Origin of the sequence: Natrinema pellirubrum DSM 15624 (assembly GCF_000230735.2) — an archaeon.
Lineage (GTDB): Archaea > Halobacteriota > Halobacteria > Halobacteriales > Natrialbaceae > Natrinema > Natrinema pellirubrum.
The window spans coordinates 228,065-275,821 of the sequence record NC_019963.1; the positions used below are offsets into that span (position 1 = coordinate 228,065).

General features: G+C 58.2%; 30 protein-coding genes and 2 pseudogenes (1 of these 32 running past the window's edge). 21 read left to right on the forward strand and 11 right to left on the reverse strand.

Going from position 1 to position 47,757, the window contains the following annotated elements; all coding sequences use genetic code 11:
* Positions 1–576, forward strand: the 3' portion of a protein-coding gene (locus NATPE_RS21940) for an IS6 family transposase (RefSeq protein WP_006182457.1). 60 nt of this gene lie to the left of the window's left edge; only the last 576 of its 636 coding nucleotides appear in the window; the start codon falls outside the window, past its left edge; the stop codon is at positions 574–576.
* An 86-nt stretch (positions 577–662) separates the two neighbouring features.
* Here the strand turns inward: NATPE_RS21940 and NATPE_RS20755 are convergent, their stop codons facing one another.
* Entirely contained in the window at positions 663–1,496 is an 834-nt protein-coding gene (locus NATPE_RS20755; RefSeq protein ID WP_006182458.1) for a ZIP family metal transporter, read from the reverse strand.
* 252 nt (positions 1,497–1,748) lie between these two features.
* Here NATPE_RS20755 and NATPE_RS20760 point away from each other — a divergent pair, with 252 nt between their 5' ends.
* Positions 1,749–2,525, forward strand: a complete 777-nt coding sequence (locus NATPE_RS20760; RefSeq protein ID WP_006182459.1) for a formate/nitrite transporter family protein — start codon at positions 1,749–1,751, stop codon at positions 2,523–2,525.
* A 201-nt stretch (positions 2,526–2,726) separates the two neighbouring features.
* On the opposite strand, the gene NATPE_RS20765 is transcribed toward NATPE_RS20760, so the two are convergent.
* Positions 2,727–3,008 carry a DUF202 domain-containing protein gene (locus NATPE_RS20765; RefSeq protein ID WP_006182460.1) on the reverse strand — a complete coding sequence of 94 codons (282 nt, stop codon included), beginning with the start codon at positions 3,006–3,008 and terminating at the stop codon, positions 2,727–2,729.
* 116 nt (positions 3,009–3,124) lie between these two features.
* On the opposite strand from NATPE_RS20765, the gene NATPE_RS20770 reads away from it, so the two are divergent.
* The gene (locus tag NATPE_RS20770; RefSeq protein WP_006182461.1) at positions 3,125–3,763 is read left to right on the forward strand and encodes an IMPACT family protein; all 639 of its coding nucleotides are present in this window, start codon (positions 3,125–3,127) and stop codon (positions 3,761–3,763) included.
* Positions 3,764–3,834: 71 nt separating this feature from the next.
* Complete coding sequence (locus NATPE_RS20775) at positions 3,835–6,093, forward strand: NADP-dependent malic enzyme (protein ID WP_006182462.1); 2,259 nt, start codon at positions 3,835–3,837, stop codon at positions 6,091–6,093.
* Positions 6,094–6,534: 441 nt separating this feature from the next.
* On the opposite strand, the gene ilvD is transcribed toward NATPE_RS20775, so the two are convergent.
* A complete protein-coding gene (ilvD, locus tag NATPE_RS20780; protein ID WP_015299350.1) occupies positions 6,535–8,274 on the reverse strand; it encodes a dihydroxy-acid dehydratase in 1,740 nt (579 codons plus the stop codon).
* 566 nt (positions 8,275–8,840) lie between these two features.
* Between ilvD and NATPE_RS23605 the strand changes: the two genes are divergently transcribed.
* A complete protein-coding gene (locus NATPE_RS23605; RefSeq protein WP_434783259.1) occupies positions 8,841–9,344 on the forward strand; it encodes a DUF7260 family protein in 504 nt (167 codons plus the stop codon).
* 240 nt (positions 9,345–9,584) lie between these two features.
* A complete protein-coding gene (locus NATPE_RS20785) occupies positions 9,585–10,775 on the forward strand; it encodes an ArsB/NhaD family transporter (RefSeq protein WP_006182464.1) in 1,191 nt (396 codons plus the stop codon).
* 206 nt (positions 10,776–10,981) lie between these two features.
* On the opposite strand, the gene NATPE_RS20790 is transcribed toward NATPE_RS20785, so the two are convergent.
* The 4 genes from NATPE_RS20790 to NATPE_RS20805 form a co-directional block, all read right to left on the reverse strand.
* Positions 10,982–11,383 carry a hypothetical protein gene (locus NATPE_RS20790; protein ID WP_006182465.1) on the reverse strand — a complete coding sequence of 134 codons (402 nt, stop codon included), beginning with the start codon at positions 11,381–11,383 and terminating at the stop codon, positions 10,982–10,984.
* A complete protein-coding gene (locus NATPE_RS20795; RefSeq protein ID WP_015299351.1) occupies positions 11,376–12,314 on the reverse strand; it encodes a ParA family protein in 939 nt (312 codons plus the stop codon). The genes NATPE_RS20790 and NATPE_RS20795 overlap by 8 nt, the downstream gene beginning before the upstream one ends.
* A gap of 130 nt (positions 12,315–12,444) precedes the next feature.
* Entirely contained in the window at positions 12,445–16,083 is a 3,639-nt protein-coding gene (locus NATPE_RS20800; RefSeq protein ID WP_006182467.1) for a UvrD-helicase domain-containing protein, read from the reverse strand.
* The gene (locus NATPE_RS20805) at positions 16,076–19,264 is read right to left on the reverse strand and encodes a PD-(D/E)XK nuclease family protein (protein ID WP_172637310.1); all 3,189 of its coding nucleotides are present in this window, start codon (positions 19,262–19,264) and stop codon (positions 16,076–16,078) included. Before NATPE_RS20805 ends, NATPE_RS20800 begins: the two co-directional genes overlap by 8 nt.
* Before the next feature lie 128 nt (positions 19,265–19,392).
* Here NATPE_RS20805 and NATPE_RS20810 point away from each other — a divergent pair, with 128 nt between their 5' ends.
* The 10 genes from NATPE_RS20810 to NATPE_RS20850 all read left to right on the forward strand — a co-directional run bounded on the left by NATPE_RS20810 (position 19,393) and on the right by NATPE_RS20850 (position 39,305).
* Positions 19,393–20,226, forward strand: coding sequence for a BrxA family protein (locus NATPE_RS20810; protein WP_015299353.1), 834 nt, complete (start codon positions 19,393–19,395; stop codon positions 20,224–20,226).
* Positions 20,227–20,229: 3 nt separating this feature from the next.
* A complete protein-coding gene (locus tag NATPE_RS20815) occupies positions 20,230–23,976 on the forward strand; it encodes a hypothetical protein (RefSeq protein WP_006182470.1) in 3,747 nt (1,248 codons plus the stop codon).
* Positions 23,973–24,593 carry a BREX protein BrxB domain-containing protein gene (locus NATPE_RS20820; RefSeq protein WP_006182471.1) on the forward strand — a complete coding sequence of 207 codons (621 nt, stop codon included), beginning with the start codon at positions 23,973–23,975 and terminating at the stop codon, positions 24,591–24,593. The genes NATPE_RS20815 and NATPE_RS20820 overlap by 4 nt, the downstream gene beginning before the upstream one ends.
* Entirely contained in the window at positions 24,590–28,423 is a 3,834-nt protein-coding gene (locus NATPE_RS20825) for a hypothetical protein (RefSeq protein WP_006182472.1), read from the forward strand. The genes NATPE_RS20820 and NATPE_RS20825 overlap by 4 nt, the downstream gene beginning before the upstream one ends.
* Positions 28,424–28,686: 263 nt before the next feature.
* The gene (locus tag NATPE_RS20830) at positions 28,687–29,232 is read left to right on the forward strand and encodes a hypothetical protein (protein WP_006182473.1); all 546 of its coding nucleotides are present in this window, start codon (positions 28,687–28,689) and stop codon (positions 29,230–29,232) included.
* Between the two features lie 85 nt (positions 29,233–29,317).
* Positions 29,318–31,819, forward strand: coding sequence for a BREX-5 system adenine-specific DNA-methyltransferase PglX (pglX, locus tag NATPE_RS20835; protein ID WP_006182474.1), 2,502 nt, complete (start codon positions 29,318–29,320; stop codon positions 31,817–31,819).
* A gap of 127 nt (positions 31,820–31,946) precedes the next feature.
* Positions 31,947–33,689 carry a hypothetical protein gene (locus NATPE_RS21960; protein ID WP_015299354.1) on the forward strand — a complete coding sequence of 581 codons (1,743 nt, stop codon included), beginning with the start codon at positions 31,947–31,949 and terminating at the stop codon, positions 33,687–33,689.
* Positions 33,689–34,225 carry a hypothetical protein gene (locus NATPE_RS21965; RefSeq protein WP_015299355.1) on the forward strand — a complete coding sequence of 179 codons (537 nt, stop codon included), beginning with the start codon at positions 33,689–33,691 and terminating at the stop codon, positions 34,223–34,225. The genes NATPE_RS21960 and NATPE_RS21965 overlap by 1 nt, the downstream gene beginning before the upstream one ends.
* Position 34,226: 1 nt before the next feature.
* The gene (pglZ, locus tag NATPE_RS20845) at positions 34,227–36,392 is read left to right on the forward strand and encodes a BREX-5 system phosphatase PglZ (RefSeq protein ID WP_006182476.1); all 2,166 of its coding nucleotides are present in this window, start codon (positions 34,227–34,229) and stop codon (positions 36,390–36,392) included.
* Positions 36,393–36,398: 6 nt separating this feature from the next.
* Positions 36,399–39,305, forward strand: coding sequence for a helicase-related protein (locus NATPE_RS20850; protein ID WP_006182477.1), 2,907 nt, complete (start codon positions 36,399–36,401; stop codon positions 39,303–39,305).
* A gap of 41 nt (positions 39,306–39,346) precedes the next feature.
* Here NATPE_RS20850 and NATPE_RS20855 read toward each other — a convergent pair whose 3' ends face one another.
* The gene (locus NATPE_RS20855; protein ID WP_006182478.1) at positions 39,347–39,580 is read right to left on the reverse strand and encodes a hypothetical protein; all 234 of its coding nucleotides are present in this window, start codon (positions 39,578–39,580) and stop codon (positions 39,347–39,349) included.
* 347 nt (positions 39,581–39,927) lie between these two features.
* Between NATPE_RS20855 and NATPE_RS23520 the strand changes: the two are divergent.
* A pseudogene (locus NATPE_RS23520) lies at positions 39,928–40,029 on the forward strand (AAA family ATPase); the annotation flags it as partial.
* 217 nt (positions 40,030–40,246) lie between these two features.
* On the opposite strand, the gene NATPE_RS20860 reads toward NATPE_RS23520, so the two are convergent.
* A complete protein-coding gene (locus NATPE_RS20860) occupies positions 40,247–41,581 on the reverse strand; it encodes an IS4-like element ISH32 family transposase (protein ID WP_012289608.1) in 1,335 nt (444 codons plus the stop codon).
* A 74-nt stretch (positions 41,582–41,655) separates the two neighbouring features.
* Here NATPE_RS20860 and NATPE_RS20865 point away from each other — a divergent pair.
* A pseudogene (locus tag NATPE_RS20865) lies at positions 41,656–42,591 on the forward strand (Cdc6/Cdc18 family protein); the annotation flags it as partial.
* Positions 42,592–42,609: 18 nt separating this feature from the next.
* Here NATPE_RS20865 and NATPE_RS20870 read toward each other — a convergent pair.
* Entirely contained in the window at positions 42,610–43,296 is a 687-nt protein-coding gene (locus tag NATPE_RS20870; protein ID WP_015299356.1) for an SOS response-associated peptidase, read from the reverse strand.
* Positions 43,297–43,361: 65 nt separating this feature from the next.
* On the reverse strand, positions 43,362–43,952 hold the full coding sequence (locus tag NATPE_RS22890; protein ID WP_015299357.1) for a hypothetical protein: 591 nt from the start codon (positions 43,950–43,952) through the stop codon (positions 43,362–43,364).
* Between the two features lie 268 nt (positions 43,953–44,220).
* Here NATPE_RS22890 and NATPE_RS20880 point away from each other — a divergent pair, with 268 nt between their 5' ends.
* From NATPE_RS20880 to NATPE_RS20890, 3 genes are read left to right on the forward strand one after another with little or no spacing between them, the layout of a single operon-like run.
* Positions 44,221–45,165 (forward strand): hypothetical protein, encoded by a 945-nt coding sequence (locus tag NATPE_RS20880; RefSeq protein WP_015299358.1) that lies wholly within the window; start codon positions 44,221–44,223, stop codon positions 45,163–45,165.
* Positions 45,166–45,167: 2 nt separating this feature from the next.
* Positions 45,168–45,473, forward strand: coding sequence for a hypothetical protein (locus NATPE_RS20885; RefSeq protein WP_015299359.1), 306 nt, complete (start codon positions 45,168–45,170; stop codon positions 45,471–45,473).
* Positions 45,474–45,475: 2 nt separating this feature from the next.
* Positions 45,476–47,641, forward strand: a complete 2,166-nt coding sequence (locus NATPE_RS20890) for a type B DNA-directed DNA polymerase (RefSeq protein ID WP_015299360.1) — start codon at positions 45,476–45,478, stop codon at positions 47,639–47,641.
* Positions 47,642–47,757 lie beyond the last annotated feature (116 nt).

A 47,757-nucleotide genomic window follows, 5' to 3' on the forward strand; every position in this document is an offset into this window, starting at 1 on the left:
CGACAGCGGACACCCGAGCGTGCGATGAAGCTCGGTATTCAACTGCAGTTAGCGGGGGTCTCGCTGTCGAATACCGTCTCTATCCTCGAAGAACTGGGTGTCGATCGATCTCGTAAAGCAGTCCACGATTGGGTCCAAAAGGCCGATTTACAGCCCACAGAGGGTCGAAGCCCGAATCACGTTGCTGTGGACGAAACCGTGATTCGAATTAATGATCAGCAATTCTGGCTGTATGCTGCCGCCGATCCCGACATTAACAATTTGCTGCATCTTCGACTATTTTCGACAACAACGACCGCATTAACCGAGATCTTTCTACGAGAACTTCGTCAGAAACACGATGTCGAATCCGCCGTGTTTCTGGTCGATGGCGCTCAACACCTCCAAACTGCGCTGGCCAGAGCTGGGCTCCGATTTCAAACAGAACGAAATGGAAATCGGAACGCCATCGAACGAATTTTTCGAGAACTCAAACGCCGAACTTCCTCGTTCTCAAACTGTTTTAGCCACGTTGAGCCGCAAACCGCTGAAAATTGGCTCCAAGCATTTGCTGCCTGGCTCAATGCTCCTAACTAAACACGACCGTCGCGTTAGCATTCACCTTGCTCGGATGGTGTAGAGGTGCTATCTAGAACCTCGTCCTGTTTTGTAATCGGCTGTGTTTAGCCCAAACTGACGTCGAGATACAGCATCACGATGACGCCAGCCATCACCCCGAGTGTGGCGGTCCGCTCGTAGCCATGCGTATGAGTCTCGGGGATGATTTCGTCGGAGATCACAAACAGCATTGCGCCCGCGGCGAACCCCATCGCATACGGGAGGAGGGGTTCGACAACATTCACCGCCAGGGCACCCACCACCGCGAGCGGGATTTCGACGATTCCCGACCGCAACCCAGCGAAGACGGCATAGGAGCGCCGATCGAGCCCTGCATTGATCGCCGCTACCGAGACGGCAAGTCCTTCAGGAATATTTTGGATACCGATCGCCAGCATCAGCGAAATTGCGTTATCAATGTCCCCGGAGCCGAACCCGACGCCGACTGCCAGTCCTTCTGGCATATTGTGAAGTGTAATCGCTAAAATGAACAGCACGACGGGAACCAGTCGTTCGTTAGCGACTGGGAGGGACGTACTGGGGTTGGCCTCATCTGCCCGTCTGCGCCCGGTCAGCAAGTAGTGTGCGTGTGGGACGAGCCGGTCGGCTTGATCGAGAAAGATGACGCCGAGTACGATGCCGACCAGCGTCGGAATCGGATTTCCACCAGAATATTGCTCGATTCCGGGGATGATGAGACTCGTGAAGGCTGCGGCCAGCATCACACCAGCTGCAAACCCGAGGGCACCATCGAGCGCCCGTTCCGACGGGTCGCGCCAGACGAACACCAACAACGCGCCGAACAAATTGAGTCCCGCGATAACGATGCCACCGACAAACCCCTGAATTACGGGGTTTTCACCAGCGACTCGAACAAATAGCTCAGCTACTGAAACCATCGAGTTAGTATCTGATTCACGTTCCCGGGGATAAATATCCCGTTGTTGGTGTGGATTTGTACGACCAAGCCCGTCACAAGACTCGTCACAACGTCACGGGCCCATCCCCGTTTGAGGACAAGCGTCTCGACCCACTGCGGAACTGCGAGAGGAATCTCGCGGAAAGATAGGAACCTTTGGATACCACCTTGCTCAACGATACGGTACAGACGTGCATACGTACATGAACACGAAATTGAGAGGTGCCGCTGCATGAGACAGACCCCAACGCGCGAGGTCCTCGAGTTGTTGATCGACGGCGGCCTCAACGAGATCAACCGCCAGACGTCCGGCCTGTTACTCTCTGGGTTCTCGGCTGGTCTCGATATTGGATTCGGCCCGCTCATGATGGGCGTGGTACTGACACTCTCCCCCGGTGGCTTTGGGGACCTCCCGACGGAGTTACTCATGGCGAGCGTGTACTCCATCGGGTTCCTCTTCGTCATCCTAGGTCAATCGGAGCTGTTCACCGAACACACCACCCTCGCCGTGATGCCTGTACTCGACGGGCAAGCAACGATGCGGCAGCTCACTCGGCTCTGGGGACTGGTCTACGTTGGGAACATCGTCGGCGGGGTCGTGTTTACACTCCTCGTCGTCGTTCTGCTCCCAGGCCTGGGAGTCGTTACACCGGCCGCCTTCGAAGCAATCGCGTCGAATCTTGTCTTCGCTGACGTACAGCGACTGTTCGTCGGTGCGGTGTTCGCCGGGTGGCTGATGGGGTTGCTGGCCTGGCTGATCACCGCCGCTCAGGAGACGACGAGCCAAATGATCGTCATCTGGGTCATCACTGCGATGATCGGGATCCTGCACCTGCCGCACTCTATCGCGGGGAACGTCGAGGTGCTCTTTGGTGTGTTCACCGCATCATCGATCTCTGTCCTGGACTATCTCGAGTTCGTTCTCCTTGCGACGGTCGGAAACGCATTCGGCGGCGTGACGTTCGTCGCTCTGCTGAAATACGGCCACGTTGTTCGAGGAGCTGAGTAACGAGTTTGCCGTTGAAGTCAGAGGATATTCTGGTGGATTGGAGTTGTGCCTGGGTTAAGCGACAACCGCTTAGGGGTTGTTACCCTGGATGCCGATACACTTTCGGGTTACAGCTCTTATCAGTCGGAGAACGGCAGTTCAGCGTGGAATACCGCGGGGAAAAGGGACTGATTCTGACACCGAAACGAGGCAGGTCCGTTGCTATCCGTTCCGATGGAACGGACGTTCGATATCGTCGAGGAGATGGCTAACACGCTGATTGCTCCGAAGGTACGATATCCCGCTGGTAGCAAGAAATACAATACCAACGAGAATGAACGCCGTCCCGACGAAAGAAAGTGAGTCACCAAATAACCCGAGGACGGCTGCTCCAAAGAGAAACGAGGCGAAGCCAGTTCTGATATGGGCCAGGATGGTCCGCTCGCGTGCTAGCCGGGTCCTTTCTTGTGCAAGTTCCAGCTGAACGTCCGCTTTTTCGACCATAGGTCACGAATGAACCCCTCGTGGATGAAATTATGGATAGCCAATCGATGGTGTAGAGATGATGTAATCTACTTTTGAGCGACAGTGATTTCCAGAACCACAGTCATGATTACCGTATGGCTGATACCTATCGGACTGTCGGCGGCCGTGGTCAGACACGGTTCACAGTCCAGGGATCGGAGTTTATCGGCCATGTCGCCCCGGCGGAGTCGGTTGACGCCGCGGAGTCGTTCATCGAGGAGATCCAGGAGGAGTACGACGACGCGACACACAACGTCCCGGCCTACCGCGTGCCTGCGGAACCGACAGCCGGAGGGTCCACAGATGAGGGATTCCTCCGGGAGTACGCGAGCGACGCTGACGAACCCTCGGGATCGGCCGGGAAACCCGCTCTAAACGTCCTTCAAGGCCAGGAGTTGCGAAACGTGGTCGTGGTCATCACCCGCTACTACGGCGGGACGAACCTGGGTATTGGCGGACTGGCTCGGGCCTACGCCCGGGCGACGACCGATGCCATCACGGACGCTGGAGTGATTGAGGAGCGTCCCCACGAACGGTTCGCCATCGCCGTCGCATACGATGACTCTGGGACGGTTCGTTCGATCTTGGAGAGTGCTGACGTCGAGTTCGATGCCGACTACGAGGCGGACGTTCGGTTCACGGTTCGGGTTCCTCTCGAGACGGCAGCGGACCTCCGCGATAGGCTCCGTAGCGCAACCAGCAATCGAGTCCAATTCCCTGATCAGGGGCGTTAGGGGACTGACACCACTGAATACTGGCACAGGAAGATAGGCACCTTTTAGCCGATACGTAAAAACTCTGTACTATGGGATTAGACGAGGACTCTCTGGAGTACCATCGAACGCCGCCAGCCGGGAAGATCGAGATCTCGACGACGAAACCAACGAATACACAACGGGATCTGAGCCTAGCATACTCGCCAGGTGTCGCTGCCCCGTGCCGCGCCATCCGTGACACCCCGGCAGATGCGTTCACCTATACGGCGAAGGGCAATCTCGTGGGCGTCGTTTCGGATGGCAGTGCGGTCCTCGGATTAGGCGATATCGGTGCACAAGCCTCGAAACCCGTCATGGAGGGGAAGGGCGTCCTGTTCAAGCGCTTCGCAGACATCGACGTCTTCGACATCGAACTCGATGAAGCTGACACAGACGCGATGAGCCGTGCGATTGCCTCGATGGAACCGACCTTTGGGGGAATCAACCTCGAAGACATCAAGGCCCCCAAGTGTTTCAAACTCGAAGAGCGACTCCGCGAGGAGCTAGATATCCCTGTCTTCCACGATGACCAGCACGGGACGGCGATCATCAGTGGTGCGGCACTGCTCAACGCCGCCGCTATCGCGGAGAAACGCCTCGAAGATCTCGAGATAGTCTTCTCTGGGGCGGGTGCTGCTGCCATCGCAACAGCTCGCTTTTACGTCTCACTCGGTGTCTCTCGGGACAATATCACGATGTGTGATTCATCGGGGATCATTACGGAGCATCGCGTCGAGACGGATGGCGTCAACGAATATAAACGCGAGTTCACGCGCGACGTCTCCGACGGCGACCTCAGCGATGCGATGATCGGCGCGGACGTGTTCGTCGGGCTGTCGGTGGGCGGTATCGTCGATCAAGCGATGGTTCGATCGATGGCGGACGACCCCATCATCTTCGCGCTGGCAAACCCGGATCCTGAGATCGACTACGAGACGGCTAAGGAGGCTCGCGATGACACCGTGATCATGGCTACGGGCCGATCGGACTACCCGAATATGGTGAACAACGTGCTCGGGTTCCCCTTCATCTTCCGGGGGGCACTCGACGTGCGGGCTACCGAAATCAATGAAGAGATGAAGGTCGCCGCCGCTCGGGCCCTCGCAGACCTCGCCCGCCAGGACGTCCCGGATGCCGTTGTCAAAGCCTACGGCGATCAACCGTTGCAGTTCGGGTCCGAGTACATCCTCCCCAAGCCGTTAGACCCACGGGTTCTGTTCGAGCTTGCGCCCGCCGTTGCGCGAGCAGCGATGGAAAGCGGGGCCGCCCGCCGCGAACTCGACCTCGAGGCGTACGTCGAAGAACTGGAGGCCCGACTCGGGAAGTCCCGGGAGATGATGCGGATCGTATTAAATAAGGCGAAAACTGCTCCGAAGCGGGTCGTCTTGGCCGAGGGTGATAACGAGAAGATGATCCGGGCGGCCGCCCAGCTCGTCGAACAGGGTATCGCCGAGCCCGTGCTCGTCGGCGACCGCAATCGCATCGAAACGATTATCGAGACGCTGGCGCTCGACGTCGACCCCGAAATCGTCGATCCTACAGAGACCAATCTTGACCCGTACGCTGAGCGACTCTACGAACTCCGGCAGCGTAAGGGCATTACGCGCCGCGAAGCACACACACTCGTCCAGGATAGCAACTACCTGAGTTCGGTCATGGTCGAGATGGGTGATGCCGACGCAATGCTCACCGGGCTCATGCATCACTATCCGTCGGCACTGCGCCCACCGCTCCAGGTCATCGGTACCGCCGCTGACACCGAGTACGCGGCTGGCGTCTACATGCTCACGTTCAAGAATCGGGTCGTCTTCTGTGCCGATGCGACCGTCAACCAACAGCCCGACGAGGCAGTGCTCGCGGAAGTGACCAAACACACGGCGGAGTTAGCCCGGCGGTTCAATATCGAGCCGCGGGCCGCCCTGCTGTCGTACTCGAATTTCGGCTCGGTCGACAACGAGGGGACGCGCAAGCCTCGCCGTGCGGCTGCCAGCCTGCGCGAGGACCCCGATGTCGATTTCCCTGTCGACGGCGAAATGCAGGCGGACACTGCCGTCGTTGAGGATATCCTCCAGGGGACCTACGAGTTCGCCGACCTCGATGACCCGGCGAACATCCTGGTGTTCCCGAACTTGGAAGCGGGCAATATCGGATACAAACTGCTCCAGCGGCTCGGCGGAGCCGAGGCGATCGGTCCGATGCTCGTCGGGATGGACAAGCCAGTCCACGTCTTGCAGCGTGGCGACGAAGTCAACGACATCGTAAATCTGGCGAGTGTCGCGGTCGTCGACGCACAGCAGAGAATTATGTGAGCACATACCAGGTATCTGAGCGATGGATGACACGAGCGCAGGGAAGAGTTGCACATGAACTGCCCGCTCCACTGGCTCCCCACGCATTAATGTAGCGGAGTTTTTTTTTTTTTTAATATCTCCCACGAACATGTGGGGTATGTCCAAACCACCAACGGGACAATCAGCCCGGTGTCCCGAGTTTAATGCGGAAGCTATGGCGATAATCCCACAGAATAGCTTCCTGATCAAGTCAGAGGAGAACGCCGATGGAAAGGCATGGGTTAATTGTCGCGAATGTGGCGAACGATTCCTCGCTTTCTTTCAATTCAAGGAGTGAGACTTGTTCTTGTTATTTGTTCGTTACTGGTATTTCATGATAGTGATGATTGGAAGCTACTCGCTAGCTGCGTCGAGAACTCCGGCTTGCGAACAGGCCGGGCAATTCTAGCTTCGATCCTGTTAGTTCTCGCGCTTGAGGCTGGGATTCGTGACGGCGCCGTTTGCCGCCGACCCGAACGCGAATCCGTACTTTGCCAAAACACCAGATGGATAGGGGGGATCAGGTTGCTCCCAGTCGTCGAGTCGGCCCTCTAGCTCGGAGTCCGAGAGATCCACGTCGATCGATCGGTTCGGGATATCGATGGTGACGTGGTCGCCGTCTTCGAGGGCGGCTATCGGACCACCAACGTAGGCTTCGGGGGCAACGTGACCGATCATCGGTCCCCTCGTTGCACCGGAGAACCGGCCGTCCGTTAGCATCGCGACGTCGTCTTCGTGGCCGGCACCGACCACGGCGGCGGTGACGCCGAGCATCTCCCGCATCCCCGGGCCGCCCTGGGGCCCCTCGTTGCGGATGACGATGACGTCACCCGATTCGATGTGGCCGTCTTGGACGTACTGCATGGCAGCTTCCTCGGTTTCGAAGACCCGTGCTGGCCCCTCGTGATGGAAATTGTCGTCTGCGGTCACCTTGAGGGCTGCACCGTCGGGCGCGATGTTCCCCGTCAAGATCTTGATCGCACCCTCGTCATGAATCGGCTCCTCGACCGAGTACAGGAAATCAACATCGATCTCCTCGTCTGGTGGCAGATCGAGTTCATCGAGTTCTGCTTCGATCGTCCGGCCCGTCACTGTCAGTGCGTCGCCGTGGATCAACCCGGCGTTCAGTAGTCGGCGGAGGACGACGGGGACGCCACCGATTTCGTGGAGGTCGTTCATGACGCGTTCCCCGCCGGGCTGGAGATTTACGATCTTGGGTGTGCGCCGAGAGATACGGTCGAACTCCTCGATCTCGAGGTCGATCCCGGCTTCGGCGGACAGCGCGAGCAGGTGTAAGATACCGTTGGTCGACCCCCCGATCGCGACCTGCAGCGCGATCGCGTTCTCGAAGCTCTCCTTCGAGAGGATGTCGGATGGCTTTCGGTCGTGTTCAACGCAGTCGAGCACGAGTTCACCGGCTCGCCTCCCGACAGTATACCGTTCCTCACTCTCAGCGGGCGCGCTGGCAGATCCGAGCGGGGCAAGCCCGAGCGCCTCGCTCAGCGACGCCATCGTGTTTGCGGTGAACATCCCACCACAGGAGCCGGCACCGGGACAGGCGTGGCGCTCGAGGTCGTCGAGGTCGTCCTCGGACATCTCTCCTGAGGCGACCGCCCCGACACCCTCGAAGACGTTCTGGATCGTTACCTCGCGGCCGTCGTGTTCGCCAGGCATAATCGATCCGCCATAGAGGAACACGGACGGTAAGTCGGTTCGGATCGCCGCCATCATCATTCCAGGGAGGTTTTTGTCACACCCAGCGACGGTAACGAGTGCGTCCATGCGTTCGCCGAAGGCGACGAGTTCGACCGAATCGGCGATCACCTCCCGTGAGATGAGCGAGGCTTTCATGCCTTCGGTCCCCATCGAGATCGCGTCGGAGATTGTGATCGTCCCGAATTCGATCGGCATTCCACCAGCTTGGTCGATGCCGTCGATCGCGCTGTCGGCCACGTCGTCAAGGTGGACGTTACACGGTGTGATATCTCCTGCAGGATTCGGGATGCCGACCATCGGCGAGGTTAGATCCTCGTCGTCGTATCCCATCGCCCGAAACATAGCACGGTGCGGGGCACGTTCGACGCCATCAGTCACCTCGCCGCTGCGCAGGTCTGCTGATTTCTGTCGATCCGACTGTTCGGACGCTAGCTGTCGGCTCATAAGGGGAGTCTGTATCGGAGGGGCTTAATAGGGTCGTCTAGACGCGACGCCACTCAGATATCTATATCGAAACTGGCGATTGTTATTTTGGTGGCCAGAATTTGACGCGGAGGGTTTGACAGAGATATTATAGTAAGAAGTTATAATCATTAAAAATATAAAATTTATCGATATACTCGGCCCTTCTAGTCAGAATTTATTGTTCAAGCGAGTATCGCTTCCGAAGACACCTTATCTAAGGGCGATCTCGCCGTAGTCTACCACTGAATCAGCTATGGGGGGAAAATATCGGAACAATCAACAACGATATATGGCCAGTATTGCTCATTATCAAGCTAATTTACGGTTGTACCAACTGAAACAGGACTCAGGCCTGAATAGCTAACAATTATAAATTTTCATTCCGTAATCACATATACCAGTTAAAAGAGAACGACCGATACATCAGTATCAGTAATTGATGTAATAATGAGAATTGATAATATAGTCAATTAGGAGCTAGGTGATGAGCTTGAACGCAGGCGAGATTGATCGAGATGCGAACGCATACCCCCGCCTTCCAGTGAGTGACGAGCGTTCCGACACAACGCGGAGGAGGTCAATACCGGATCGAAGGCGGGAAGATTGACCTCATCCCCTGGGAAATCAGGGCATGGATCGTCGACGCGAACGAGATATCGTTGACCGGCGTCGGCTTCGACTCACTGCAACAGCGGCACGAAACGGTGGCAAGCTATCGCGACCTCTGTGAGGATGTGGCTCGCACTCGACAGCAATTCCGTCGGGGAACGACGAACAACGGTTTGACGCCGGCGTCCGCCATCTTGATACAGCGAAGGAATCCCGTCCTTCACGTGAGTGACGAGTGTTCCGACTGGTCGGAACCGAGGAACGAACAGGCGGGAGCGAATCGCGTAAACTCCGTGTGGCAATTCACCGACTACACCACCGATGACTCCCTAGAGTTGTTCCACCATATAAATAACTTTTATACTTTCGTAAATATAAATACATATGGTAACTGTCGAGTTTCGACGTCCTGCCGTCGTGAAACTCGACGTGGGCGATGATGCTCACCAACTCCTTCAACAGACGATAGACCGCTTCAAACAGGCCGCACAGATGGTTGCAGACGACGGCTGGAACGGCACAGAAGACGGATACATCGTCACGTCAAAAACTGAGCTACACGACCGGACGCGTCACCGACGACTCGCGAGGCGTCTGCCAGTTGATGACCCCAGTAGAGGATCGTAAATCCAGACCGAAATCTGGTGGGTTCACAAGGATACTGGACTGACTGTCGCTGAATGGTCTCCGAAACACTGGTGACTGGCTTGGTCGGCCTCACGTTCGGCCTGCTCTTTTTTCGCCAGATTCGGGTGTATCCGCTCACCCGTGCCGTCACGGCGGCAACCGGGGCGGTGGTCGTCGTCGCCCTCGGGGCCACATCACCGGAACAGGCGCTCGCGAGCATCGATACCGAGACGATCCTGCTTCTGTTCGGGATGCTCGCACACGTCGAAGCGCTCTCTCGAAGCGGCTTCTACCCATGGGCAGCCACACTCCTCGTGCGGCGGACTGGGACCGTTCGGCGACTCGTCATCGGCACGCTCTGGGTCGCCGCCGGATTGAGCGCGCTCGCACTCAACGACGCGGTCGTCCTGTTGATGACGCCCGTATTGATACAGGCGGTCAAGGGAACGGATACGACGCCGACCGGACCGCTGATTGCGGTTATTCTCGGGGCGAACATCGGTAGCCTCGCGACACCACTCGGTAACCCCCAGAACGCGTACATTCTAAGTCAGAGCGGCCTCTCGACCGTCGCGTTCGTGAAGACGCTGGCTCCGGTCGCGTTCGTCTCGTTGCTCGTGGCAAGTCTTCTCCTGGCCGTCCAGTACGACGGGACGGCCGTCCGATCGACGGTATCGCTGCCTGACCTCGATCGACAGTGGGCGCTCTCTAGCGGTGGCTTTCTGCTCGCGACGTTCGTACTGTTGGCTGCGTTCCCGTCGACGAACGCGGGCATCGTTGCAGCCTCGATGGGTGTGCTCCATCTCGCGTGGCTGCAGCTGTTCCGAAAAGTGCCCGGAAACGACATTCTCGCGGAGATGGACTGGGGAATTCTCGTCCTCTTCGTGGGACTGTTCGTTCTCGTCGGGAGTCTCGAAGGCACGACACTGGTGGACCGGCTCCGTGCAGTCGATAGCGGGATCGGGTTCGCTGGCGTGATCTTTCTACTCTCGAACGTCGTGAGCAATGTCCCGGCGGTCGTGCTGCTATCGACGACAGTCACCGACCCGCAGTCGTGGTACTTGCTGGCCGCGGTGAGTACACTCGCCGGGAACGCCACGCCCGTGGCGAGTGCTGCGACGTTGATCGTTCTGGATCAGGCGAGTCGCCGTGGGGTCGACATTTCGGTCGGACAACTTGTTCGAGTCGGCTTCCCGATCGCAGTGGTGACGACCGCTGTTGCGACGGGACTGCTTTTATTCTGAGCGGTGAAGAGGGGACACCGGACGGAGACGAGATGTTCGTTCGGAGCTTTATTACTAGCAAGTAGTATCGGATAGAAGGCACACATCAAAACCATCCTCCGAGGTTGTGCGGTCTCAACTGAGTTCACCGTATAGAGGCGGAATCAGACTATTCTGAGGTTGCTGTTGGGGTATTGTAGAATAGCTTTCTATTTTGGAATAGTACACTATTCAGTCGATTCTGAAGAAGCAGATTCGCGAGCTTGTTCGAATCGTTCGGCCACTTCGTCTACGAGATCTTCCTCCACGACGGTTCGGAGAAGAGCATCAGTCATCTCCCGAACGACGATGTTCTGGTAGCCCTGCTGGTTGAGATCGCGTTCCAGTTCGTACTTCAACCAAGAATCGAAGTCCTCGATCGTAACCTCCCGGGCGTAGAAAGGCCGCTGTTTGGCGGCCTCATAGCTGAACGCTGAATCGGTCATCGGGTTTCGTCGTTCGACGGGTTCCTGAGAGGGCGTCTGATCGTCGCCTTCCGATTCAGACGCGTCATCCGTATCTTGGGGTTCGTCGTCCGGTTCATCTTCGAGTGTCTCCCCGAGGTCGGCAAACGGATCGTCGTCAGACATGGCGGACCACCTCACCTGCCTCGACGATGTGCGCCAACTCGTCGAAACACTGCAACTGGTCACAGTCAGGGTCGTAGTCCAGCAGGGGTTTGCGCTCGCCATAGGCCTTCGTGATGCTTGTTCGGTCTCGGATGCCCGGTGAGGGTTTGAGATCGCCGGCGTCGACAGCCTCCCAGTCCGTGATTCTCGCGAAATTCGGGATGCGGTCCTGAAGGTTATCGTGCGAGTTGAGACGTTCGAGGAGCTGTCGATCTTGAGTCTGCTGGTCGATACGGCCGCTCAACATGTTCGGAACCAGCGACAGGACGTCGACGTCCATATGCTGCCGAAGCGGGGAGATCTGTCGCTCGATGGTTCGCTCCAAGCCGGCCATTGCCTCGTTTCCCGGGGCGAGCGGAAGTACCAAGTTTGCCGTCGCGACCAGCGCGTTGTCCGTGAGTCGGGATCGGTACGCCGGCGAATCCGTGACGATGTAATCGTACGTTCCCCCGAGGAGTGGGTCTACCACTTCCCGTTTGAGCAGCGCAGAGGGTTGAAACACGTCGCCCACGACGATCTCCCGCTCGACCTGTTCTAAATCCTCGCTGGACGGGAGAATATCGAACTCGTAGCTGGTATCATAGACAACAGAAGTCGGGTCAGCATCGTCGAAGAAGACGTCACCGATGGTTTCCTCGGTGTTGTGATACTGGTCGTCAAAGCCTAAACCGACGGATGCGTGGCCGTTCGGATCAAGATCGATGAGGAGTACATCGTGGTCCTGTGCGGCCAGCTGTCGAGCGAGGTTGACAGCGATCGTCGATTTGCCGACACCCCCCTTCAGCATACAAACCGACACAGCCCGAGAGTTCCCATCGGTCTGTACCGAACCATATGGGCTATTCGGGCTATTCGTTCTATCTATGCTATTCTTGCTATCTGAGCCACTCATACTATTCATCAGTATCAACCCCTCTCGACTTAACTTTGTGGTGAATAGTACGAGTAGTATTCTATTCAAAAAATTTGAACTATTTCAAGATAGCATACTACTCTGGAATATCCACAATAGAGTTAGCGGCTCAGGCGACGAGAGCCAACATAGAGCGAAGTTCGGATTCGATATCAGTCAGTTCACTCCGTTGCCACTCAAACTGTTCTTCGACGCCGACATCGGTAAACCGGAGTGAAGCACGAACCTGTCGTGCGGGATCGTGCTGGAAGAGCGCGAGAGCGTAGGCAAGCATCTGCGGCCGATAGTGGTCAGCGAGGGCACCAGTCGTCGTCGAAGACAGGTCGTTCGTCTTGTAGTCGATGATGTGATACGCATCTGGAGTAACCAGAAGACGGTCAATATCACCCACTATGCGGGAGTCATCAAGACGAGCGACAACTGAGTACTCGTCGTAGGAAGCTTCAAGCGAGAGGTCCGCCTCAGTTTCATCGACGAACCGGATCGCATCCTGGGCATGGCACACCGCCGCCTGAAGATCGTTATCCGTCGGTTCCTCACCTTCCATACGACTCAACTGACGAATGAACGAGGGCCACTCATCCCGTGGAAGACGGAGCTCATTGAGTCGATGGACAACAGTTCCGAAGGTGGTCGGACTCAATCCGATTGTCCCACCCCCCGACGTGTAGCTGTGTCCGTTCTCGGAAGCGTCTGCAACGGCACTGACGAGGGTTGTTGCGGCAACGCGAACTGCGTCCTGTCGTTCCGGCGGAGAGGGGACAGTAATCGCAGGGTCTACCGCTTCCGTGGGAGCCTCAGACTGCCATTCAACCGGCCGAGGTGGCGTCTGAATAGTGTATGAAGCATCACCGATTCGAGCGTCCGTAGCTCCCTCGTAGACCGCCTCAACGACTAGCTCTTGGTCGTCAAACAGAATTGGCTGAAGCCAATCCCGCCACCGGCTGGCGTCAGCGAAGTCATCTGGCTCACCGAGTTCGATGTGTCCAGACTCATCAGTATCGATGTCGTGTGTTCCACACAGCAGCAGGTGGTCCCGAGTTCGGGTACAGGCCACGTAGAGCAGGCGTTTGGATTCCGCACGCTCTTGCGGGAGTGAGCGACGATCGGCATATTCGTGGACTGCCGTCTTCTCGATTGCGAACGCATCGTTGGGGTGGGGAGCACCTACTGCAGGAATCGGTGGGGCATCAGTCGTCCCCTCAACGAGGCGGACATAGCCGTGATCGTCAACGGACCGCCCGAAATTGAGGTCACTTCCGAGATCGGGGACAGTGACGATTGGGAACTCGAGTCCCTTCGCGGCGTGAATCGTCATTATCCGGACGCCCTCCACATCGCCGGGGATGTCAGCCTCCCCTTCTCGGGGGTCGATCTCTGCTTGGCGGTCGATCCGGTGGAGCAACCCAGCAGCTGTGTGAACACCGTTCTCGCTCCAAGTACGGACCTGGTCGCGGAACTTCTCGACGTTCTCGACGGCCTGGTGACCGCGTTCGTCAGCACTCACGCTCGCCAGATACCCCGTGTCGTCGATCACTCGGGACAACAGACGGTACCACGGGAGGACGCCATCTTCAGACGGCGTCGCGCAGCCACTAAGGGTACGCCATGTCGTGAGGAGGTCGAAAGCATCCGCGAGCTGTGGATCGTCCGTCTCGGCGAGTGCATCCCACACTGAATCAGCCTCGGCAACTGCCGGTGCGAGGCGGTCATCGGTGAAGCCAAACAGCGGGGACCGAAGCACCCCATAGAGAGAGACGTCGTCCTGCGGATCACCAAGCACCCGAAGTAGGTTCGTCAGCGCCTGGACCTCGGGCGTATCGTAGAATCCGACGCCACCGACGACAGTATAGGGAATGTCGTACTCCTCAAGGGCCCGCTGATACCGATCCAGATGGGTTCGCCGGCGGAGGAGGATTGCCGTGTCGTCCGGCGTAGCGTCGCGATGAACACCCGTGTCGGGGTCTTGGACTGTCGGTGGATCGTCGAACAGGTTGGTCAGTCGAGCAGCGAGCGCTTGCGCCTCGGCCTCGATGGTGTGGTCGAGCGCACCTTCAGCAACCGGATGGTCACCGCCGAAGAGTTCCGCCGCCGTGTCGGCGTCGTCGGGCACAGCGAGATACTCGACACTCCCGGTCAGTCCCTCGATGTCCTCGATACGGTCGCGTTGTGTGGTCAACTCCTGCGGTGGCGCTTCGTGGGGTTCGTGGCTGTCACCCTCCGGCTGGAACAGGTACTCGAAGAGCTCGTTCAGGAACGACAGCGGCTCATCCAGCGTCCGGAAGTTCCCGGAGAGTTCGAGCGCGGTCGGACTCTCGGCATCGCTGTCGGGGACGTCGTCGACCCCACGGGCTTCGTTGACAGTCTGGAGTTCCGCTCTCGCTTCCCCGAACGTCGTCACGTCGGCACCACGGAATCCGTAGATACTCTGTTTCTCGTCGCCGACCAGAAAGACGTTCGACGCCGTCTGCTCGTCGACGCCCGTGAGGAGCTTGACCAGCTCCCACTGGCGCGGGTCCGTGTCCTGGAACTCGTCGACCATCACGGCCGCAAACTGCTCTCGTAGCCGCTCCGTGACGGCATCGTTCGTTCGCAAGAACTCAAGGGTGGTCTCGATCACGTCGGGGAAGTCGAGCGTATCGCGACGCTCTTTCTCGTCGGCGTAGGCGGCGAGGACGTCATCGAAGACCCGCATCAGAGCCAGCGCGTAATGGGCGCTGTTTGCTTCGAGCTCACCGGGTGTCGTCTCGACTGCATCCGCGTGCGGTTCGACGGCCGCGATGACCGCGTCGATAGCGTCCTTCAGGTCGTCGTAGACGTCACCGTACTCATTCCACTCGTCCCGGTCACCGACGACGTATCCCGAACTGCTGTACAGGCCACCGTTCTTCTTCTCACAGGCCTCGTAGAGGTCGAGGATTGCCCGCTGACAGTCGCGGGGATCGCTTTCCTCGGGGTTGGCAGGGAGTGTCGTCGCGACCTCGGTGAAGGTCCGGTAGACCCCAAGGCCGTCCTCGTCGGCGATAGCGCCCTCACGGTCGACGCGGCCCGCGACCGTGCGTAGCTGCTCAAGGAGTCCGTCCGCAAACAGCGTCTGTCGAGCGTCGGCAACGTCGAGATCACAAACGACCTCCCAGCAGATATCGACGTAGTCGTCGACCTCGGCGTCACGCCACGCCTCGAGGACGGACTCGCTCTGTGGGCGTTCATCGAGTAATCCAGCGAGTGTATCGACCAACTGGTCGCGACTCCAGAGCTGGGCAAGGAGCTCCACGTCGTCTTCGTCCTGGTTGCGTTCGAGGAACTCCGTCACAACTTCGCGTTGGAGTGTCGCGGCGCCGTCTTCGTCAAGCACGTCGAAGCCGAGCGGAACCGGAGCCTCGACGGCCCGTTCTCGCAAGAGCCGGGTACAGAACGCGTGAATGGTGTGGACATAGCCGTCCTCCAGATCGTCGAGAACGTTTCGCCAGCGGTGGTAGGCCTCTGGTGAGTCGACAGCCTCGAGCCTGTCGTACACCTCCTCCCGAACGCGCTCAGTCAGTTCGGCAGCAGCCTTTCGCGTGAAAGTAATCGTGACTATTTTCTCCGGCGTGAGCGACGGGTTCTCGGCCAGTATCGTCACGTACCGCTCGGTGAGCGTTGTCGTCTTCCCTGTCCCGGCGCCGGCAGTGATCGCGACGTTCCGGCCCTGGACGAGCGCATCCTCCTGTTCCTCCGTGAGCTGAATCTCCTCGGGTTCCTCAGTCATCGCTCATCACCGTCTCGATGTCCTCGTCGTCGCGAACACGGAGCGGAACGTACGCTGCGTCGTCCTTGTGAACCTCGTCGACGAACTCCCGCTTGCGGTGATGGCGGACATCGCACGCCCGACGATAGTCACAGTATCGGCAGTTCGCTCCGCTGGCCGACAGAAGCGTCGTGTGGAACCGTCCGTTGCCGATTGCCTCGTCGATCTGGCCCAACCACTCCGGAACGACATCGTTCAGGAACCGGCGGAGTTCGACCTCTGAATCGAACTTCGATTCGACGCCGCGTGGAACCTTGAGGTCGTTTGGCGGTCGCACCTGATAGTACGTCGCCGAGAGCGAACCCTGTTCGAAAAGGTCACCGTCGACGACCTCGGCGGCAGCGAGCAGATAGATGGGGAGCTGGAACTTCGTTCCGCCGGTCGTCTTCGTCATATACGGTGCCCGTCCAGTCTTGTAGTCGTAGAGCGTGAGCGTCGGTTGTTCGCCACCCTGGCTCACGTCAACGCGGTCGATGTATCCCCGAATCGAGATAGTCGAGCCGTCCGGTCGCTCAACTGTGAACGGCCCAACATCCGAGTCGGGAAGTCCCTCGCCGAACGGGGCCTCGAACAAGTGTGGTCGGTCAGCGCCGTCCCGCGAGAGTTCGTTGTCGAGGAAGGAAGCGAACAACCCCTGTTCCGGCGCGTCGTGAGGTTTGCTCCCGGCCTCGTACGGAGCACTCTCGCCGTCACACAGGCCCGCGAACAGCTCCGCCTTCCACCGTTCGTAGAACAGGCCGTCGTACTCGAAGTCAGCAACCCGGAGTTCTTCGACGGCAATCTCGCGAAGGTGTATCGCCAGGTCGTTCCGGTCGAACTCGGTGAGGTCGACACCATCTTCGGTTTCGTCCTGTAGATCCGCGAAGAACCGTTCGAGGACGTCGTGGACGTACGATCCGGTTTCGAGGGGCGTAGGGACGACCTCGACGTCGTCGGGATCCTCGATTCCGAGCACTTCGTCGGCGTAGAACTTGAACCCACACTCGACGTATCGCTCGATTCGACTCGCGCTGTAGGGTTCCCGCGCCGACGGAGGGTATACCTCATCGACCGTCTCGGGTTCTAAAACGCCGTCGTGTTCGGAGAGGCCAGTCGTTCCCCTGTTGTCCGCACAGTGGAGTCCCCGATCCGTGCGCTTGGTCTGCTCGGGGGAGAGATCACCTCGGTCGCCGGCGCGGCTGACTGCCGCACGCCGGTCGGCCGTTGCAGCGACATGCCGCTGTAGGTCCTCGCGGGAGCCCACGCGGTCGTCGACGCCGTCTTCGGGTTCGATGCCGGTCACGCGCTGGAGTTCGTCGAGCACCGGCGACCGGACGACGGCGGATTCGTCGTCGCCCGTCTCTGGTGTGGTGATCGTGAGTTCGTCGACGTTCGCGAGGAGCGTCGCGAAGAGATAGCGCCCCCGGAGGCGCTCGTCGCCAGTGTCGAACCGCGGATGGGCGTCGGTCATCTCCTCGAAGAAGGCCGGGCGTTCCGGCGTTACCGGGAAATGCCCGCTCGTCAGGCCCACGAGGAACACCTTCTCGAACGAGCGCATCCGGGCGTCGAGCAGCCCCATCACCTCAACGTGGCCGCCAGCAGCGCGCTGTGGAACCCGAATCGGCACGCCATCGAACGCACGGGTGAACAGTGCCAACGGAGAGAGGTCGCTATTGACTGCCGCCAGCGACTCGAACGAGGAGAGGACCTCGTCCACGAGGTCGTAGGCTCGCTGTTCGACGGCTTGCTCGGCGCCGCTATCGTAGTCCTCCGTCGCCGCCTCCAAGCCGAATCGGTCGTCCAACAGTCGTCGGAGCGTCTCGGTTGCGGCTTCGATGTCCTCCGTTCGGAGCGTCTCTAGCGTGGCCAGCAGCTCCTCGATTAGGGGCGCCGCCTCGCCGTCGACGTCATCGAGCAGGGGTGACACAGAAACCGTGTCACGCCGGCGAGCAGCTGCCGTGACGGCGTTGGCTTGGTCGGTGTCGACGACGTCAACCAGTGGATTTGCTAACAGGGACGTGAGGTCCTCGGCCCGCGGATCCGGTTCGGCGAGGTTCAGGAGATCGTGGACGACACTCCCGGTGAACGTCCGGTTCAGCTGTGAGGCGGCAGTCGTGACGTGCGGAATGTCGAACGTATCGAACGTGTCCTCGATGTACCCCGAATAGGCCTCGGTCCCGGGGACGACGACGGCCAGGTCGTCGGGGTCGCGACCATTGGCCAACTCGGTCCGGAGCTCGCGAGCGACGAAGCGAATCTCGCGCTCAGGCGTCGGGAGTTCCCGCCACCGGAGGCCGTCTGGAGCAGGGACGGTGTCGGGATCCGGGCGGTAGAGCGACTCGGTGATCGTTCCAAAGGCCTGCCCTGACTCGTCGACAGGCTCGAGTTCTACTGTCTCAAAGTCAAGTGCTTCGTAGACATCCAAGGCGTCCTCCGCAACGGCGTCGACTCCGCTCCGGCCATCTTGGTGGAGGGGCAGCAGTGCGATCATCGGAAGTTCGTCGACAAGGCGTTCGATGAGGCGGCGTTCGACGGGGCGGAACTCGTGATACCCGGAAAGGATGACGACATCCAGTTCCGGGGAGAGCGCCGATAATGACTGCTCCGCCGTTGCGACGGCGTCGAACATTTCTCCCCGGGTACAGACCCACTCATCGACATAGTCGACATGGAGATTCCGGTAGTGTCGGTACGCGTCGACAGTGGCTGTCGCGATACGGTCATCGAGGTCTGAGCCCTCGAACTCCGCCGCCAGTGCGTCAGCAGTCCCGACGCCGGCGTCGTCGAAGAGTGAGAAGCGGCTACTGAACGAATCAGCGAGGGCGGCAGAGGCTGGTTCGCCAGCAAGAGCGCCATCTGTCTCGGCTGTTGTTCGGTCAAGCGCGTACTCCGCGAGTCGACGGTTCAGCTGCCCGGAGAGCGGTTGGGCCGGACCGTGGAGATGCTCGTACCACTCCCGAACGACTGCGTCGAGCGTCTCGGCACGAAGACTGAGAGGGTCGTGTGTCGTAGCCCAATTGTCCTCAACTTCACTTCGACGAGCGTCGTTCCGGGTGATGTAGAGAACACTCCCAAGTGAATTCTCAGCAATCTCCGCAGCCCGTTCAAAAGCCGCCTTCTCTAAATGTACATGCTGAGAACCAGTTAGGAGCGTAGAGGTCATCGAATACATTCCTCAAGATATCGCTCTCACTTCATTTTTATTGGTTCCTCTATGCGTATTCTGACTAACGCGGAGTGAATATCCAACAATGACAAATAGTAAAGTGGGTTGGTTGACTCCACCATCGTATGAACACTCTACCGGACGGCGATAACGGACCGCCGTCTCTTTCCCGTACATTCTCTCCCGAAGAGGTCAACATGGATTTGACCATGTGCGGCCTCCTACCCGACCGAGCAGAAGAGATCGCTCGGTTGTACCGTGAACACGGGAACTGGAACCAGGTCAAGGAGATCTGGTTTGAGGAACGACGTGCGAACCGCAGTACGAAGGGGAGTTCCCAGAAGATACACCGCGTTCTCTCATCACGATTCAAAAACGCACCTGCCACCCTCCCTAATCCGAGTGATCTTCCCGCCGTCTTGGATACCTGTTCGTCATCGCGAGACAAAGCTCAAGTGCTCTACCTCTATCTAGTCGCCGATGACGCGCTCGTTCGATATGCTGTTCACGAATATGCCCGACGCCTTGCTGAGGACTTTCCCGAACCTCTTGACTTCTCTAATGAGACACTCACCTCTGTCTTGAATCAGTTCGAATACACTGACGAGACACCGTTCGACTATGCGGACTCAACGACAGAGAGATGGTGCGAAGGACTGCGGTCAGTTATGCGCGAGATCGGCGTCCTGGAGAATCAGCAAACGGTCGTCGGTAATCCACCATCACTAGGAGAGACGCCACTCCTTGTCGCAATGGGCTACTCGTATGAGGAAGGCGACGAAGAGTGGTTCGAATCACCAACTGGACTCCAGTACCTATTCCAGCCGAGTGCCCGTTGGGAGGAACTCTACAATCGGGCAGCAGAGACTGAGGCGTGGGAGTTTGTCGATCTCCATGGAAGTCTCCAACTGCGGCCGACCGACGAGCCGTACTCATCGATTACGAGTGGAGGGATCTGAATAATGGTCGACACAACGTGGTTTGAGGACTTACCGGAGGACTTCGAGGAATCGGTACGCATCGACCGCGAGGACCAATCTGCAGACGAGAAACGTCACCGGAAACAAGCCATCGAGTCATATCACGTTACGGCTGACTCCCAGCGGTTCCTCGAAGACTTCGTCAAACGACTGCTCGGCGAAGCAGAGGATATGCGTACGGGGTCAAACTACTGGCTCTACGGTTACTACGGGAGCGGAAAGAGCCACCTCCTAACCGTTCTGGATGGGCTGATGGATACTCAGTGGCTCCAAGACCGCTCCGACGAGGTTTGGAGGAACCTCGTCCCGGATGCGTCAGCGAGCGGGGACCTCGATACGCTCCGAACCCAGTGGGAATCCGTTCATTCCGAATATCACGTCATCCCTGTCTCAGTGAACCTGCTGAAGTATCAGGGTCAGAAGCAACGTAGCTTTAGTGAAATCGTTCTCCGGCACGCCCACCAGAATCCGATTCTCACGGGCGTCAATAACGGGGTCTCGACTGGATTGTCCTCCCAGCTTGACGTCGCATACTTCGAAGATTGGTATCAAACGACCGACGCTTGGCCGGAACGGGAGGATCGAGCTGCATCAGTCGTCGAGGGAGTGACACCAGACCAACCGCGATACGAGTGGGGAACTGACGGCCTCTGGACCGACGTCCAGGAGTACAGTGCGCTGTCCGATGTTGTGCTTCCGAAGCTGTTCGAGGGCGTTACGGGGACACGCGATGGCTACACTGACCTCCAACCCTCGGATATTGACCCAGAAGAGGTTGTCAGTCGACTGGAATCGCTGCGCCTGGAACGTGAAGCGGAGCTTGAGCAACCTGTCAAGCTCGTCCTCCTGCTCGACGAGGTGAGCCTCTTCATTGGGACCGACTTCGAGCGGCTCACCGAACTACAGACACTCGCGGAAAACGTCGACGACATCGGAGACGGCGACATTCAGCTCGTCGCGACGGCGCAGGCAAAAATCGAAGACGTCCAACCCAAGTTCGCGGCCCACGGGGCCGATTTCAGTATCGTCAAAGACCGGTTCCCACACCGGTATCAGCTTCCGAGCAAGCACGTCGGCGACATCGCCAAACGCCGGCTATTCCAGAAGTCGGAGACGGGCGAGGACGCGGTTCGGCGAGTCCTTGACGACGCCGACGTGAAACCGAGTGAGTCGCTCGTGTACAACGAAATCAAACAGAACACCAAGCCGGCACTCGATGCGATTGATGATGAGGAGCTCGTAGAGTTCTACCCCTTCCTGCCGTATCACGCGCCGCTGTTCCTCGAAATCCTGTTCAATCTCCGTCGAGAGGCGAACGACCCGGCGAAGTCCATCTTCTCGGGGACTGCCCGTGCCATTCTCGCGCTTATGCACGGGTTGCTGGACGACTGGGTCGACGAGGGCAGAGGAGACCATATCGTCTCGCTGGTCGACTTCTTCGAGTTGATTGAGCCTGAACTCCGTGAAATCTTACCGCAGGATATGCGGGTCGTCGAGGGCGCCGAAGAGACGACCGGCATCGCTGACGAGGTAGGCGACGACGAAAGTGAGCTTCAAGAGTTCGACCTCGACGTTGCGAAGGCCGTACTCCTGCTCCAGCACGTCCACGAAATCGTTCCCCTGAACGAGGGGAATATCGCGGTCGCCGTCATGGACAACCTGAACGGCCAATCGTGGATTAGCACGACCAATCGGGTCGAGGAATCACTGGATCGACTGCAGAAGTTCATTCGACCGACGCAAGACGAAAGTGGGCCTCGCTATCGGTTCGCGACACAGGAAGAACGCCTCATCTACGACGAGACCGAGGAGAATGAAGCTGACCCCGACTGGGACGACGTCGTCAACACCTTGGACGAACATCTCTGGAATCGCATCACCCAGGACCTATCGCTACCAGAGTCAGTCCCGTACGGAGAATCCAGTGACGAGTACCCCGTTTCGTATCACTTCGGACTCGACGGGACAACATTCGAGAGCAGTATTGAAGCCGAAGGTGGGCTAGACATCGACGTCGATGTGCAGGGCGTCCGCCCAGACATAGAACCAGAGCAAACTGACGAGGACACGCTCTACTGGGAGATCGACACGGATGGCCTCCAAGACCTTCGCAAACGAATGATTGAGTGGTGGGCGCTTCGCGACGCAATTGCAACGCGTGACGCCCCACCAGCCGTCGAGCGTGACCTCGAACAGCGTGCGAACGCCGTCCGAAGTAAGCTGACGAGCGCAATGATGAGTGGCTCCTATAGCGTGAAAGATCGGACGGACATCGGTGGTCTCTCGAAGGCGATACAGGCCACTGTCAACGTCGCCTATCCCGACGACTTCCACCCGATGATGCTCCAGGTCGACGAAAGTCGGCTGCGAGAACTACGCGAACTCGACAGCGATGCACCGCTCCCGCCCTGGGCGCGAACAATCCAAGTCCCCTCGTCGAACCATAATGGTGGGCAAGGTAAACAGACGATTCAACGAAACGTAATGTCCCTCACCGGCCGGCAGCTGAAAGGCCGCGACGAAGGACTCAATATGAACACCGTTCTCGACGGGATCGTTGAGGAGAAGCCATTCTACGACGAGGCCCGGCCTGCTCTCTGTGCGATCATCTGGGGATTCTGTCGGGAGGGGAGGCTACTGCCAATCGACGAAGACGGAAACACGCTGGAGGACGAAGCCGTCCTTGACCTCGACAGCCTCTCGACGACGAGGTTGAAACTCCTTCCACGCACAAACTTGAGCAAGCTGCTGGAAGAGGGTGGATTCAAAGAGACAACTGAAACGGTCGCGGATGGTCTCATCCACCTCCAAGAAGCCAACCAGCACATTCGCTCGAAGCTGACCGGACTTCGCGAAGACGTCACGCTAGTCGTCGACACCGACGTGCGAACCGACGAAGTCGCTGGCTTACTCAATGCGTTTGCTGATGAGCTGGCGGAACGAATCAATACTACCGAAAATCGTATTTCAACCGTCAAGTCACAAGATGACGGCATCGAGGATGTCATCGACGAGACCAACGAGGCCCAAGAGTGGGTCGAAGAGGTAACCGACGTCTGGAACCGGCGTCTTTCGACGCTACAACAGCTCGACGCGGTACTAACGATTCGAAACCGCCAGTTCGACTGGGTTGACGACGACGCACAAGCCTCTATCGAATCCCGCTCATCTGCGGTCTCATCGTTCGATGGGGAGTGGTGGACGACCGATGGGTGGAGTACACTCTCCGGAGAATTAGTTCCCGACCTCGCACCCGAACTTGAGAGGTCGTGGAACGCGTTCGTTGACGAACGAGGCCTGCGTGAACTAGTCAGTCGTATTGAGGAGCATCCATGGATTCTCCCAGCTACTGATCTCCCCGCAGGCGTCCACGTCGCCTTCGAAGGCGAATACATCACTCCGATGCGCCATCTCCAGCAGTGGTATGAAACCATCGAGAGCGCGATCACGGTGTTGTCTACCGATGCTGATTCAGACGACATCGTCGAGATTACTGACGACGTGGCGCAGTTAGAGCCGCTCGCTGAAACTATCGAGTACAGTCCGAGTGAGCTGGATGACCGGCTCGATGAACTGTCGTCGATCGTTGGGGATCGTACGCCGGACGACGTCGATCAGATCGGCATCGTTCCTGACGATCGGCAGAAACTGAATCGTCGGTTGGAGCGTCTCGTGGAACAGCAAGATCTTGATATCGAGGAGACTGACGAAGGGGTGATTATTCGATGAGCCAGACGAGTTCGTCGCCGTATCGTGAATTCAAGGAGAAACTACGGACGTTCGCTCAAGGGCAACACGGGATTCGTAACCCGTTCGTCATCGCTGCTGTCGACCCAGCAGTCGAGCATCGGGTCGCAGATAGGCTCGCAACTTGGTCCGATGGACGAAAGGAAGCGCCAGAGATCCCTGACAACGTAACCGTCCAGCCGATCTGGCTTGACGAACTCCTGCCACGGACCGATGTGTACAAACTCCTCGTCGACCTGGGCGAACCCCTGGCTGAACTCGAGGGCGATACGTCGCCAGGTGAGCGTATCGAGGAGACGATGCAGGACCGGCTTGCCGAAGAACTCGTTCAGCAAATGATCGAACACGAGCTCAGCGAAGCCCAGCTGGAGACCCAGAGCCATGTGGTACTCTTGCTAAATCTCGGCAGTCTGTATCCGTTCACGCGTGCCTCGGAACTGCTGGACGAGCTTGACCGTCGGAACGTAAAGTCCACCATCGGAATCCCATTCCCGGGGGACGTCGTCGGCGGGAAGCTGAGCTTCTTCGGCGGTGAGTCACGCCATTACTACCCCGCCCACCAGATTGACGGCCAGATCCAGGGGGTGCATCTCCAATGACTATCGACGACCTCTTCCACAGCGATCCGACGCGACAGCTCGAAGAAGTACAGAAAGTCAACGCTCGCGAGCGAGCCGAGACCGACGTGAGAGAGTTCTATGAAACCGACAGTGCCGAGCAGGTCCTCGAAACGCTCGGCGAAGCTATCCAGACCCATCCAGGTGAGGCCGCGCGGTTCCTCTACATCCACGCAACGTTCGGTTCGGGGAAGACCCACCTTCTGAAGCTGGTCGGCCTCCTCGCCGACGACGAATCCGAGTTCGCCTATCTGGGTGATCGACTAGCCGAACAGTGGCCCGGGTTCGACGAACTCCAGCAGTCAATCACAGACTCTCACGTCGACCGCCTCAAGCCAGTTTTCCTCAACCTGCTTGACCGCGATGCGTCGAAAGAGCCGCCGCTGCCGTTCCTCATCTTCGAGGCGATTGGTCGGGATCTCGGATACCCGACCGACCCGAACTGGCTGCTCGAGTGGGCCTGGACACTAGACATGGAGTACGATGGGGTCTGGGAAGCCCTCCGAACGTTCGAGCATGACGGGAAGACGTTCGACAAGGTACTCGCAGAACGGGCGTCCCTCCGCAGCTGGCTCTACGAGGCGTTGCCGGCGATGGAAGAGACGTCTGGTACGGAACTCAACAGTCGTTCGGGCGTGAAAGCCTCCATCGAGACCGCAGAAGCGGATGTCGATCCAGAAGAATTCGATCCCGAGGACCTCGTCTCACGGGTCGAGACTGCAACAGCGGCTCTCAACGGCGGCAGCAAACGGACCGAATTGCTGCTCGGCTTAGACGAGGTGGCGCTCTTCGTCGGCGACAGTCGCCATCGGTACCGGGAGTTCGAGGAAACGATGGAAGCACTGCAGCGTGGGCCGAACCCGGTCGTGGTCACTACCGGGCAGTACTCCCTCCCGGATACACGGGAGAGTCTCATCGGTGAGCCGCCCGAAGATCACTGGACGCATCAACAGGTCCGGCTTGAAGGAGCAGACACCGAGATCATTGTCCGGAAGCGATGGCTCCAGAAGTCGGATCCCGAGGGACGCGAACGTGTCGAGTCACTGGTGGCGTCGATGCCCGATCTCTCACTCGATACGTACTCGTCGGTGACGAGCGCGGATCCAGACCCAGTCGAGTCCTATCCGTTCCGCGAGTACGACCTGTCGCTCCTGCGGGCGGTGATGCAGGAACTCATCACGCAGGGCCGGTCGACCGATCGCGACTACATTCAGGGTCGAGCACTGCTCGTCCTCGTTCGGTCGCTGTTCACGAAGTTCGGGTGGGCGTCGAAGGAGGAGGGCTCGCTCGTCACGTGGGACGTTCTGTTCGACCTGTTGGTCGAGGAGACCACGTACCTCCCGCTCTGGGTCCAGGAGATGATCGACAACACGCTCGTCCCGACGTTCGACGGTGACGAGGATGCGTGGGAAGTCCGCCTCGCGAAAGGACTCTACCTTCTGAACCAGACGCCCGCTGTCCCGTCGACCCCAGAGAACCTCGGTCGGTTGATGGTCGACGACGTCACGGCGTCCGTCGACGACGTCGTCGAGCAAACCGAATCGGGACTAGAGACGCTCGTCGACAAGCAGAAGGCTCTCACCGAGACGAACGACCAAGGCGACGAGGTGTACACGCTCGTCTCCGAGGAACAGGAGAGCATCCTCAGTCGCGCGCAGGACAAGGCCGCGAAGATCTCGCCGCATCAGCTGTCGGCGTGGGTGGAAACACGGCTGCGGGAGAACGACGCGTTCTTCAGAAGTGACGGCAGCCGCCACGAGGTCGATGTCGGCGACGAGCGCCTCGTCCCACTGCGGTACGAGTACTCCATCCTCGAACCAGTCGACCGAGCCCCGTCACCCGAGTACGACGCGCTTCGCGTTCGTGTGCTGGCCGATGATCACGATACTGTCTCGGAGCAGATCGAGACGTGGCAGGACGTGAATAATGGTCGCGATGGTGGCGAGCACATCCTGATCACCGTCGACGTCCCGGAGACGATGCTGGAGCGGATCCGGAACGTCATCGGGATGGGACAAGTGTTGGACGAGGAGACCGAATCCCACGAGGAACTCGAACGCGAACACCGTGCCGACAAACGCCGCCTCGAATCCTCGGTGACGGAGATACTCAAAGACGCGTCAGTGTACACGGTACACGAACACCGTGGTGCGCGCTCGAGCGTGCTTGACAGCGTCGTCGAAGACCAGGTCAACGCTGTCTTCGGGTCGTCTCGAAAGACGCTCTCGCGGCCGCTCGTCGAGGTCGACGACGCAAAGGCGATGGCGAAGTTCTTCCGCGGGAGCGGTGAGTGGCCTCTTTCGGACGCGGACGCCGCGATGCTTGGTGTCGACACTGTCACCGCAGAAGTCGCAGATACGGGCTGGTGTCGCGAGTTCATCGAGACGTACGAGGCACAGAAATCCGTCGACGTCGAGACAATCCTCCAGCAAACTCAGACTGCCAACGGGGACTACCGCGGGACGCCACAGGAGTCGATCGCGGCGCTGCTCATCACACTTGCGACCTCCAACGAATCGGTTGCGCTCAAGCAGGATACGGAGTACGTGTCTGATCCCGCCGCCATCGGTCGACAAGTGCGGACCAAAGGGGGACTGACCTCACTCCAGGTCCGCTTCGGCGTCGAGGTTATCGATCCGAAGACGGTGCGAGAACTCGTTACGACGGTGCTCGGCGAACAGCCGTCGGGTGATGGACCCGACGAGTGGCTGGACGAGCTCGGCCAGTGGGTCAACGAGAACAGTGCGACTGTCAAGCGGACGCTGAAAGGCGCCAGCCGTGAGTTCGATGTGACGCTCAGCGCCTTCGAGGCAACGGTCGACCCAGCCCTCGGCGGGGACGAGCTTTCCACGTCCGACCTCGGAAGTGAGGATGACCTCGAAACGGTACTCGAGGAGGCGAAGATCTTCGCGAACGCTCGTGAACTCTTCGGCGTCAGCGAAGACGGGGCGACACTCTGGGAACGCTTCAGCGACGAGCTCGACACGATGGCCTCGCTCTATCCGAATGCGTCGATCACTGCCAGTATGCGAGCGACGGCGGAAGGTGAGACTGTCCCCAGTGTTTCGACAGTCGAGTCACGGCTTGAGGACGCGAAGGGACATCGCGTCGACGAAACATCGGCTCAGTATCGGCGGATCACAGGTGAGACCGTCGCTGACTCTGACCCGGAAGCTATCTGTGCCGATTTAAGCGCGTGGCTCCGGTCGAACGAGGACGACGTTCGAGGGATCGTCGATGGTGCTACTGATGAATTCGACGATGTCGTACTTGGCGACCTGGAGGACGTGTTCGAAGCTGTGTGGGCCGACGAGGAACTGTCGGAAGGTGATGTCGTCGACTCCGCTGTCGTCCAACAGGCCGAGACGTACGATCAGGTTCGCGACCTCTTCGACGACTCTGACGGTTCGGCACTTTGGTCGCAGCTACAGGCAGCCGGCGAAGAGCTGCGTGAGGAGCACCCAGACTCACCGACGACAGAGTCCGTCGAGACTACGCTCGCTGCTTCACGGCCACCCTCGAAGCGACGTGTGCGCCAGCTCATCGAGCGTGCAAAGGACCCGAGGCCGCCAGGTGCGGACGACGATGCGTGGGCCGAACTTCAGATGGTCGCTGAAGAGCTACGCCAGGAGCTTCCGAACGCCGAGGTGACCGATGACGTTACGGCAGCTGTTGATGCTGATGAGCGACCGAGTGAAGAACGTGTGAACGAGCTACTTTCAGAGGCGAAGAAGGTGCTGAAGCGTATACAGGGTGTTAACGAGCGACTTGACGGGTTGGAGGACGGGAGTATCGTGCTGCTCGAGGACTGAACTGAAAACTGGGTAGCCTTCCACCCTCGCTTAGTGGCCGGGGTTTGATTTATTCTACCTAACTAACTGCTGTCAGTGGTTCATCTGTGACGTCAACATATCCAGGCGGAATCGAAGACTGTGATCGGTTCCGAGAACTAATTGAGCTGTTCGAAGACGAAGAGCAGCGCAATTACTACTATCACAAAGCGCTGGAGACGGTACAAAGAGAATCTGAGCGTCCTGATTGGTACCATTCTGACGATCTCGTCTTTGGAGGGTTGATGCTCCTGATGTACACGTGGAATTTCGCGGCACGAGAAACCAAAGCGATGGATGGCGAAGAGGTGAAACGTATTCTCGATAGGCACCACGAAGCGATCGAAAGCGTTCAGGACCGAACCCTAGACGATGCGGACCTATCCGAAACCGGTGACACTCGACAGGTCATTCAGCAGGTGTGGGGAGACCTGAAGGATCACTTCGGTCAAACGGGCACATCGAAGGTTCTCAGCCTGCTGAACCCCGACCTCTTCGTCATGTGGGACGAAGATATCCGTACACGTCGCCGGCGAAAGCAGGATGACCCAAAGGGAACTAAACGTCCGGATCGTGGCGTCTACTTCTACTTGAAAGAGGCTGGGTACTCATTGAACACCAACAGTATGGATTTCGGAAAGACTGCTGAAGACTACGTCATATTCCTCAAGTACTGTAAACTGATGTTGGAAGACATCAGACCGTGCCCTGTAGTTCAGGAGAAAGAGATGCCTCCTACGAAATTGCTAGACGAGGCTCTATACGCTTTCTATAAGCTGGAAACGGAGTGAATCCCGTGTGGGACTGACTTTGCAGCCATCCCAGCAACATTAAAGGTGGTCGTGTGATTCGGACATAGCATACACATTACCTCCTATGGCAAGCGATTCTCTCTCCCAACGGAAGGCCCAACTGGACAAGGAAGAGCGTGAACACCTCGAAGATGTCGTCACTGAGATGCGGGAGCGCGTCGAGGACAACGTCGAATTCCAGCTCACGCAGAAAGGTCTCGACGACGAGCCCGAGGATGTCGACTCGCTGGACGAGGATACCCAGCAACTCGTAGAGGCGATCGAACTCGAAGCCGTCGACGGCGAAACGTGGTCTGAAGCCTTCGATCAGTACGTCACGGGCGTGGGCTACACCATCGTCAATCGCCTGGCCGCACTGCGCTGCATGGAAGTACGGGGATTCATCGACGAGGAGGTCACCGTCTTCAAGGACAACGGCCTGACACCCGCCGCCGAAACGCTCGTTCACGAGGAATTCTTGCTGGAGGATGAGGCCATCCTCGAGGCCTACCACAACGCCTGCGATGACTTCGCCGAGGAGATCGAGATCCTCTTCGACCGCTCGTCTCCCTATAGCCTGATCGACCCCGACGACGACACACTCGAAGAACTCTGTGCGAAGCTCGATTCAGTTCCCGACGAGGTCTGGCGGGCCGACGATGTCCTCGGCTGGGTCTACGAATACTACAACGTGAAGCTGCTCGATGAGCTGCGCCGAAAGGGCGATCGCGAAGGCCTCGAACCTGAAGACGTACCGCCGGCAAATCAATTTTACACGCCTCACTGGGTCGTCCGGATGCTCACCGACAACTCGCTTGGGAAGCTCTATCTCGAACACACCGGCGAGTTACAGGACATCGTCGAGACTCAGGAGAAATTCTCCCCTGACGAGCGGAAGAATCGGGCACTCTCTCCCGACGAGTCGACCGATATCGCTGACTTCTGTACCTATCTCGTCCCTTCAGAAGAGGACGAGGAGCCAACCGACTTCGATCACCCTGAAGAGCTTCGAGTTATCGATCCCGCCTGTGGGAGTGGCCACTTCTTACTATACGCCTTCGACGTATTGGAGCGGATCTGGCGCGCTGAGACCGACTTGGCTAACGAGGAAATCCCGCGGAAGGTCCTCCAACACAACCTTTACGGGGTCGATCTAGACATGCGTGCCTGCCAGCTTGCAGCATTCAATCTTTACCTGAAGGGCCGAACTCGAGCCGAGGCCGAGGGTGCCGATGGTTTCGAAATGCCGGAGGTCGGGATTGTGTGTGCCGACGCGAAAATTGCGGACGTGTCCGGAGTTCAAGATGTGTTTGAGGAGGTCGCAGACAGTCGTGCCGGTGTTGAAGATACATTAGAGAAAATTCTAGATGCTTTCGAAGAAGTTCATGGGCTCGGAAGCCTCCTTGACGTCCGTGGGACACTCGGAGAGTTATTCACAGATGAAAGTGGCGGACAGCAATTGGCTCTAACTGATGACTTTACCGCTACACACACATTAAGCAATTTCTTACACGCTCTACGTGATGCGGTCTCAGAGCATCGGGATGAGGATTCATTCCTTGCACAGGATCTCAAGAGCTTCATTCGTCTCCTCGACATTCTCTCCCAAGATTATGATGTTGCGCTTATGAATCCACCGTACGGTGCGCAGGGACGAATGCCGGATTTAGTTCAAAATTACGTGGAAAGCAGGTATGAGTACGGGCCAGAGTTTTACATCAATTTCTTCGAAGTCTGTGATTCTCTAACGACAGAGGGGGGACGAATAGGTATGCTCATACCACGGTCATTTATGTTCAAACGAAGTTTCCATGAATTCAGAGAGGACTTTATCGGGGAACGCGGCGGATTTGACTTTCTAGCGGAATTTGGCCTGGGAATATTGGATAATGCTACTGTTCGAACCGTCGGCGCCGTCGTTCGTTCGGGGGCTTCACAAACCGGTACCGGCACTTTCATTCGGTTACATGATGCAGATTCCCGGCAGAAAGAAGAAGTATTCACCAACGAGGTACTGGCTAATACTGAGTCAGAAATCAAACGGGTGTATAACGTCCCTCTTGCTGACTTCGGAAAGATTCCGAAGACCCCGCTTTCATATTATACCCCAGATATTCTTCGGGCACTTCACGAAAATGATCTGAAATTAGACGCTGGAGCCGCAAGTATTGAGGGAGACAGCGTTTGTGATGTCAAGACCGGTTTGCAAACAGGCGATAATGATCGGTTCATTCGAACCCACTGGGAGGTTCCTGACTTTGATGATTTTGTCGCCTTTACAAAAGGTGGATCTGAAGCTTGGGTTCTCCCACAGACAAGCCTTGCACTCTACTGGGGCGACGATGGTATGGAGATTAAACGGCAGGAGAGCTCGGTGGTGAGGAATGAGCAATATTATTTCGATGAGGGGTTGACTTGGACATACATTAAAGAAGGGGGTCGGAGGTTCGGATATTTCCCCTCTGGGGGAATCTTTGACCAGAAAGGACCGATGACCTTTCCTAATGAGGATTTATCTGCGTGGACATTGCTTGCCGTGCTGAATTCCGAACTCTTCCACGGACTGTTTTTATCGAGCGTGTCATAGAATAGTTCTCAGGAGGCGTTGTTCACGGTTTCGCCCTTGAGCAAAACCCATGACTGACGAAATTCATAGGATTACACGCGAATTGGAAGCTGTATAATCGCCAAGTTGAGGGTATGAGACGTATTCTATGACACGCTATTTATCGCTTACTCCTGATCGGGAATGGAATCCTGGCGATGTTGGGAGAATTCCGTGGGATAAACGTTTGCAAAAGCAAGATGAACTGGCAGCCATTGCTAGAGAACAATATAAATTAGTTCTAGAAGAGCGAGTTACAGATCCTGTAAGTCCTTACTACGGGGGTGCACTGCTTCTTCCACCCGAGGTGCGCGAAGACTTCTTCTATGACCATCCACACACGAATGTGGCTGACGAACTCCCTAGCATTGAGCAAGGGGAACTCGAGGCAAGCCAGTCCTTCTCGGATACTATTGAACAGGCGATAGAGGCCAGAGAAAACCGCCATGCTCATCTTAAGGAGTTACAAGAAAGAGCCAACGAAATCGTCTATGATAGCCTAGATATTTCTTCTGACACACGAAAATCCATCGCTACAGAGATTAAACTTCGGGGCAACAGTTCTGAGTCTTCAACGTCAACACAGGATCCAGGAGAAGTACTCCGTTCTGAAGTTGAATCGCTCGTTCACCACGTCGCAATGATGGTTATTGACGATGCTGAAGATGGAATCGTTCCTCTAGAATCCCTAGAAAACAAACCCAGTATCTACGAACAAGTTCTGTCTCGCTTTGAGAAAGTATACGGTGATCATACTGATGAACGGATGGCCGAAATAGATGAGATTCTCGGGAGCCGATCTAGTGACCATGACGCGTATCCGAATCTGAAAAAATTCTTGTCAGATGGGCTTTTCGAGGTGCATATTAATCAGATGGAAAAGACGCCGATCCTGTGGCGCCTCACAACGGATCGGCTGGTTTCTGATTCGGATCAGGAAGGCTTTGGATGTTATATTGATTATCGGAGTATGGACTCCAATATCTTTGATCGACTTCAGAAGAAGTATTTAGAGGCACAGAAAGCCGATCTCCGTGAACGGCGGAATACAGCAGATCGTAGACGTAGTGACGAAGCATTACCGACTTCGGAACAAGCAGCAGCAACAGAGGAATACGAACGGTGTATGAGTAGTCTCTCACAAATTGAGCTATTTGAAGAGACTCTCCAAAATCTGGCCAGCAGTTCCCCCCGTGATTGGACAGAGAGTGACCAAAAATTAGCAAAAGATCTTCTTCCTAAAGTAAATCGTTTCTATGAGCAGACCCAGATGTTCCTCCAGACATATGATAAACTTATTGAATTAAACGATGAAGACTGGCTCGAAGATACGTTTAGCCAATCTTTCATAGAAACCATTGAGAACAATAAGCAAATGTGGCTATCCTCACTCGATGATCTTCGTACTGCTTGCGAAGCATATAGTACTGGAAATCATGAACCGATTCCAGCACATTTGTACGACCTGTTCATACACTTCGAAGATGAATTAGTCGGGTCAGTTTGGCCAACAAGTACGGGCGTCCTCGCGATGGGATATTATCCTCAGCGAGAAGCAGAAAAGTACCTCAATGAGAATGGTGAGCCGAAAGAAACCCTATCTGATGAAACCGCAATCCTCCTCGCAAGAATAGCTGCTCAGTTCGATGAATATGAATCGTTAGCCGACGAAATAGAATCTCACTGCCAGAGCCTAAGTAACCGGATTTCTAGCAGTTGGAAACAACGGGCACTCTCAGAAATAACTACGAGAGGTTATCAGCCAATACATAAACACGGTGTGAGAATCAATATTACCCCACTTGCAGAGGCCGAAATCGTTCCTAAAATAGTTAATGAGCAGGTGATTTGATGGAAATAAATATCTTCGTTGAAGGTTCAAATACAACTGCAAATTCGAAAAACATCCCTGTCGAAGATTACTATCAAGGACTATTCCGTTCTATTTCAAGTTTGAAGGGTGAGCTATCAAATTACGGGGAAACCAACCTATACGTCTTCTCAGATGATTTTGGTGTCGCAAAAGGCTCAGAAATGGCTGATAGTGTCCTCACTTCTGGCCAATCCATTGATAGCTCAACGATGGTTGACAATGCGCAAGAATGCCTGCGTGATGCAGCAGCCTCAGCCGATGTAATGATTATACTACTGTCGACAAACTTGTTCAAAAACACCGTCAATCAAATTTGGAATGAACTTGTGTCTGTTGCTACACCTGAGTCTATTTGGTGTCTAGGAGCGGCTCAAAGTACGCTCTCTGACCTTGATCTCCATGCGTTGGAGAAGAAAGAGTGTACTGTACTAACGTACCAAAGAGTCGGTGTTGCTCGATTAGGGAAAGAGACACGAAGCGAGTTGCTTGAAGCTGTAAGGCAGAAATCTCGATAACATGCCCGCGACGAAAACCCTCCCACAGTGTGCTGAAGACGCCATCGAGACTGCCATCGACGAGGCGGCCGACGAGGATCCGATCGTGCTCTGGTGGGACGACGGTGGCTACCTTCGCGACGTCGTCGAGAGCGTGAGCTACTCGCTGGGCTGTGAGTTCCATGCAGCCGAGCAGACGCCACTCGAGCTGCGCACCGATGCGCCCCGAGACCGAACCGTCTGGTACGTACCACAGGCCCACAGCGACGACGTGGACTGGTTCAAAGATGTCGAGAACACCGGCGGCGTCGTCGAAGCGCACATCGGCAAGCTCGCCGCACGCTGTTTCGAGAACGACCGCATCCAGGCGGCTTCGATCCGCACGGCCTACGAGGACGTCAGGGAAGGCGACCGTGAACAGGTCGCCAAGACGCTCTTCCAGGAGCTCAACGGCGAGGGTGGCCTCCCGACGCTCCAGGGTCTCCAGACGAAGATCGTCCTCGATGGCCACGAGGACCCGGTTCAGTTCGTTCTCGAACACGGCGCCGAGAACCTTCCCGACGAGACCGCCGATCTGCTACAGATTCGCGATCTGTTGGTCGACAACGGCGTCGCGGCCGTCGACGGCGTCACCGACGAAGACGTGCTCGTGACACGTACGCGGCGCTGGGCCGTCGCCGAGTGGCTCGTCGAAGAAGGGCTGGAGAAGTCGCTTCTCGACGCCGAGTACCGGCCCGAGTCCAGTTCCGGACTGGGAATCTCTCGACCTGAACTCCAGTCGCTACTGAGCAAAGTCGACCCAGAACGTGCCGAAGAGCTGGCGCACGTGTACCTCGATCCGGACGCGCAGTTCTGGCACGACATTCTTCGGTCCTACGACGACCCGTGGGAACTGGCCGATTGTCCCGTCGACGCCTCGCTCGAACACGAACTCTGGAACGAGTGGCTGCAAGCGTTCCACGACGGGGAGTACGAGACGTGTACGACCCGAGCGGCCACACGCTACCAGCGTCTCGAAACGACCTACGGTGACGTCCCGTGGACGAGCGTCTGGAACCAGGCTGTCGAGGTTGCCAAACTCGCTCACGAACTCGAAACGTGGGAAGAGCGCGGCGATACGACTGACGTCGTCGACCTCTACGGTGACGTCGACGATGGGACCTGGCAGATCGACAACGCCGTGTTCAACCTCATCATCTCGGGCGAGCCCGAGCACGGTCTCCCCGAGGAACATCCTGCGAGGGCGAGTCTCGACGACCTGCGCACGTCGTTGACTGAGTCACGCTACCTCGACTACCTCAGCGACCTCGGCGACCTGGTCGTCGACCAGATCGAGGCAGGCTCACCGTTCGTCGGCGAAAACTACGCCCACCAGTTCTTCGACCAGGAGCAAGAACACCTCCAGAGTGGCCAGAGCGTTGCGCTGTTCATCGTCGACGCGCTGCGTTTCGACCTCGCCCACGAACTGGCGGAGTCCGTCCGTCGTGAACTCCCCGGCCTCGAAGTCGACGAGACTGCTTGGGTCGGAACACTCCCCTCGGATACTGAGTTTGGGAAGGCCGCACTCACGCCCGGGAGCAAGTTCAGCTTCAACATCGAACTCGACGACGGGGAACTCGTTCCGGAACGCAACGGCCGCGAGATCACTAACTACCAGCGCGAGAAGATGCTGAAGGACGATGGCTGGAGTTACATCATGCAGAGCGAAGACGACGAGTCGGGGTGGAGCAACACCCGCGTCGCGTACTACTGGAACGACCTCGACAAAGCTGGTGAAAAAGAGCTCACCGACTTCGAGGCGCTATTTAGCGACCGCATCGAGAAAATCTCGGACATCATTTGCGAGAAGCTCGACCAGGGAGAATGGGACCGCGCATACATCCTCGCCGACCACGGTTTTGTCTCGCTTCCCCAGAGCATCGATCTTGATGGCATCTATCCACCGGACGAGGCGGAGCAGGTGACGCGCCGTTGGATAGCCGGAAAAGACATCGATGAGGATGCACCTGGCGTCCTCCTCGACGAGAACACTCATCTCGGCTACCTTGACGATGACACGAAAATTAGTGTCCTCGCTGATCCAATTCAGCGCTTCCGCAATCAGGGAATTCCCGATGCTCGCTTCTACCACGGTGGGGTCCTTCCACAGGAGTTCGTGCTCAACTTCGTCACGATCACGCAGGAATGACCGCTAATGACTGACTTCGATCCCGGTGATACGGTCCTCCTCAATGGACGCACTGCCGAGGTCATTAAGACCTACTCCGTCGGCGATCTCGACTATCTCCGGGCCTACGTCGAAGACGCCGGCGTGAAAACTGTCTGTATCGGCGACGTCGAGGTCGAACCCAAACGCGATCAGCTTGGGGAACTGCGCTCAGCATCAGCCGAACAGCTACATCCCGACCACGAGGCTGTCTCGGCCGAGTGGTTCGATCTTCGTTCGCAGGCCCTTCAGCTTCAAATCGCCCACGAGCAGGGGCAGCTGCTGAGTATCTCGAACTCGCTGGTCCGCCTCGAACCGTATCAGCTCGCCGCAGTCAACTGGGTGATGCAGAAGCTGCGCCAACGTGCGCTCATCGCCGACGACGTCGGCCTCGGGAAGACCATCGAAGCAGGGCTCATCCTCAAAGAGCTCACCGCTCGCAACCGTGCTGACCGTGTCCTGTTCGTCGTCCCTGCCCACCTCCAGAAGAAGTGGATTCGGGACATGGACCGATTCTTCGACATCAACCTCACGCCGGCCGACCGACAGTGGGTCGAGGGTGAACGCCGGCGACTCGGCGAGGAGGCCAACATCTGGGACCAAGACCACCAGCAGATGGTCACCAGTCAGGCCTTCCTCCGACAGGACGAGTTCCAGCCGGCCCTCGAGGAAGCGTTCTGGGACGTCGTGATAGTCGACGAGGCGCACAAGGCCGCCAAACGGGGTGAGTCCCCCAGTAAGACATCGAAGATGGTCGAACGGGTCGCCGGTAACTCTGACTCCTTGCTGCTGCTCAGCGCGACCCCACACGACGGCAAAGGGGAGGCGTTCCGCTCGCTCGTCGAGTACATCGATCCCTTCCTCGTCGCTGAGGACCAAGACCTCTCGAAGGAGGCCGTCGACCGCGTGATGATTCGTCGCGGGAAGCAAACGCTGTACGACGATGACGGCGAGCGCATCTTCCCCGACCGTGAGGTCAACACCGTTCCCGTGGAGATGACCCACGACGAGCGGCAGTTCTATCGGGCCGTTACTGACTACGTCCAGAACGTCTACAACCGCTCCGAGAAGCTGAACGAGCCAGCGGTCGGGTTCGCCATGGCGCTGATGCAGAAACGTCTTGTCAGCAGTATCGGCGCCATCCAAGCGACGCTGAGTCGTCGTTTGGGTGACCTCGTCGATGAGCAGTCGACCTCCACCAGTCTCTCTGAAGAAGCCTCCGCGTATCTTGACGGCGAAGACCTCGACGAGGAGGACAAACAGCGAGCCGAGGAGGAACTCTCGGCGCTGACCGTCACCGAGAGCGATGCGCAACTCGAAGAGGAGATCGAAACGCTCCGCGACCTCGTCTCCCTCGCCGAAGGCATCTCCGTCGACTCGAAGGCCCAGAAGGTCCGCCGCTACATCCAGCAGCTGCTAGAAGAGCAACCCGACGAGAAACTCCTCCTGTTCACCGAGTATCGCGACACACTGGACTACCTCCTCGACCTCGTGAAAGACGAACCTTGGGCCGACGAGATCCTCGTCATCCACGGTGACGTCGACAAGGAGGAACGTGCCCGCATCGAAGAGGAGTTCAACCACGGCCAATCCCGTTTGCTGTTTGCGACCGACGCAGCGAGCGAGGGGATTGACCTCCAGCACAGCTGCCACATCATGGTGAATTACGAGCTGCCGTGGAACCCGAACCGCCTCGAGCAGCGAATCGGCCGGCTCCACCGCTACGGCCAGGACAAGGAGGTCAAGGTCTGGAACTTCACGTTCGAGGACACTCGTGAGGGCGAGATCTTCGACATGCTCCAGAACAAGGTCGAGAACATCCGCGGCAAACTCGGCAACACGGCTGACGTGTTGGGGATGCTCGACGACATCAACGTCGACTCGCTCATCATGGAGTCCATCCAGAACGACGAACCGGCGAGTGCAACCAAAGAGGAACTCGAGGAGCTCATCGACGAGCGTCAACGCACGCTCCAGGAGTGGTACGAACGCAGCCTTATCGACACGAGCACGTTTGACCAAGAGAGCCGGGAGAAGATTCAGGAGGTGATGGACGAGTCCGAGGATGTCTACGGGACGGAGGCCGACATCCACGAGTTCGTCGAACGCGGCGTCGAGGCGCTCGGTGGCGACGTCGAGAAAGCCGGGAGCAATCTCTACAGGGCCCAGCTGCCACGCTCTCTACGGCAAGGAACGGACGAGGAGTACGGGCCGTTCACGTTCAGCCGAGACTTCGCGATGGACCACGATGGTATCGACTACGTCTCACCCGATGATGATCTGGTCCAGCGGCTTATGCAGCAAATCCTGGATGGTGAGCAGGGCGATGTTGGGCTAAAGCTCCTCCCGTTCGTCGACGAGCCGGGGATAGCGTACAACTACCGCGTGACGTTCGAAGACGGGACAGGCGAGGTCATACGGGAAGATATGATCCCTGTGTATGTCGATGCCCGCCATCATGACCCCCGGCAGCGGATGGGTCAGCGTGTTGTTCAGGGTGACAGTATCAAAGGGTCGCCCGACGCGGACCGTGTGCGATCCCTGATACAGAGTCAGGATCAGCTGCGAGAAGCCGCGGACCGGTACATCAGCCAGCAGGTCACGTCCTTGCGGGAAGAACTACACGAGCGCCGCCGAGAGGAGACCCAGCAAGAACTGGATGACCTCGAGGAGTATGCGGAGGCTGAACGCCAGCGAATCGAGGAGTTCATCGAGAACTATGAGAGGAAAGCAGAGGCTGGGTCAAATATGGATATCGCAATCCGTGGTCAACAAGAACGGCTCAACAAACTTGAGCAGCGTATCGAAGACCGGCGCCAAGAATTGCAGCGGAAGGCTCGGGTCATCTCACTTGCGCCAGAGGTGGAGAACGTTTGCTTTGCTCTCCCGGTCTAATCGATTCCTGAGCTGGACGGGAGCGCTTCGCTGCCGGCGCGTCAGACCGACTTTCGTGAAGGCTTCTCGTAAACGTCGACGGAGACCACACGCTCGGGTGGGTAGTACGAGACTGGTACGTGGCCACTGTCGAGTTCGCCACCGTGCGACGGGCCGATGCATCTAATCCATCCCTCGTCCACAATCTCCCAGTCGTCGTATTCGCGCTCGATCTCGCCCTCCCCGTGCTTGTCCACGAGGTGGACGATCACACCCTCGGTTCTGTCGTCTGCCATATTCGACGTATCGAAGAGGTGTTTGATTAGCGTTCTGTAGTAACGTGGCTGGTTCGTCCTTTTGAACGGTCAATCCTCTCGCGCAACAACGGATCTCGCACAGACGGTCTCGCAATCAGGACGCCATCGACTACCTGGCCCTCGGCGACAGAATGCGCATACTAGAAAGTGATTCTCCCGTTAGTGAGCCAATTCCGGAAATTCCCTGAAACCTTGATTTTCCACAATTAGGAATCGCGTGACAGCAGCGAGATAGCGACAAGTAATATGGAACTGAATAGATGGTTTCCGGAAACAACCCAATCACGTTTTTAGTACTAGCCAGAAAACCAGTCTATCAAGCAACGATGATCCGCGATGCTCGCGTTCTCCGCGCCGGATTCGTCCCTCGGGAAATTGAGCATCGCGACGCCGAAGTCAACCATCTCTCTAGCGTTCTCGAGCCCATCCATCTGTTCTAGTTTAGTGACGGAGTGAAGCAGGATCTCAGCGGAGACTATACCGAATTGAGGCGGATTAGCTCAGGAGACTGGGTTCGCTGGAGCAGGCAGTCGCTGATTTGTTGTGTGATACCTTCGAGGCGGCGCACTCACAGCCGTGAGTGCGTCGCCGTTCCAGCGCTGCCGCTATCGACACAGGTGCTTCCCCGGTCGTCAGGCGAGTTCGTTACCAGAACTCGCCTGACTCAACCTGCTCACGTAACCGCGGTCGATGCGGATTTGGATCACGTGAAGCCCACAGCAACAACTCATCTAAATCCGGAAGTTCGTACCCTAAATCGAGCATCACGTACAACTGAATCAGGTGTGAATGGCGTTCGACAGCGTGAGAACATCGTCGACGAGGAAGTTGCGGCGACGACGCTGTGGCGTCGTCGGCGCTTTCCCGTTGTTTCACGTCCAGTTTCCGGAGTTCATCGACGATAACACGGCTCATCAGCAGTGAGATTGCGGCCATGATGACCAGAGCTTCGATGATGTACGGATCGGTCGTGTTGATTTCGTCAAGTCCGAAGCGTGATTTCAGTTCTTTGAACAATAATTCTATTTCCCAGCGCGCCCGATAGAGCTGTGCGATATCGGGCGCACTATAGTCGTCTTTCGAGAGATTTGTCAAATAGAGATGGTACTCTTCAGTATCCTCGTTCCAAACACCGACCAGTCGGAACGTTCGGGTCGTGCTGGTGCACGACCCTCGCTTTCGCTCGAACGAGAGGGTGATGCGAACATCGATTTCCTGTCGCTGCAGGTCGTCAAGGACGTCCTGCAGCGACTCTCCTTCGAGCGGGATACTGTTCCCCCGCCACGTCCGGAGCTCTTCGACGATCTCGAAGTTTGCGTCGTCTTTCACACGGGAGACGAACCAGCCGTTATTCTGGTCGATGCGGTCGAACAACCAGAAGTCGTAGAAACCGAGATCGAGCAAGACAAGTGCGCCAGCTACCCACTCGCCGGTGGGTAGCTGGCTCCGTTCTTGGGTTTTAGCGTCAGTTGTTCGGTACCGTGTTGGAAGGCCAGTTGAGAGTGATTCTGTTAGGTGAAGTTTCAGACCGGCCTGATCGTCACCGGTCGCAGCGTACACATCCGCGGCGTCTTGATAGAGAGAAACAATGCTCCCATCGGCAATGAGGACGTCTCGAAAGCGTTCGAGACGTCCGCTAAGGTCGGCATTTCTGGTATCGAGATTCTCGATGGCATCATCGAGAATCTCTCGAAGGAGTGCAACGAACGGTGGAGAGAACCACCCGTGGAAGGTTGCATAGGAGAGTTCATCGCAGTCGGACATTTCGACGAATCGTTCGAGAAAAGCCTGTACAGATCGGTCTGACCCAGCAGCGAAGCCAAGTGAAAGCGTGTAGAACAGCGCAACAGCGTCGAATTTCCGTTCACGCTCGACGAGATTCGTTGCGCGAGCGCGCTCGCGCAACTCATCGGAGGGAAACGCTCTTTGAATCCGATCAACAATCACTGAATCCGGTGGGGAGTAAGTCACACTATCCACCGGATTTCTCTGACTGGTAGTTACAACGATATCTAATCAGACGACGGTACACTCTGCTAACCTAGAACGGATGCGAGCCCATCACGAACGGTGAACCCGCCGACACAGCTATCGTCACCGGACCCAGCGGCGCCGGCAAGACGTGCATCTCGCAATTCGTCACCGAACGCCTACGTGAGGAGGTGCTCGACGTCGAGGCCACCTACGTCAACTGCTGGCGTAACTACACCCGATTTCGGACGCTCTACCAGATCCTCGACGACCTCGGCGCGACCATCGACATCCACCGGCAGTCGACGCCCCACGACGAACTGGTTGATCGCCTCCAGCAGCATGACGGCCCGCGAACCGTCGTCATCCTTGATGAGGTCGACCAGCTCGAAGACCCCAGCGTCATCTACGACCTCCACAGCCTCCCTCAGTTCGCGATCATCTGCATCGCGAACAAGGAAGAGGAGCTGTTCAGCCGCATCGACGACCGCCTCGTGAGCCGGCTGCGCTCCAGCGAACACGTCCGGATGGACAAGTACCACGACGAGCAGCTGTACGACATCCTGAGTGCGCGGGCGAAGTGGGGACTCGATGAGGACGTCATCACCGACGACCAGCTCTACCGGATCGCCGACGCGGCCGCCGGCGACGCCCGCCTCGCAATCGGCATCCTCCGAACGGCCGCCGGCAAGGCCGATCGCGAGAATCACGAGCGCATCACCGACGACATCCTCCTGGACTCCGCAGAGGATGCTCGGGCCCAAATCAAGCAGAAGAGCCTCGACTCGCTCACCCCCCATCAGCGGGTTGTCTACGACATCGTTCGCGAGCACGGCCCGGTCGGGCCGAGCGAGATCCACGAGCGCTACTCCGAGGACGTCGATGACCCACGGACGAAGCGGACTATCCGCACGTACCTCTCGAAGATGGAGCAGTACAACCTCCTCGAGGCGGAAGGGACGAGCCGAGACCGAGAGTACTCGCTCGTCGATTCGGCAGCTGCGTCGCCGATGCAGTGACCGTGACCCCGTCAGCTATCAGGAACTGAACTCGCCGAGGCCCGATTGCTCGTGGTCCAGCGGGTCGATGACCTGAGGATCGTCGTTGCCAGGGTTGTTGACCCGCGTCGAGATCTCGTAGGCGTCCAGATCGTCCTTCGGATACGGCTGGCACAGTTCCTTGCGGGTGTCCGGGTCTGCGGTGAGCCAGTCAGATTCCGCGTCCTGCGGGAGGACGACCGGCATCCGGTCGTGGATTGAGTTCATCAGGTCGTTCGGCTCCGTCGTGAGAATCGTGACGCACGAGATCCTCTCGTCGTCGCTTTCCCAGACGTCCCAGAGCCCGGCCATCGCGAATACGGGGTCGTCCTCCCGGTAAATCCGGTAGGGCTGCTTCGACCCGCCGTTCGGCGATTTCCATTCGTAGAACCCTGACGAGGGGACGAGGCAGGGACGTGATTCCCACGCCCGCTCGAAGACGCGTTTCTCGTCGGCAGTCTCGGAGCGAGCGTTGATGATGCCCTCCTCGGCTTCGTCCGCCCAGAACGGAATCAGCCCCCAGTGGTAGGCGTCGATCTCGTCGGAAGCCTCGTTCGTGATGATGTGGAGGTCGTCGCCAGGCGCGATGTTGTATCGAGGTGTGTACCCGCCGTCCGCGACGACCTCGGCGTCGAAGCGAGCCTCGAGGTCGGCCTGGTCGATGAAAAGCGAGTTTCGGCCACACATACATCCGGGTCCGGCCGGGAGAGTATTCAACGTATCTGGAAATGTGAACGGCTCTGAATCGTCGATTAGAGCTCGGTCGGTGGCAGAAGATCACAGAGAACAGGTGCTTGGTCAAGAAGTGCGTCGAAGAGCCGTTCAGTCGGTCGATACAGCGCGTGGTGTTCATCGACAGTATAGGGCGTTTTCTCGTCGTCGGTGTGAGAGAGAAATCCGCTTTCGAGGAGTGGAGCAAGGGTGGTATCCAACGCAGTTCCGGAACGACCAGATTCGGCTTCAAGAGTGTGTCGAGGGAACTCAGAAAGGAACCGCGTACAGCAACTCAGGACGTGAGCACGTCGATCAGCGAATAGTTCGTTGAGCGCAGTACGATGGGTGCGTGTCCAGTACTCGTCGAGTTTGACGTATGTGCGTACGATAGGGGAAAGCTCGTTCAAAGAACCTGTAGCATGGACGATGCCAAGGTCGTTGAGCGCATGTTGGTCTTTGGTGTCCAGAGACTCGCCGAGGGGATGGAGAACAGTTTGAAGCGCCTCGTGGTACCGCGAAGTGAGAAATTCCCCGGCAACAACGTGGGCGTTCACGATATTTCGAGTTGGGTGCATTGACTCGTGGTGATCGGGGTTTCGGTGGTCGACGTGGGTTCGTGGGTAGCTCATAGAGCACCTCTTCCAACGTGGCGTTGAGCATTAACATTCCGAGCAGTCGAGAGGGTGCAGCTGTGAAGGTTTAACCAACACGCCGGCGTCAATACGGGCGGTTGTTGGTTAACACGGAGAACGCTGGATTCAGGAACTATTCTCGGAAACAGGATCCAAACGGAGACTACTCGGGACCGTACCGGGATTGGAGGGGATCTAGTCGAGTTCCCTGAAATGCGGAAGCGACACGCCGCGGCTTATCGGGAACGTAGACAACTAATCGAATATGGGAGAACACTCAACGTCGAACCGATTGGCGGTGGACCAGCCGACACGGGGAGCCGACCGCAATCGGTCCCTCGCTGACCAGGCCGATCCGGCTACGGACGGGATGTTGTTGCCGTCACTCGGCGACGGCATCACGCTGCTCGACGTCGAGGGAGGCCGCGGCGTCCCAATCCTGCAGTCGCTCGTACTCGACCATCTCCTCCTGCACGACGGGCCCGCCTTCTGGGTCGACGCAAATGGTCACGCGACGACGACGACACTCGCCCAGATCGCGCCCAGTCAACGGTTGCTCAACCGAATTCACGTCGCCCGCGGATTCACCGCCTACCAGCACTACGGCGCCGTCTGTGATCTCCCGACGGCAGTGAACAAGTCGATCCAGATGTCTACCACCGACGCCGGGGCGACCGGTCGAGGGGGACCAAGTCGTGACGAGGACACGTCGCCCCACACGCCCGCCCTCATCGTCGCGCCGGCCGTCGACGCCCAGTACCGCGCCGACGATACCCTTGGCGAGACCCACGCAAAAACCCTCCAGGCCCGCACCCTTGCCCGGTTGGCGACCTACGCCGATGGGTACGACATCCCGGTGCTCGTTACGCGAAACGAGCGAAACGAATTCACCGAGCCAATTGCGACGGTCGCAGACCACCACCTGGAGTGCGAGCAGACGCGGATGGGGCCACGGGTCGTCGGCGAAGACTTCGAGATGCTCGTCTATCCCGTCGACGACGGCGCGTACTACCAGACGACGTTCGCGTACTGGCGGCAGCTGCTCGCGGCACGCGCCACGCAGGTCGACGTGGAACCGACGACGCCGGCGCCGTCGACGCCGACTCCGGAGGGTGTCGGAACGGGCGTCACCGCTGACGGTGAGACGGTGGCGGCCACCGCGGATCCCTTGCTCGATGCGTGGACGGCGAGCGGTACAGGAGGCCGATAGCGATGGGGCGCACGAACCCGACGTACCGGGATGCGCTCCGGGCCATCGAAGAGCGCTGGGCGGAGTTCCGGCGGGCACTGCGGCGTCGCGACCAGCCGCGCTTCGACCGGCTGTTCGAGTACGCCCGCGAGCACGCCGACGCGAGCGGGCTGTTGAACCACCAGAACCCGCTGCTGCCGGCGCTGCTCAGCATCGATCTCGAACAGGAGGCCCGCCTCGACGACCACGAAGAACGTCTCGAGGACCTCGAAGCCGCGGTCGCAACGAGCGATGACCAGGAGGCCGCCCCACCGGACGCGAACCCGTGACGATGCCGTTCAGTATCGACTTTCTGGACGACGGCCGCGTCCTGGAGTGGGAGGCAACTGCCGACGGCGCCGTCGCGACCGAGCGCGATGACTACACCCCACGCTTCTACGTGGGCGCTCGCGACCCTGATGCCGACCTCGACCTCACGACGCTCCAGTCGGTGTACGACCAGCACCCGGACGTCGTCGCGACCGAACTGGTTGCGCGACGCCCCGGCTTTCGACGGGACGAGGAGGCCGTTCTCGCAGTCGACGTCGCCCACATCGATCGCGTCACTCCACTCGCCCGGCAAGCGCGTCAGCTGTCGGCCTATCCAGTCGGGGATCTCGCCTGCTTCAACGTCGACTTCTCGCGAGAGTTCCGGTACTGTCTGGAGACCGACGCCGATCCGACGCCGGCGAGCGAGCTGTCGACGCTCCGGCTCAGCGTCCCAGTGACCGAAACGAGCAACGACATCTATGGGGAGCTGTCCGTCGCCGGCGACACCGTCACCGGCTCGCCGACGGATCTCCTGACCGCCGTCCAGGGGGCGCTCGACGCGCACGATCCGGACGTCCTGGTCTGCTCGACCAGCGAGATCGTCCCGACGCTGTACGAGATGGCGACGGACGCCGTCGTCGACGATTTCTCGCTGAGTCGGTGGCCGGACGTCGACTACCAGCAGCTCGCGAGCCGGTCGACGTACTCGAGCTACGGCCGCGTCGGTCACTCCCCGGCGCGGTACAACGTGCCCGGCCGGGCGATTATCGACGAGTCGAACACGTTCTTCTACGGAGAGACGAACCTCGACGGCGTCCTCGACCTCGTGTCGCGCTCGAAAAAGCCCGTCCAGGAGCTCGCGTGGGCGTCGATCGGGAACGTGCTCACGGCGATCCAGATCTGCGAGGCCCACGACCGCGGTGTCCTCGTCCCGTGGAACTCCTGGCGCCACGAGTTCTACAAGCCGATGGGGACGCTCCACGACGCCGACCGCGGCGGCTTTATCTTCGCCCCCGAGGTCGGCCTCCACGAGAACGTCCACGAACTCGACTTCTCCTCGTTGTATCCGAACATCATCTGTACCCGGAACGTCTCGCCGGACGTCATCCGGTGTGACTGCCACAGCGACCGCGACGACGCCCCCGGCCTCGAGTACTCGATCTGCGACGACCGGGGCTACCTTGTCGACGTGCTACAGCCGATCATCGACGCGCGCGACGAGATCAAGGCGGCCATCCGTCGCGAGAAGGAACGGGACGATCCCGATGAGGACCGGCTGGCGGAACTCGAGGGACGGTCGGGAGCGCTGAAGTGGATTCTCGTCGCCTGCTTCGGCTATCAAGGGTTCAGCAACGCGAAGTTCGGCCGCATCGAGTGCCACGAGGCGATTAATGCGTTCGCTCGCGAGATTCTGCTGACGGCGAAACAGCGGCTGGAAGCTGGCGGCTGGCGGGTCGTCCACGGCATCGTCGACTCCATCTGGGTGACGCCGGACCCCGACGTCGACGACGATGACCGCGAGGACCTCGAGACGCTCGCGACGGAGATCACGGAACGCGTCGAGATTCGGCTCGAACACGAAGCCCACTACGACTGGGTGGCGTTCGTGCCGCAGCGCGAGAGCGACGCCGGCGCGCTGACGAAGTACTTCGGGAAGGTCGCCGGCGACGACGACTTCAAAATCAGAGGTATCGAAGCCCGGCAGCGTTCGACCCCGCCGTTCATCGAGGACGTCCAGCGGGATTGTCTCGACCGGCTCGATGCCACGCGGTCACCGGACGCGGTACTCGGACGGCTCGAACGAGCTATCGACGAACTGCAGGCGGGCAACGTAGCAGTGGAGCGGCTCGTCGAACGGAACCGTGTCTCGAAGCCCCTAGAGGGGTACTCACAGAATACCCAGAACGTGGCCGCCTTGAAGCGAGCCCGCGAGCAGGACCTGGCAGTCCACCCGGGCCAGGATATCGAGTACGTGGTTGTCGACGACGAGAAATCCTCGCGAGACCGGGTCGCCCTCGCCCACGAGGAAATCGAGACCTACGACGCCTCGTACTACGAGACGCAGCTGGTTCGAGCGATTGAGAGCGTGCTGTTGCCGCTGGGGTGGGATCGTACAGATATTCGACGGAGACTCGCGGAGACACGAGAGGTGGAGCTGACGGAGTTTACAGCAGCCCGGAACGGATGAGTAGTCTCAAATCTCTTCTGAGGTGAGCAAAATCACAAGTGGGCGACGAGGTCGATCCCATTCACACTCTGGGGGGTCCTGCTCTCTGGAACACCCCCCGGAGTGTGAATGGAGAC

What these genes read in the sequence shown, in the direction of transcription:
- ilvD (WP_015299350.1), bottom strand. Translation starts at nt 8,274, where the DNA reads ATGAGCCGACAGCTAGCGTCCGAACAGTCGGATCGACAGAAATCAGCA.
- NATPE_RS20800 (WP_006182467.1), bottom strand. Translation starts at nt 16,083, where the DNA reads ATGACTGAGGAACCCGAGGAGATTCAGCTCACGGAGGAACAGGAGGAT.
- NATPE_RS20755 (WP_006182458.1), bottom strand. Translation starts at nt 1,496, where the DNA reads ATGGTTTCAGTAGCTGAGCTATTTGTTCGAGTCGCTGGTGAAAACCCC.
- NATPE_RS20805 (WP_172637310.1), bottom strand. Translation starts at nt 19,264, where the DNA reads ATGACCTCTACGCTCCTAACTGGTTCTCAGCATGTACATTTAGAGAAG.
- NATPE_RS20825 (WP_006182472.1), top strand. Translation starts at nt 24,590, where the DNA reads ATGACTATCGACGACCTCTTCCACAGCGATCCGACGCGACAGCTCGAA.
- pglX (WP_006182474.1), top strand. Translation starts at nt 29,318, where the DNA reads ATGGCAAGCGATTCTCTCTCCCAACGGAAGGCCCAACTGGACAAGGAA.
- NATPE_RS20815 (WP_006182470.1), top strand. Translation starts at nt 20,230, where the DNA reads ATGGTCGACACAACGTGGTTTGAGGACTTACCGGAGGACTTCGAGGAA.
- NATPE_RS21965 (WP_015299355.1), top strand. Translation starts at nt 33,689, where the DNA reads ATGGAAATAAATATCTTCGTTGAAGGTTCAAATACAACTGCAAATTCG.
- NATPE_RS20850 (WP_006182477.1), top strand. Translation starts at nt 36,399, where the DNA reads ATGACTGACTTCGATCCCGGTGATACGGTCCTCCTCAATGGACGCACT.
- NATPE_RS20870 (WP_015299356.1), bottom strand. Translation starts at nt 43,296, where the DNA reads ATGTGTGGCCGAAACTCGCTTTTCATCGACCAGGCCGACCTCGAGGCT.
- NATPE_RS20765 (WP_006182460.1), bottom strand. Translation starts at nt 3,008, where the DNA reads ATGGTCGAAAAAGCGGACGTTCAGCTGGAACTTGCACAAGAAAGGACC.
- NATPE_RS21960 (WP_015299354.1), top strand. Translation starts at nt 31,947, where the DNA reads ATGACACGCTATTTATCGCTTACTCCTGATCGGGAATGGAATCCTGGC.
- NATPE_RS20880 (WP_015299358.1), top strand. Translation starts at nt 44,221, where the DNA reads ATGGGAGAACACTCAACGTCGAACCGATTGGCGGTGGACCAGCCGACA.
- NATPE_RS20770 (WP_006182461.1), top strand. Translation starts at nt 3,125, where the DNA reads ATGGCTGATACCTATCGGACTGTCGGCGGCCGTGGTCAGACACGGTTC.
- NATPE_RS20775 (WP_006182462.1), top strand. Translation starts at nt 3,835, where the DNA reads ATGGGATTAGACGAGGACTCTCTGGAGTACCATCGAACGCCGCCAGCC.
- NATPE_RS20855 (WP_006182478.1), bottom strand. Translation starts at nt 39,580, where the DNA reads ATGGCAGACGACAGAACCGAGGGTGTGATCGTCCACCTCGTGGACAAG.
- NATPE_RS20830 (WP_006182473.1), top strand. Translation starts at nt 28,687, where the DNA reads ATGCTCCTGATGTACACGTGGAATTTCGCGGCACGAGAAACCAAAGCG.
- NATPE_RS20790 (WP_006182465.1), bottom strand. Translation starts at nt 11,383, where the DNA reads ATGTCTGACGACGATCCGTTTGCCGACCTCGGGGAGACACTCGAAGAT.
- NATPE_RS20890 (WP_015299360.1), top strand. Translation starts at nt 45,476, where the DNA reads ATGCCGTTCAGTATCGACTTTCTGGACGACGGCCGCGTCCTGGAGTGG.
- NATPE_RS20810 (WP_015299353.1), top strand. Translation starts at nt 19,393, where the DNA reads ATGAACACTCTACCGGACGGCGATAACGGACCGCCGTCTCTTTCCCGT.
- NATPE_RS20760 (WP_006182459.1), top strand. Translation starts at nt 1,749, where the DNA reads ATGAGACAGACCCCAACGCGCGAGGTCCTCGAGTTGTTGATCGACGGC.
- NATPE_RS20785 (WP_006182464.1), top strand. Translation starts at nt 9,585, where the DNA reads ATGGTCTCCGAAACACTGGTGACTGGCTTGGTCGGCCTCACGTTCGGC.
- pglZ (WP_006182476.1), top strand. Translation starts at nt 34,227, where the DNA reads ATGCCCGCGACGAAAACCCTCCCACAGTGTGCTGAAGACGCCATCGAG.
- NATPE_RS22890 (WP_015299357.1), bottom strand. Translation starts at nt 43,952, where the DNA reads ATGAGCTACCCACGAACCCACGTCGACCACCGAAACCCCGATCACCAC.
- NATPE_RS20885 (WP_015299359.1), top strand. Translation starts at nt 45,168, where the DNA reads ATGGGGCGCACGAACCCGACGTACCGGGATGCGCTCCGGGCCATCGAA.
- NATPE_RS20795 (WP_015299351.1), bottom strand. Translation starts at nt 12,314, where the DNA reads ATGAGTGGCTCAGATAGCAAGAATAGCATAGATAGAACGAATAGCCCG.
- NATPE_RS20820 (WP_006182471.1), top strand. Translation starts at nt 23,973, where the DNA reads ATGAGCCAGACGAGTTCGTCGCCGTATCGTGAATTCAAGGAGAAACTA.